This window comes from Streptomyces marokkonensis, assembly GCF_039539045.1.
Lineage (GTDB): Bacteria > Actinomycetota > Actinomycetes > Streptomycetales > Streptomycetaceae > Streptomyces > Streptomyces marokkonensis.
Map to the genome: position 1 here is coordinate 1 of NZ_BAABCQ010000018.1, position 56,128 is coordinate 56,128.

A 56,128-nucleotide genomic window follows, 5' to 3' on the forward strand; every position below is an offset into this window, starting at 1 on the left:
GATAATGTGCCAGGTACAACCATCTGCCGGAAGCCCACGCTTCCGACAAACACTTACCTGGGGAGCCGGCCTTGCCGCACACGATCGACGCGACCGGAGACCGGCCGGACGCCGTCACCGACGAGGGCTGGGTCGAGCTCGGCTCGCGCGCGCAACTGCGCGAACTGCTGGGCGAGCCCTGGCCCATCGTCATAGACAAGGTTCACGGGCGGCTCACGGACGAGGACCGGGACATACTGGCCCGCTCCTCCTTCTGCCTGCTGGCCACCTCCGACGCGCGGGGCAACTGCGACGTCTCGCCACGTGGTGACACCCCGGGCTTCACCCACGTCCTCGACTCCGGCACCCTCGCCCTGCCGGACCGGCCGGGAAACCGGCGGGGGGACAGCTTCCACAACATCCTGGACAATCCTCACGCCGGACTGCTCCACCTGATTCCCGGGGGCAAGGAGGTACTGCGGATCAACGGCCGGGCCCGCCTCCTCACCGACGCGCCCTTCTTCGACGCGATGGCCCGGGACGGCCGCCGTCCGGACCTGGCGCTGCTGCTGGAGGTCGACGAGATCTATCTTCACTGCCCGCAGTCGCTGAACCGGGCGGGTTTGTGGAAATCCCAGTCGCAGCAGGTGGGTTGAGAGCATCTGCCACTCCGGGCCGGCGGAGTCGGGGCGGTGGCCGCCGGTCTCGTGTGAGCCCCGCCTCTACCAGCACTTTTTAGGTTAGGCTAACCTTCCCCACGTGAGATGCGGTGAAGACGCAGCCGGTACGCCGCGCCTGCGCGGTCATGAGCTGTCGGCGACGGGTGTGACCGTGTCGTACGACGGTGTCGATGTCGTGCACGGCGCCGCGGTCAGGCTCAGGCCCGGTGAAGTGACCGTCCTGGTGGGTCCGAACGGCAGCGGGAAGTCGACGCTGCTGCGGACCGTCGCCAGGCTGCAGCGTGCCCGTAGTGCCACGCTCACGATCGACGGCGGCACCGACGGTCTGGCACTGACGTCCCGTGAGTTCTCGCGGTACGTCGCCCTGCTGACGCAGGGGCGCCCGACGCCCGGCGGGCTGACCGTGCGGGACGTCGTCGAGTTCGGCCGCTATCCGTACCGGGGCCGCTGGGGGCGGCCGGATCCGGACGGCCCGGCCGCCGTCGACCGGGCGCTCGCGCTCACCGGCGTCGACGGCCTCGCCGACCGCGGCGCCGACCACCTGTCCGGCGGGCAGTTGCAGCGGGTGTGGCTCGCGAGCTGCCTCGCCCAGGAGACCGGCGTACTGCTGCTGGACGAACCGACCACCTACCTCGACCTGCGCTACCAGGTCGAACTCCTCGACCTCATCCGCGACCTGGCGGACGACCACGGGATCGCCGTCGGTGTCGTCCTGCACGACCTCGACCAGGCGGCGGCCGTCGCCGACCGGATCACGCTGCTCGAAGCGGGCCGGATCGCCGCCGACGGCCTGCCCGAGGACGTACTGACACCACAACGCCTGAGTGCCGTCTACGGCATCCGGATCGACGTCGACACCGACCCCCTGACCGGCCGGCTGCGCACCCGCCCGATCGGCCGCCACCACATACGGACCGAAAGGCTCGGCACCACCTCATGAGACGCCTCCTGCTCACCGCGGCCACCACCACCGCCGCGGCGCTCACCCTTGCCGCCTGCGGCACCACCGAGCCCGCCGCCGACAAGTCCGAGAAGAAGGCGGCCTCACAAGCCATCACCCTCAAGGACGGCAAGGGCACCGAGGTGAAGCTCGACGGCCCGGCCACCAAGGTCGTCGCCACCGAGTGGAACGCCGTCGAGAGCCTCGTCTCGCTGGGTGTCGACCCGGTCGGCGTCGCGGAGGTCAAGGGCTACAAGACGTGGGACACCTCGGTCCCGCTGAAGAACGACCCCAAGGACATCGGCACGCGCGGCGAGCCGAGCATGGACACCGTCGCCTCCCTCGCGCCCGACCTCGTCGTCGCCACCACGGACCTGCCGCCCGCCGCGGTGAAGCAGCTGCGCGAGGTCGCCCCGGTGCTGGAGCTGAAGTCCGCCGACGGCACCGACCAGATCGGGCAGATGCTCGACAACGTCGACCTCATCGCCAAGGCCACCGGCACCACGGACCGGGCGAAGACGATCCGCACGGACTTCGAGGCGAAGGTCGCCGAGGGCAAGAAGGCCCTGACCGACGCCGGGATGGCCGGCAAGGGGATCGCCTTCGCCGACGGCTACGTGACCTCCAACCAGGTCTCCGTCCGCCCCTACACCGCGACCTCGCTGATCGGTGAGGTCAACGAGGCGATCGGTCTGAAGAACGTCTGGAAGGTGAAGGGCGACGAGGCCTACGGTCTGGGCTCCACCGACGTCGAGGGGCTGACCGCGCTGCCGAAGGACACCCACTTCGCCTACATCGGCAACGACGAGGACCCGGCCGCCACCCCCTTCACCGGCGCGCTGGCGAAGAACTCGGTGTGGAAGTCCCTACCGTTCGTGAAGGCCGGCGACGTGCACCGGCTGGACGACGGCATCTGGATGTTCGGTGGTCCCGGGTCGATGGAGGCGTACATCGACGCCGTCGTCGGCGCGCTGACGAAGTAGCGGGGCCATGGCCGTCACCGCAACCGAACCCGCCGCCCGTCCGTCGACGGCACCCACGTCCCGGTCGGGCGCGGCCGCGGTGACGGCCGGGCTCGTCCTGCTCGTCGCCGTCCTGGCCGTGGTGGACATCGCCCAGGGCACCGCCGCCGTCGGTCCGTCCGAGGTGTTCAAGGCCCTGACCGGGCAGGCCGACGCCGACGACGCGTCCGTCGTGATCGCGTCCCGGCTGCCCCGGATGACCGCCGGCCTCCTGGTCGGCGCCGCGCTGGGCATGGCCGGTGCCGCTCTCCAGGCGGTCAGCCGCAACGTGCTCGCCTCCCCCGACACCCTGGCGGTGAACGCGGGTTCCTACCTGGCGCTCGGACTGACCGTGGTCACCGGCGTGTCGCTGCCGATGATCGCCTCCTCCGGTGTCGCCTTCGCCGGCGGCCTGGCGGCGGCGGCCGTCGTGCTCGGCCTGTCCGGCCTGGGCACGGGCACCGTACGACTGGTGCTCGCCGGCACCGCGCTGATGCTGGGGCTGAGCTCCATGACGGAGGGGCTGCTCCTGCTCTTCCCCGAGCAGACGGGCGGCCTCTACCAGTGGAACCAGGGCAGCATCGCCCAGAACGGCTTCGACGGCGTCCTGCAGATGCTGCCCGTCGCCGTCGTCGGGCTGGCCGGGCTGCTGCTGACGGCCCACCGAGTGGACGCCCTCGCGCTCGGCGACGACGCCGCACGCGGGCTGGGCGTCCCGGTCCGGGCCACCCGGGTCACGGTCGTCGTCCTGGCCGCGCTGCTGTCCGCCGCCGCGGTCACACTCGCCGGGCCGATCGGCTTCGTCGGCCTGTGCGCGCCCGCCCTCGTCCGCCCGCTGGCCCGCCGCTTCCGCGGCTTCGCCCGCTCCCGTGCCTCCATGCCGGCGGCCGCGCTCATCGGCGCTGCCCTCGTCCTGGCTTCGGACGTGCTGCTGCGGACGTTCGTCGCCGACGACCTGTCGGTGGCCGTGCCCACGGGTGTCGTCACCAGCCTGGTCGGCGCCGTGTTCCTGGTCGTGATGGCGCTGCGGCTGAAGGACACGGCCGGAGCCGGCGCGCCGGACCGGCTGCGCATCCCGAGCCGGACGGTGTTCCTGGCCACCGTGACCGTCCTGGTCGCCGTCCTGGTCGGCCTGGTGATCGCCGCCGTGCTGGTGGGCGACAGCAAGCTGCTGCTCGGCGACGTCGTCAACTGGGCGCAGGGGCGGGCCGGACGGACCGTCTCCTTCGTCCTGGACGCACGGGTGCCCCGGGTGCTGGCCGCGCTCTGCGCGGGCGCGGCGCTCGCCCTGTCCGGCACCCTGGTGCAGGCCGTGACCCGCAACCCGCTCGCGGAGCCCGCCGTCCTGGGCGTCTCGGGCGGTGGCGCACTGGGCGCCGTACTGCTGGTGACCACCGTGCCGGCCGCCGGAACCTGGGGGATCGCCACAGCGGCGTTCGCCGGCTCCGCGGTCACCGCGGTGCTCGTCTTCGGGCTGGCCGCCCGGGGCGGCTTCCAGCAGAACCGGCTGGTCCTGGTCGGCATCGGCGTCGCCTCCGCGGCGACGGCGCTGATCAGCCTGCTGATCGTGCTCACCGACCCGTTCAACGCGACGAAGGCGCTGACCTGGCTGTCGGGTTCCACCTACGGGCGGACCATGCCGGACGTGGTGCCGGTCGCGCTGGCGCTGGTCGTCGGTGTCGGTGTATCCGTCGCCCGGCGCACCGAGCTGGACCTGGTCTCGCTGGACGAGGACACGCCGCGGCTGCTCGGCCTGCGGGTGGCTCGGGGACGCCTCGGGTTCCTGGTGCTGAGCGTCGTGCTCAGCGCGGCGGCCGTGGCCTGTGCGGGCACCATCGCCTTCGTGGGGCTCGTCGCCCCGCACGCGGCCCGCGCTCTCGTGGGCCGGCGGCACGTACGGGTCGTGCCGGTCGCGATCCTCCTCGGTGCCACGCTCGTGTGCACGGCCGACCTGATCGGCCGCACGGTGATCGCTCCGGCCCAGCTCGGCGCGGGGCTGATGACGGCGGTCATCGGTACGCCATACTTCCTGTACCTGCTGGTACGGAGCCGCCGATAGGCGCACCGGGCCGGAACTGCACCCAACTGCCGCACCATGCCCGTACAGCCCTGAGCCGTACACGGGCGCGGGCGCGAGGCCCTCGGCGGACGTCCGCCGAGGGCCCCTGTGTGTCACCCGCGTGGCCCCGGGCAGCGGCTCCGGCATGCGCCGGACGATCATTGCGGCACAGAATTCGCTCAGGGGAATCGTGGTGCGGCAACAGAAAGGCGGCGGCGCGGTGAACGCGAAACCTGACGGCGGATCCGGCCCCCTGGGCCGGGTGAAGATGCCGAGTACGGTCGCGCGCCTGCCGCAGCAGGTGCGCGAGGAACTGACCCGCCGGCTCCGCCGCAACAAGCGCGCCTTCGGCGAGGACGATGTCCAGATCGTCGAGGGACCGCTCCTCAAGCGCGCGGTCGGGGCCTCGGCGCTCGGCAACTGCATGGAGTGGTTCGACTTCGGCGTCTACAGCTACCTGGCCGCCACCCTCGGCAAGGTGTTCTTCCCCGGTGCCTCCCCGACCGCCCAGGTCATCTCCTCCTTCGCCACCTTCGCCGCGGCCTTCGTCGTACGCCCGCTCGGCGGCCTCGTCTTCGGCCCGCTCGGGGACCGCGTCGGCCGGCAGAAGGTGCTCGCCACCACCATGATCCTGATGGCGATCGGCACCTTCTCCATCGGCCTCATCCCGAGCTACGCCAGCATCGGCATCGCCGCCCCGATCCTGCTGCTGCTCGCCCGCATGCTCCAGGGCTTCTCCACCGGCGGCGAGTACGGCGGCGCCACCACCTTCGTCGCCGAGTACTCACCCGACCGGCGGCGCGGGTTCCTCTCCAGTTGGCTCGACTTCGGCACCTTCGTCGGCTACGCGCTCGGCTCGGCGCTGGTCACCGTGCTGAACCTGGCGCTGACCGACGGCCAGATGCTCGACTGGGGCTGGCGCGTCCCGTTCCTGATCGCCGGCCCGCTGGGCCTCATCGGCCTGTACATGCGACTCAAGCTGGAGGAGTCCCCCGCCTTCCAGCAGCAGCTCGACGAGCACGAGAAGAGCCTCGCCCAGGAGTCGGCGGGCAGTGAGTTCAAGACCATCATCCGAAAGCACTGGCGTCCGCTGCTGATCTGCATGGGCCTGGTGCTGCTCTACAACGTCACCAACTACATGGTCACCGGCTATCTGCCCACCTACCAGACGGAGACCCTCGGCCGCTCCAGCGGCTTCGCCGACGTGCTGGTGCTGATCGGCATGGTGTGGATCGTGCTGCTGATCACCTTCCTCGGACGGCTCAGCGACCACGTCGGCCGCCGCCCGCTGTACGCCGTCGGCGCCATCGCGATGATCGTCCTCGCCGTGCCTGCCTTCCTGCTGCTGAAGGCGGACGGCACCTGGGCGCCGGTCGCCGGGATCCTGCTCCTCGCCACCCTGCTGGCCTGCTTCGCCGCGCCGAGTGCCGCCACCCTGCCCGCGCTGTTCCCGACCGCGGTGCGCTACGCGGCCATGGGCATCGGCTTCAACTTCGCCGTCGCGGCCTTCGGCGGCACCACGCCGCTGCTCACCGAGGCGCTGGTGAGCGTCACCGGCGACGCCATGATGCCCGCCTACTACCTGATGGTGGCCGGGGTCATCGGCCTGGTGACCGTGCGGTTCCTGCCGGAGAGCTCCCAGGTGCCGCTGCACGGTTCACAGCCCATGGTCGGCTCCCGGCAGGAGCAGGCGGAGCTCATCACCACATCGAAGGACCTCTACAGCTTCTCCAAGGATCGCTCCGGGACCCGCTGACGCGTCCCCCCGGGCGCGCGGCCCCGGCGCGCGAACCACACCGACACGGCTCCCGACCCCACGGCGACCCCGGCGCAGACCAGGGCGCTGCCCACGGCCTGCGCGGCGCCGTAGGAGCCGGCGCCGACGAGCGGGGCCGTACAGGCGGCGGCGACCGGGATCAGACCGGAGAACAGGGTGGCGCGCTCGGCCCCGATCCGCTGCATGCCCATGTACCAGCAGACGAACCCGACGACGGTGACCACCACCGCCTGCCACAGCAGCGCGCCGATCTCGACCGCGTCCGGCCTCGGCAACCACCCGTCGCCGTCGGCCAGTACGCCGATCAACGCGGACTCGGCCGCCGCGATCCCGCAGACCACCGTGGACAGCAGCCAGGGCCCCAGGGGGCGCAGTACGGGCACGGCGAGAACGGCGAAACCGACCTCGCCGATCAGGGCGCACACGGAGAAGGCGATACCCGCGCCGTCGGTGCGTCCCCAGCCCTGGACCGTGAAGGCGCCCACGGCCACGAACAACGACCCGTACAGCACGACGCGTTGCGGCCGGCGTCCCTCCAGGAGGGGGACGAGGACCGCGACCACCACGGGAGCACAGCCCACGAAGACGCCGGGGACCGCCGGTTCGGCCGTGCGTTCCGCGGCGAGGACGGCCAGGTTGAAGCCGACCATACCGACAGCCGCGAGGACCGCGAGGCGCAACCACCGGGCGGCACCGAGCGCGCGCAGCCGGGTCGTCGCGCCGGGGCCGGCGAGTGGGACGAGCAGCAGGAAGGCCAGCCCGTAGCGCAGGAACTGGCCACCCGCGTACGGGTAGTCGCCCAGCAGGCTGTTGGCGGTGAAGGAGCCTCCGACAAGGACACAGGCGAGCGCGGCGAACAAGGCTCCGCGCGTGGTGGTGGCGTTCATGCCCACGACAGTAGAAAGCACGACGGCCCGTCACGGGGTCCACTTCGCGGGCGCCGTCGGGGACCAATCGGCGGTGACGGCCTTCACACGGGCGTCACGGCTTCTCCCTCACGTGCATGTCGGGGGAATCGGGGTAGTCGGAACCTCCCGGTGCCAACACATCGGGAAACCAACGGATTTGACGGATCCGACGGCCATGGAACGACATGGGAAAGGACTTCCAGTGCGCATCAGCAAAGTGGCAACCGCTGTGGCGACCGCGAGCGTGTCGGTCGCCCTGCTGGCCGGCTGCGGCGGCGATTCCGGTGCCGGCACCGGCGACGACGGCAAGCCGTTCGAGGGGCAGAGCGCCGACGACATCGCCGCGAAGGCCGTCGAGGCCACCCGACAGGCGGAGTCCATGCACGTGAAGGGTGACACCCGTCTGGAGGACGGCGGCACCGTCACCATCGACGTCTCGGTCGACCAGGAGAAGAACTGCCAGGGCACCATCGGTACCGGCGAGGCCGAGGCGGACGTGCGGCACACCGACGCGACCCTCTACCTGCGCGGCGACGAGCAGTACTGGCGCAGCGCCCTGAAGCAGCAGCCCGACGCGGCGCAGAAAATGGTGCCGAAGCTGCGGGACAAGTGGGTGAGGATGCCGGCGAACGACGCCACGACCGCCGGTGTCTGCGACAAGCAGGGCTTCATCGCCGCCATGGACGAGGACAAGTCCGAGCGCCAGGGCATGAAGCGCGGCTCCACGACGGAGGTGAACGGCGAGGCTGCCGTGAAGCTGACCAAGGAGGCCACGGGCGGCGAGACGCTCACCTTGTACGTCGCCACGGAGGGCGAGCCGTACATCCTGAAGTCCACGTCCAAGGGCGGCAAGAACCCCGGCAGCGTCACGTTCAGCGAGTACGGCGAGCCGGTGAGGGCCGAGCAGCCACCGTCCGACCAGACGGTCGACCTGAAGGAACTCGCGGGCGCGCAGCAGGCCTGACCGTCCCGGACTAGGAAGTGCTGCCGCTTCCCCCCTCTCCGTTCTCCCGGTCCGAGGCCGGCCACACGTAGGGCAGGTCGTCCGGGACTCCGGGGAACAGTTCGGCGTACACCTCCCGCTCCTTGCGCACCAGCGCCGACCGGTGGCTGCGGTGGAAGGCGTCGTTCCCGAGCCAGGGCGGCAGTTCCCCGGCGTGCGCCAGCTCCGGCTGGTCCCGCACCGGCTCACCCGGACGGCACACGGCGAGTCCGGAGACGAGTGACGCGGCACAGCTGTCCTGGTGACCCTGCTCGCGCCAGACCCGGCAGACCTCCAGGCCGTACCGGACGAGTGCCTCCTCGTAGCCCGTCCACATCCGCACCGCCGGATGCCGGCGCCAGCCGTAGCCGGGCACGGTCAGGCCGCGCAGCACCTGGAGCGCCTCGACCCGCTGTTTGCCCAGCCGACGGCGGTCCAGGGTCAGCGCCGACTCGCGGAAGCCGGGGTGGGGCAGGAAGGTCTGCATGCTGTCCTCTCCGGTCAGCCGGGGAACCGGCCGCGGTCGCGCAGGTGCCTGCGGCGTTCGGCGTAGGCGAGGTCGTCGCGCCACAGACGGCCGGCGGCGGCGCGCATCAGCGGGCGCAGGGCCGGTGCCAGGCGGCGGGCCACGGGGAAGCCCGGCCGGTCCGAGGTGGCCAGCACCGCCTCGACGACGGCGGTGCGCGGTCGGCCGCTCCCGTCCGGGCCGAGCGGCGTCGCGTGGCTCTCCACGACGGATCCGGCGCCCTCACCGTCGGTGATGCGCATGACGACGGTGCGGGGTTCCGGCGCGGTGAACTCGGCCCGTACGGGTACGACGAGCCGGCCGGTGAGCCTGAAGGACACGTCCACGACGAAGCGGTCGTCGTCCTCTCCCATGTCGGGGGTCCCGGCGTACGCCTCGCCGGGCGTTTCAGCGCGCGTCTCGACGGGCGTCTCGACGACGGTGAGGTCCACGAAGGAGTACGGGTGGAACCAGGAGCCGTGCCACGGGTCGAGCCGGTTGGCGACGACGTCCTCGGGTTCGCAGACCCCGACCCCCCGCCAGACGGACGTGAGGGACGCCGCCCGCGGTGGCCTGGCGGGGACGACGGGCGCCGGGGTCGGTGGATCCTCCCCCGCCGCGTCCAGCCGCACCCACACCAGTACGCCGTCGTCGTGGACCGGCCAGGGCTCCCAGCCGGCGAACGGAGTGCCGCTGAGGGCGAGTCCGTGCCAGTGGCACACGAGCGTCCCGCACCGTACCGGGCTCTCGGCCAGCGGGGCGCCGAGGTGGGGACACGCGCCGGGGCCGCCCACCAGACTCCCGTGCGCGTCCCGCCACACGACGACCTCGACGCCGGCGACCGTACCGGACAGCGGGCGGGTGGACCGTACGTCGGTGCTCGCGCCGAGGACGTACCAGTTGCCCGAAGGGCGTGCCAGTGCGCGCCCGAGGGCCCCGGCGATGACGGCGGGCCGGGCCTCACGCCAGGTGGGCCGCTGCTGCTGCCAGGGGACGGGGCGGCGGCGCAGCCGCAGGGGGAAGCGGCCCCGGTGGGGGCGGGGGGTCGCACTCATCCGGCCTCCTTCGCGGAGCGGGAGCGGACGTCGTTCGGGCTCGGCACGGGCGGGGCCCGGTGTGCGGCCGCGCCCCGCGCCTTCAGCCGGGCGGCCAGTACCCTTGCCAGTCCGTCGGCCGCGACGACCGCACGCCGGCGGCGGCGCACCACCGCGCGCCGGTGCAGTACCGCGTACCCGTCGGCCGCGATCGCGTCGAGGATGGTCCGGTAGAGGACGTACGCGGTACGGATGCACGGTCGCGAAACCGGGTCCAGCATGGCCAGTCCGGGCGCGGCCTCGCGGTAGACGGCGCGGGTGAGGTCCTCGGCGGCCCGTAGCGCGGCGGTGATGCGGGGGTCGTGGCGGCCGGTGCGCCTGCTCCACAGCAGCAGGTCCCGCTGGACGCCGTGCGCGGCCAGCAGGTCCGCCGGGAGGTAGATCCGGCCCCGGTCCAGGTCCTCCCCCACGTCCCGCAGGAAGTTGGTCAGCTGAAAGGCGACGCCCAGCGCGGCGGCGTGCGGCGCGGCCCGGGCGCGGGCGGTCACGGTGCCGAGCACAGGCAGCATCTGGAGGCCGATGACGGCGGCCGAGCCGTGCATGTAGGCGCGCAGGTCGTCGTAGGTGGCGTAGTCGGTGACCGTGAGGTCGCTGCGCATCGAGGCCATGAAGTCGGTGAAGTGGGCCGGGTCGATGGCGTACCGGGCGGCGGTGTCCGCCAGGGCGAGCACGACGGGTTCCGCGCTGGGCCCGGCACCGGTCAGCGCCTGCCGCAATCGCTCTTCGAGGCGGGCCAGGGCGGCCGCCCGTTCGGCGGCGGTCGCGTCCGTGCCCATGTCGTCGACGATGTCGTCCGCCCACCGTGCGAACCCGTACAGGGCGTGCACGGCCGGCCTGCGGTCGGCGGGCAGGAGGCGGGTCGCCAGGAAGTAGGTGCGTCCGTGGCGGGCGTTGAGCAGCCGGCACCGGGTGTAGGCGGCGCGCAGGGACGGGTCGGTGATGCCCGCGGCGTCCAGTTCTCGCTGGGTCATCGGCGCCCGCCCCTCGCCGCCGTGGCACGTGCCGGTGTTCCGGTGATGCGGGCGGCGGCCAGCTTCCCGGAGATCAGTACGGTCGGCACGCCGACCCCCGGGGTGGTCCCGCAGCCCGCGAGGACCGCGTTGTCGGTGCCGCGCACCAGGTTGCGGGGGCGGAAGGGCCCCGTCTGGGCGAGGGTGTGGGCGACGGAGAAGGGCGTGCCCGCGGCATGCCCCTGGGTGCTCCAGTCGGCGGGCGTCACCAGGCACTCCTCCTCGATGGCGGCGGCGATGCCGGTCAGCCCCCGGCGTTCCAGGGTGGCGAGCAGGCGGTCGCGGTAGCGGGGGGCGAGGTCGGTCCACTCCCGGACGCCCGGACCGATCTCGGTGTTGGGGCAGGGCGCGAGGACGTAGTGGAGATGCCGGCCCTCGGGAGCCAGGGAGGGGTCGCCGGCGGTGGGCCGGGTGATCAGCAGCGACGGGTCGGTCATGAGGGTGCCGGTCCTGGTCAGTTCGTCGAAGGTGCGGCGCCACTCGGCGCCGAAGGAGAGCGTGTGGTGGGCGAGGTGCGGCCAGGTGCGGGTGGTGCCGGCGTGCAGGACGACGGCGGAGGGCGCGTGCCGCAGCCGGACCGGGCGGCGCGGGCGGCGGCCCAGCAGCCGGTGGACGACGGGCAGGTCGGGGGTGAGGACGACGGCGTCGCACGGGATGCGCTCGTGGCCGGTGACGACGGCGGTGACGCGGCTGCCGGACCGTTCCAGACGGGTGACGTCCCGGCCGAGACGCAGGTCGGCTCCGGCGTCGGTGGCGGCATCCGCCATGGCGCGCGGCAGTGCGTGCATGCCGCCGCGCGGGAAGTACACGCCGGCCACCGTGTCCATGTAGGCGATGACGGCATAGGCGGCCAGCGCCCGGGCCGGTGCGACACCGGCGTACAGGGCCTGGAAGGAGAAGACGCGCTTGAGCCGCTCGTCCGTCAGGAACCGTCCGATGCGCGCGTCCAGCCGGCCGAAGCCGCCGAGGGCGGCGAGCCGGGCCAGGTCGGGGGTGAGCAGGCCGAGCGGTGAGTCGAAGTTGGCGTCGATGAACCGGCGCATCTGCACGTCGTGGAGCTGCCGCAGCCAGGTGCGCAGACGCCGGTAGCCGGCCGCCTCCCGGCCTCCGGCGAAACGCTCGACCTCGGCCTCCATGGCGGCGGCATCGGTGTGGACGTCCAGGGTGCCTCCGTCGGCGAAGCACGCCCGGTAGGCGGGGTGCAGGGGAAGAAGTTCGACGCGGTCGGCCAGGCGGTCGCCGACAGCGGCGAACGCCTCGTCGGCCAGATGGGGCATCGTCAGGACGGTCGGGCCCGTGTCGAGGCGGTAACCGCCGAGTTCGCGCCGTCCGGCACGGCCGCCGGGCAGCGGGTCGCGTTCCACGACCGTCACCCGCCGTCCGGAGCCCAGCAGGTGCAGGGCGGCCGACAGTCCCGCGAGCCCGGCGCCGACGACCACCACGTGGTCGGTGCGGCCGGTCACGGTCCGTGTCATCGCGGGCCCTTGGTGACGGGCGGTCGGCGACGCGGCTGATTCCTGCTCTCGCCGGCCCTGCTGGAGCGCATCCCGGGTCCTCTCGTCGTCGGCTGCGGCGGTGAGCCGTGTCGGGTACGTCGGCTGCTGCGGCTACTTCCGCCGGGTGGCACGCTGCGGACGCGCCGTCCGGGGATCGGCCCCGGCCCCATGCGGTGGGGTGACTCGGCGTCATGCCTTCCCCCGTCGCTTCCGGCTCGATGCCGCGCCGGCCCGTTCACGCCCGGTAGTCACCCGCTCGGCCGGTACCCGCCCACAAGGCGTCCAGCGCGCCGCGCATCCGCGGACGGTGGGGGACCGGAATACTCCGCCGAAAGCCGGGGCGGCCGGACAGGCGGGCTTCCAGCAAGCCGGCTTCGGACGGCGGGCTTCGGACCGGCGGGCTTCGGACCGGCAGGCTTCGGACCGGCAGGCTTCGGACCGGCGAGCTTTCGGACTTCGGACAGGTGGAAGGGAGGTGACCCGTGGCCGACGCGGACATCGTCGTCGTGGGTGCCGGGGCGGCAGGTCTCTCCCTGGTGCACAGGCTCCCGGCAGGAGGGCCGCGTGGCGCCGTGCCCTCCGTGGTCCTGGTGGATCCGCCGCCCGGTCCGCTGCGGGCCCCGCGCCGCACCTGGTGCTTCTGGGAGTCGGGTCCCGGCCGCTTCGACGCGGCGACGACGGCGTCGTGGGAGTGGCTGCGGGTGCGCGGCCGGGACGGCGCGGTCGTCCTGCGGCACATCGCGCCCGCGCGCTACAAGATGATCCGCTCGGACGACTTCGAGGCGCTGGTGGACCGTGACCTGAAGGACCGGCCGGGGCTGCGGTGTCTGGAGGCGACCGCCGGCACGGTCACCACCCTGCCGGACGGGTCCGCGTGGGTGCCGGCCACGGATGCGAAGGGGTCCCATGTCGGCCTGCGTGCCCGCTGGGTCTTCGACTCCCGCCCACCGGAACGCCTGCCGCCGGCCCGCACCCGCCTTCTCCAGCACTTCCGCGGCTGGTTCGTCCGCACCGAGCGGCCGGTCTTCGACCCGGGGGTGGTCGACCTGATGGACTTCCGCACCGGGCAGCCGGCGCGTGGCCTGTCCTTCGGCTACGTCCTCCCGACCGGGAGGCACACCGCGCTGGTCGAGTACACCGAGTTCGGACCGGCGCCGCTGACGTCCGACGCGTACGACAGCGCCCTGGAGGACTACACGCGCCGTGTCCTGCGCACCGGCGCGACGGAGGTCCTGTCGACGGAGCAGGGGGTGATCCCGATGACCGACGCCGTGTTCGAGCGACGGGCCGAGAACTCCGGGGCCGTCTTCCGCATCGGGGTCGCGGGCGGGGCGACGCGCGCCTCCACCGGGTACACGTTCGCCGCCGTGCAGCGGCAGTCCGACACCATCGCCCGCGCCCTGCGCGCGGGCCGCCGCCCGGTGCCGCCGCCCGCGCACCCGGCGCGGGCCCGGCTGATGGACGCGGTGCTGCTGCGTGCGCTGGACACCGGCCGGGTCGACGGCCCCGACCTCTTCTTCCGGCTGTTCGAGCAAGTACCCGCCGGGCGGCTGCTGCGCTTCCTCGACGGGCGGTCCCGGCTGTACGAGGACCTCGCGGTCGGAGTACGCACTCCCGTCCTGCCGATGCTGCGTACGGCGGCGGAGCTGCCGTGGCTGCCGCGCCGGGACATCCCCGTCCGTTGAGCAGCATCCGTCCGGGAACCACCACGTCCCACCACGTCCGCGAACCACCACGTCCGCGAATTACCCGTCCCCAGGAGCCCCCGATGCCGCCTTTGCTGCGCGACTCCGCGCTGACCGCCGCCTTCGACCACGGCGCCGGCCGCTACGACCGTCTGGTCGCGCTCAATCCGGGTTACCACGCCCAGTTGCGCCGCTCCGCCCGCCGGCTCGGCCTCACGGACGGCGGCGCCGGACGCCGGGTACTGGACCTGGGATGCGGCACGGGTGCGTCGACGGCGGCGCTGGCCGCGGCCTTCCCCGCCGCGCAGATCGTCGGGGTGGACGCCTCGGCGGGCATGCTGGAGCGGGCCCGGGCCAAGCGGTGGCCGTCGCGGGTGCGCTTCGTGCACGCCCCGGCGGAGGAACTGCGCCGGGCCGAGGTGGGCGGGCCCTTCGACGCGGTCCTCGCCGGCTACCTGTTCCGGAACCTGACCGATCCCGACGCCGTCCTGCGCACGGTGCACGGGCTGCTGACTCCCGGCGGCAGGCTGGCGGTGCACGAGTACGCGCTCGGTGGGCGGCGGGTGGACCGTCTGGTGTGGGACGCGGTGTGCCGGGGCGTCATCCTGCCGCTCGGCACGGCCACGGGCGACCGGGACCTGTACCGGCATCTGTGGCGCAGCGTCGCGGCGTTCGACACGGCGCCGACGTTCGGCGCGAGACTGGGCCGGGCCGGGTTCGAGCGGGTCCGGGTCCTGCCGCTGCCGGGCTGGCAGACGGGCATCACCCACACCTTCGTCGGCCACCGCGCCGACGCGGAGACGGACCGGGCCGAGACGGGCCGGGCCGAGACGGACGGCGCGCGGACGGGACGTGCGCGGTCGGGTGACGTGGAGGAAGGCGGTGCCCGGTGAGGCTGCGGGGCGGGGAGGGGCTGCCGGGGCGGGACCGGCGGGCACAGGCCGTCGTTCCCCGGGCGGGACGGGAGCGGGTGAGCGGAGATACGCCGTCCGTGGCGGTGGTCGGAGGCGGCATCGCGGGGCTGGCCGCGGCGACCGCGCTGGCGGAGCGGGGAGTCCGCGTCGTGCTGCACGAGCGCGACGCCGTGCTCGGAGGCCGGGTGTCGGGCTGGCCGGTCGGCCTGCCCGACGGCACCTCCGCCACGATGAGCCGCGGCTTCCACGCCTTCTTCCGCCAGTACTACAACCTGCGGAGTCTGCTGCGCCGCTCCGATCCCGAACTGGGCATGCTGAGGGGCCTGCCGGACTATCCGCTGCGGCACAGCAGCGGGCTGCGCGACGGTTTCCGCCGGGTGCCGCGCACTCCCCCGTTCAGCGCCCTGGGCTTCGTCGCCCTGAGCCCCAGCTTCGGGCTGCGCGACCTGCCGGCCCTGCGGCCCGCCGCGGCCCTGCCGCTCCTGGACATCCGTACGCGCCGTGTCCACGAACGGCTGGACGACGTCAGCGCCCACGACCTCCTCGACGCCATGGGCTTTCCCGCGGCCGCACGGCATCTGGCCTTCGAGGTGTTCTCGCGCAGCTTCTTCGCGGACCCGCGGGAGCTGTCGGCCGCGGAGATGGCGCTGATGTTCCACATCTACTTCCTCGGCTCCAGCGAGGGGCTGCTGTTCGACGTCCCCCGCGAACCGTTCCCGCAGGCGCTGTGGGACCCGTTCGCGGATCATCTGGGGCGGCACGGCGCCGAGGTGCGGACGAGCACGTCCGTCGAGGCCGTCCGGCCCGGTCCGTCCGGCGGTCACCTGGTGGTCGACGCCGCGGGTGCCCGGCCGTACGACGCGGTCGTGCTCGCCCTCGACACCGACGGCCTGCGGGGGGTGGTGGGCCGTTCACCGCACCTCGGTGACGCCGGGTGGCGCGAGCGGGTGGCGCGGCTGCGGACGGCTCCGCCGTTCCTGGTCACCCGGCTGTGGCTGGACCGTCCGGTCGCGTCCGGCCGGCCCGGCTTCCTCGGCACCAGCGGCTACGGCTCGCTGGACAACGTCAGCGTGCTGTCCAACTGGGAGGGTGAGGCGGCGCGCTGGGCGGCGCGCACCGGTGGGTCCGTCGTCGAACTCCACGCCTACGCCCTGCCGACGACGGCCGTCCGGGAGGTCGAGGAGAAACGCCTCGTCGACCAGTTGCACCAGGTGTATCCGGAGACCCGGGAGGCACGCGTCGTCGGCGCGCGCCACGAGTGGAGGGCGGACTGCCCGCTGTTCACCGTCGGCGGCTACCGAGACCGTCCGACGGTCCGCACGTCCGACCCGACCGTCGTGGTCGCCGGGGACCTGGTTCGTACGGATCTGCCCGTGGCCCTGATGGAACGCGCGGCCACCTCCGGGTTTCTGGCGGCCAACGCGCTGCTCGAGCGGTGGGGCGTACGGGGAGAGAGGCTGTGGACGGTGCCGGATCAGGGACGTTCGGCACTGCTGCGTGCCCTGGCACGACGGTTCGGGACGCGCTGACCGTCGTAGTCCCCGTGGCGCTACGTCCCCGTCCCCTCGGCGCGGTCGGCCCGCCCGCCCGCGCCGAGCGGACCGGTGGGGTCCATCGCGCCCTCGGCCTCCAGCCGGGGCAGTTCGCGGCGGGACAGCCGCAGGACCATCGGCGGCAGGGCACTGCGCCCGACCTGGGCCAGGCGCAGCCAGCCGGGCACGTACACGGCGGTACGGCGGCGCTCCATGGCACGGACCAGCCGGGCGGCGACGTGGTCCGCCGGGTAGGTGCGGCGGGCCGGAGGCGGCATGTGCCCCCGCAGCTCGCGCAGGACCGCGTACCGGTCGGCGTCGCGGATCATGTCGGTGTCGATCCAGTTGAGGTAGGCGATGCCCACGGCGATCCCGTGATGGGCCACCTCGGCGCGCAGCGAGTGGTTGAAGGCCTCCACGCCCGCCTTGGCGGCGCAGTACGCGCTCATCATGGGGGCGGCGCCGAGCGAGGCCAGCGAAGCGATCTGGAGGTGGTATCCCCCGGTACGGACCAGGTCCGGGAGGAAGGCCCGGGCCGTGTGGGCGCTGCCGGTCAGGTTCACGTCGACGACGCGCCGCCACTCGGCGGGGTCCGAGGTGGCGAACGGCCCGCCCTCCGCGATGCCTGCGTTCGCCACCACGACCGACGGCGGCCCCAGACGGCCGCGGACCTCGGTGGCCGCGTCGTCCAGCGCGGTGGGGTCGGTGACGTCGGCCTCGACGGCGATCGCCGGGGCCGGGAGGTCCGCCGCCACGGCATCCAGTCGCGACTTCTCGTGGCCGAGCAGCGCCAGCCGGGCGCCCCGGCGGGCGCACGCGAGGGCCAGGGCGGCGCCCAGTCCGCGGGCGGCGCCGGTCACCACGACGGTGCGGTTCTGGAGGGGACTGCCTGTCACCGTGGGGCCCTTTCCTCGGGAGAACGGGGCGGTCGGGGGGGGCTGGGCGGTCGGTCGAGGGCTGGACGGTCGGGGGACTGGACGGTCGGGACTTGCCGGTCGGGCGGTCGGGCGGTCGGGCAGACGCCGATGTCTCACCGTTTGTCGCCCACACGGTCGCGGCGGGTGAGGGTGCGCTGCACCCGGGTGAGGCCGGCGAACCGGTGCTGACGCAGGGCGGCGCGCGCGGCGTTGGAGCCCGGTGCCCCGTGCACTCCGCCTCCCGGGTGGGTGCCCGCGGAGGCGAGGAAGAGGCCTGCCACCGGGGTCTCCGGCCGCCCGGTTCCCGGCACGGGCCTGAAGACGAGCTGCTGGTGCATGGCGGCGGTACCGCCGTTGATGGCGCCGCCCTCCAGGTTGGCGTTCATGGCTTGGAGCGTCGGCGGGGCCAGCACCCGGCGGGCCCGGATCAGCGCGCGGAAGCCGGGTGCGAAGCGTTCCACCTGGCGCTCGACGCGGTCGGCCATGAGTTCCTGCTCCCTGCTGTCCCAGCTGCCGGTGATGCCCTCCTCGCCCGCGTCGGCCCGGACGTCGTGGGGGACGTGGGTGTAGGCCCACGCGGACTCGGTGCCGCCCGGCGAGCGGGTCGGGTCCGTGGTCGTCATCTGGCCGAAGAGCGAGAAGGGACGGTCGGGGATCTGCCGCATGGCGATCTGGGCGGCGAACCGGGTCAGCTCGTCGAGACCGTCGGCCAGGTGCACGGTCCCGGCCCGGGCCGCGTCCTCGCACCGCCAGGGCACGGGGCCGTCCAGCGCCCAGTCCACCTTGAAGGTGGCGAAGTCCCACTGGAAGCGCCGCAGATCGGCGAGGACCTGGTCCGGCAGGTGCTCCGGGGCGACGAGATCTCCGTAGAGCGCGGGCACGGAGACGTCCGCGAGGACGGCCCGCCGTGCGGCGACCGTGTCCCCGCCGGCCGTGCGGACGCCCACCGCGCGCCGGTCGCGCACCAGGACGCGCTCGACGCGCTGTCCGCAGCGCAGGGTGCCGCCGCGCGCCCGCAACCGGTGGACCAGGGCCGCGGTGAGGGCACCGGAGCCACCGACCGGTACGGGAAAGCCGTAGGTCTGTCCGAGCATCGACATCAGCCAGCCGAAGCCGCCGCTGCCGGCCGCCTCGGGCGCGAGGTCGGCGTGCAGGGCGTTGCCGGCCAGGAGCAGTTTGCCGCCCTCGCCCCGGAACTCCTCCTCTCCCAGGCGGCGCACCGGCAGCACCAGCGTGCGGGCCAGCCGGAGTCCGCCCCCGCCGCGCAGCCGCAGCGCCAGCCTGGCGCCGGCGCGGACCGGGGGGAAGGGCGTGAAGAGGGCGTCCAGGATGTCCGCCCGGTAGCGGTCCCACACCTCGTGCAGGCGGTCCCAGGCGGCCCCGTCCCCGGGTGCGAAGGCGTCGAGGGAGGCGGCCGTGGTCCCGACGTCGCGGTCGAGGACCGCGCACGTGCCGTCGGTCAGTGGATGGGCGAGTACGTGTGGGGCGTGGCCCCAGCGCAGCCCGTGGTCCTCCAAGCGCAGTCCGGCCAGGACCGGGGACGCGGCGGCGAGTGGATAGAAGGAACTGAACAGGTCGTTGACGAAACCCGGGGCGACCTCGCTGTCGTGGCGCACCGCTCCGCCCGGTTCGGGCTGCTCCTCCAGTACCTCCACGCTCCAGCCGGCGTCCGCCAGCAGGTTCGCCGCCACCAGCCCGTTGGGGCCGGCCCCGATCACGACGGCGTCAGGCACGGCCGGCCCCCGCACCGAACTCCACGGACCCGGCCTGCTCCTCGGGATCCGGCCGGCACTGGTCCCCGGCCTCGGACTCGCACAGCTCGGCGAGCCGGGCCAGCATCGCGCGGTGCCGCACCTGGATCAGCGCCTCGACGCCCACGTTGTGCAGCAGGCCACCGGGACCGCGCAGCGGGTGTTCGTCCACGAGCACCAGGCACTGCTCGCCCCAGGGGCGCAGCTCGATGGCGATCCGGGCCGTGCCGAGCCTGCCCGCCTTCGCCTCGAGCTCCAGCACGGAGCCCTCCACGCAGTGCCTGACCACCGACTCGTTGTTCAGTCGCACCGGCCCGACCCGCACCTCGTAGGCGATGGTCGCGCCGACCTGCGGCCACTGTCCGGCCTCGGGGGTGACCTCGGACGGGCCCACCACCCACTTCACGTACTGGTCGCCGTCCGCGAGCACGTCCCACACCGCCTGCGGGCTCGCCTGGATCAACCGATGCCGAACCGCCACGCGTGCCTCCCACGTCCAGAAGCCGTCACTACTGCAAGGACGCAGCACTGAGTGCCCCGTCCACGAGCGGCCAACCGGCTCTTCCGTCTCGCCGCGCCCTCCACGCCCACCCCCGACCGGCCCGTCCGGCCCGACCGGCTCGACGAAAGGTCCTGCATTGGCATGGACCTGATGTTGCTCCCTGGCTAAGCTCGGACCAACCCAGATGAGAGCGCTCTCAGAACGCGGCTGTCCCACCCATCTGTTCCACCCCACCTTGTTGGAACGACGAAGGGCAACTCCCGTGAGACGCAGCAGAATCAGGCACCTCGGCCTGGCCGGGCTCCTCGTGCTCGGCAGCCTCGCCGCCGTCGGCACGCTGCCGGCCGCGGCGGCCGACTCCCCCGCCACCTCCGCCACCTCCGCCACCTCCGCCACCAAGGAACCGGCCTCCGCCGGTCTTCTGGACGCCATGCAGCGCGACTTCGACCTCACCCGGGCCGAGGCGGAGGACCGGCTCGCGGCCGAACGCCGTGCCACCGACCTCGCGCCCACGGCCCGCCGGGCCGCCGGAGACGCCTTCGGCGGCTCCTGGTTCGACGCCGGCCTCGGCCGACTCACCGTGGCCGTCACCTCGGACGCCACCCCCGCGACGGTCCGGGCCGTCGGCGCCACCGGCGCGCACGTCCGCACCGTCGAGCACAGCGCGCGTCAGCTCGACGCCGCCAAGGCCCGCATCGACCGCCTGGACGCACCCGCCGGCGTCAGCAGCTGGCACGTCGACCCGGCCGCCAACTCGGTGGTCGTCGACGTGGTCGAGGGCGAGCGTCGCGACAACGATGTCCGGCGTTTCGTGGGCATGGCCCGCGAGGCCGGCCCCGTCACGGTGCGTACGGTGCCGTCGGCCCCGCAGACCCTCGCGGCTGGCACCGTCGGCGGCGACCCCTACTACACCGGCAACGTGCGCTGCTCCATCGGCTTCTCGGTGCACGGCGGGTTCGTCACCGCCGGTCACTGCGGCGGTGCGGGAGGGGCGGTCCGCGGCTGGGACGGCTCGCACATCGGAACGTTCCAGGGTTCGTCGTTCCCGGGCAACGACTACGCCTGGGTCAGCGTGGGCAGCGGCTGGTGGACGGTGCCGGTCGTGCTCGGCTGGGGCGCCATTCCCGACCGGCTGGTGCGCGGCTCGAACGAGGCCCCCGTCGGTGCCTCGATCTGCCGCTCCGGCTCCACCACCCACTGGCACTGCGGCACCGTCCTCGCCAAGAACGAGACGGTCAACTACAGCCAGGGCGCGGTGCACCAGATGACCAAGACCAGCGCCTGCGCCGAGGGCGGCGACTCCGGCGGCTCCTTCATCAGCGGAGACCAGGCCCAGGGCGTCACCTCGGGCGGTTGGGGCAACTGCTCCAGCGGCGGAGAGACCTGGTTCCAGCCCGTCAACGAGATCCTGAACCGCTACGGGCTGACGCTGCACACTGCCTGACCCGGGGGCGGTGGGGAGGGCTTCGCCGGGCGCGGCGCCCGTCGGGGTCCTCCCCCAGCCGCCGGTCGGGAGCCCTTGCGACACCGGTCCGGGCCCCGGCCGCCGGTCGCGTAGGCCGGTCGGACGCCGGTCAGAAATCGTGCTGCCTGGCGCCCGGCTCCGGTCCGTCGGGGCCGGTCGCCGTGGTCAGCCGACGGTAGGCGGCCCGCGCGTGGACCAGGCGGGCCAGTGCCGTGCCGACGAGGGCCGCGCCGAGCAGACAGCCCAGCCAGACCGCGTCCCGCCGGCCGGCCCACGTCAGCGTGCCGGCCGGCGGGATGGCGAAGCCGTTGAGGGACAGCCAGCACAGGACGGCGGTTCCGGGCGCGGCCGTGAAGCGGGCACAGAGCCCGAGCAGGGCCGCCAGCAGGGAGAGCACGGCCAGCGCGACTCCCGGACGGCCCGAACCCACGGTGCCGTTGAGGAGCGCCACCAGGGCGAGGGCGCCGCCGAAGGCTCCCGCCCACACCAGCGGAGCCGAGACCGGCCGGGGGACGGGTCTGGCTCCGCTGCCCAGGGGCACCCACTCGATCATGCTGACGGCTCCTTCCGGTCCCGGACGGTTCCGACCACGGCATCGGACACCGGTCCTGCGGGCAGATTGTCCCACCGGTGCACCGAGTGGCGTACTCGCCGGGGACCTGACCGGGGCTCACCGACGACCTCCCGTACCGGCCGTACCGGCCGCCGTCCGCGACCGTTCCCGAACCACCGGGCCCCTCCTCGGTCCTACCGCTCGGCGTCCACGGGCTCCGAAGCCGAAGCAGAATCCCAACCGAGGTCGAGGCCGAGGTCGAGGCCCGGGGCAATGGATGCGCATTCTCCTTCGTCTGTGACACGTCGTCTGTCGTACGACCGGACGCCGTTGACCGGCCGGTGCGGTGACGCCGCTCCCGGAGTGCGCACGCCGCTGCGCGGCCGGGACGTACCCGCTGTACGGCGAAGCAGGTACCCGCTGTGCGGCGAAGAGGGGCGCGCCGCGGCTCCGGCGGGCCGCCACACGCCGTCCGCCCCGCCGCGGGATGCGACGGGGCGGACGGCTTCGCGGACGGTCCGTCAGCACGGCGTGGCTGCCATCAACTTCTCGAACGAAGCCATGCAGTCCGGGCAGTGTCGTGCCCGTTCGCCGTCGGATGCCTCAATACGTTCGCGGAGTCGCTGTCCGCACAGGGTGGCCGCGGCCTGTTTGGCCATCACGTGCCACACCAACGCTCCGCCCGCCTTCTCCGGGCCCACGCACATTTCGTACATGATCGGCCTCCCAGCCTGGACGCCGCTGACACTCTCCAGGAGACACCGGATCGGCCGTCACCAGTAGCGTGCGGGGGCCATTCGGGTGACGGTCGCTTCGTCCCTCCGAGGAGATGACGCACCCGGACGGATAGAAACGATCAGCCAATCGGCCCTACCTGGGTGGGCGCGTGACGTGGCGTCGGCGCAGGCGGCCGGGGTTCGGATGCTCTGGTCGGATGGCGACACAGACCGAACCGATCACGCCGGCCCCGGCGGCGGAACGCCGCGGCAGGGGGCGGGTGATCGTCTCCTGGCTGACCACGACCGATCACAAGCGGATCGGCCATCTGTACCTCATCACGTCGTTCGGGTTCTTCCTGATCGCCGGGGTGCTGGCGATGCTGATCCGGGCGGAGCTGGCCCGGCCCGGGCTGCAGGTGCTCTCCAACGAGCAGTACAACCAGGCCTTCACGATGCACGGCACGATCATGCTGCTGCTGTTCGCCACCCCGACCTTCGCCGGATTCGCGAACGCCGTCATGCCGTTGCAGATCGGCTCCCCGGACGTGGCCTTCCCGCGGCTGAACATGCTGTCGTACTGGCTGTTCCTCTTCGGCGGGCTGATCGTGCTCGCCGGCTTCCTCACCCCGCAGGGCGCGGCGGACTTCGGCTGGACCGCGTACACACCGCTGAGCGGCCCGCTCCACGCGCCCTACCTCGGTGGTGACCTGTGGATCATGGGGCTGGCGCTGGCCGGGTTCGGCACCATCCTGGGGTCGGTCAACTTCATCACCACGATCATCTGCATGCGCGCACCCGGCCTGACCATCTTCCGTATGCCGATCTTCGTCTGGAACGTGCTGCTGACGTCGGTCCTGGTACTGCTGGCCTTCCCGGTGCTGGCCGCGGCGCTGCTGGTGCTGGAGGCGGACCGGCACTTCGGCTCACTGGTGTTCGCCCCCGAGAACGGCGGGGCGATCCTGTGGCAGCACCTGTTCTGGTTCTTCGGCCACCCCGAGGTGTACATCCTCGCGCTGCCGTTCTTCGGGGTGGTCACCGAAATCATCCCGGTCTTCGCCCGTAAGCCGGTCTTCGGCTACATGGGGCTGGTCGGTGCCACCATCGCCATCGCCGGGCTGTCGGCCACCGTCTGGGCGCACCACATGTTCGCCACCGGCGCGGTGCTGCTGCCGTTCTTCTCGTTCCTGACGTATCTCATCGCCGTCCCCACCGGCGTGAAGTTCTTCAACTGGATCGGCACGATGTGGAAGGGCTCCCTGTCCTTCGAACCGCCGATGCTGTGGGCGGCCGGCTTCCTGGTGACGTTCCTCTTCGGCGGTCTGACCGGGGTGATCCTCGGTTCGCCGCCGCTGGACTGGCACGTCACCGACTCGTACTTCGTCGTGGCCCACTTCCACTACGTCCTGTTCGGCACGATCGTGTTCGCGATGTTCGGTGGTTTCAGCTTCTGGTGGCCGAAGATGACGGGCCGCATGCTCGACCACCGGCTGGAGAAGGTGCACTTCTGGACGCTTTTCGTGGGCTTCCACACCACCTTCCTGGTGCAGCACTGGCTCGGTGTGGAGGGCATGCCGCGCAGGTACGCCGACTACCTGGCCGTTGACGGCTTCACGGCCCTCAACACCCTCTCCTCCATCGGCGCCTTCCTGCTGGGGCTGTCCACACTGCCGTTCCTGTACAACGTGTGGAAGACCGCCAGGTACGGCCGGCCGGTCGGTGTCGACGACCCCTGGGGGTACGGGCGTTCACTGGAGTGGGCGACGTCCTGTCCCCCGCCGCGCCACAACTTCCACGCCCTGCCGCGCGTGCGCTCCGAGTCGCCGGCCTTCGACCTCAACCATCCCGAACTCGTCCGGTTCGACCAGGCGGAGCAGACGGGACGACGGGACGCCGTGGAGCCTGGGCAGGGGCAGGGGCACAAGGGCGACCGCCGTTAGTATCGGCTGGTACCGGGCCAGCGTCAGGGTGCGCGTACGCCGGTGACGGCGAAGCCGCTGCGCGGGCGGGTCGGGATGCGGCGCAGCGGGATGCGCAGGTCCTGCTCGGGGACCGTGTACTCCAGGCGGGCCAGTCGCACGGCCAGGGAATCCAGCAGGCCCACGGTGATGCGCTCGCCGGGGCAGCGGTGTCCGGTGGCCGGGTCGCCGCCACCCTGCGGGATCAGCTCGTCGGGGTCGGCGGGCCGCTCCAGGAACCGCTGTGGCCGGAAGGCATACGGGTCGCCCCAGAGCTTCTCGTCGTGGTTCTGGCCGTAGACGTCGAGCAGCAGGATCCCGCCGGCCGGGACGGACTCGCCGTGCCAGGTCAGCTCCGTGACGGTCCGGCCGCCGAGGAAGGGGGCGAACGGGTAGAAACGGCGGACCTCGTGGGCGAAGGCCGTGGCGAACGCGCCGTCACCGGCGCGCAGCCGCTCCCGGTGGGCCGGCCACCGGTGCAGGGCGTGGGCGGCGAAGGCCACGAACCAGCTCACGGCGACCGTGGGGCGCAGTACGTTCAGCAGTTCCACCGCCGCGGTCCCGGCGTCCAGCGGTTCGCCCGGGTCGTCGTGGTGCCGGCAGACCCGGTCGAGCACCGAGTCCGCGGGGGCGGATACCTTCCCGCGCCGTACGTCCTCGATCAGGCGGGCCATACGTGCCTGCTGCCGGGCGCGGGCGCGGCGGGCCCGCAGATGGCGCGGTCCCGGAGTGGCGAAGCCGTCGACCATCGCGATCAGGTCCCGCGCCAGGGGTTCCGCGTCGACGGCCTGGCGCGGGAGTCCGGCCCAGCGGCAGACTCCGCGGGTGAGCACCACGCCGACCGCGTCGAACAGCACGACGCGGGAAAGCTCGCTCCAGGAGCGTACGGCCTCGTCCCAGGCAGCGGTGACGTGCTCGGTGAGGCCGGTCACGCGGTCGGGGTCGAGCAGCGGCAGGAACAGCTCTTTGCGGACGCGGTGGGCGTCCCCGTCGAGGGTGTGGACCGCGCCCTGGCCGAACAGGGTGTCCAGCACGGGCGCGGGGGTGGCGCCGTGGCGGTGGACGTGCCCCTCGTCGTAGAAGAAGCGCACGGCCTCCGGTCCCCGCACGGCCAGCGCGGGCCTGCCGAGCAGCCTGGTGCGCAGCACTGCGTCGGCGCTGTCGCGCATGCGGTTGGGCAGCCAGGCGTACCCCTCGGTGAGCAGCGGCAACGTGCGGTCCATCAGGGGGCGTCGGTGTGCGTCCATGGCCGACGAGTGCCCTGGGCGGTCGCGCGGACACCCGGGCCTGTCCGGCCTGGTCGGGCGGGGCGGGCGGGGCCGTCGGCGCCCCGTCGTCGCGGATCCGACGGCCGGGTGAGCCTTCGTGGGAGGGGTACTCGGTGCTCCCGTGAGGGTCCGCCCCGAGCGGCCGGGCCCGGCCCTCGTACTCCGAGACAGGATCGGATCGCCCTTATGTCCCCGCCCCCGCCCCCGTCACAGGACGACTCCCTGCGGATCCACTTCGTCGGCAACGCGACCGTGCTGCTCCAGTACCGCGGGCTGAGCCTGCTCACCGATCCGAACTTCCTCCACCGCGGCGAGCGCGCCTACCTCGGGCACGGCCTGGTGAGCCGCCGCCTGACCGAGCCCGCGCTCGAACCCGGCGACCTGCCGGAACTCGACGCCGTGCTGCTGTCGCATCTGCACGGCGACCACTGGGACCGCAGGGCCCGGCGGCAACTGCCACGGTCGCTGCCGATCGTCACCACCCCGCACGCCTCCCGCAGACTGCAGGGCATGCACGGGTTCCACCGGGCCGTGGGGCTGCGCACCTGGCAGGCGGAGACCGTGCGGCACGCGGACGCGCAGGCGCGCATCACGGCGCTGCCCGGCCGGCACGCCGGACACCCCGCCCTGCGGCGCCTGCTGCCGCCGGTGATGGGCAGCCTGCTGGAGTTCGGCCCGGCCGACGGCCCTGCGCGGCACCGGCTCTACGTGTCCGGCGACACACTGCTCTTCGACGGCCTGGACGAGATCGCCCGGCGCTTTCCCGGACTGGATCTGGCCGTGCTGCATCTCGGTGGCACGACGCTGCCGGGCGGTTTCGTGGTGACCATGGACGGGCGCCAGGGCGCGGAACTGGCCCGGCGCCTCGAACCCCGGCTGGTCCTCCCGGTGCACTACGACGACTACACCGTCTTCCGTTCCCCGCTCGACGCCTTCCTGGCCGAGGCCGACCGGAAGGGGCTCGCGGACCGGATCGTGCACTGCCGGCACGGTCAGCGGGCCGTCTTCCGCCCGGACGGCGGGCCGCCCGTCGTGACGTAGCCGGCACCGCCCGCCCGGCGTGATGTGGCCGGCACCGCCAAGGAGGCGCCCGACCGGTCAGTACAGCTTGTTGACGGCCTTGACCGTGGTGGCCCTGAAGTCGGCCACCTGAGCGTGCGCGAAGGTGCCCATCTGCCCCCACTGCACGACGGTCACGGTCCTGCCGTCCCGGCCCACCGAGAACAGGCCGATGTCGGAGGCGCCCCACTCGGCGACCGTGTGGACGCCGTAGACGTGCGCGCCCTCCTCCACGTTCAGCCGGCCGTAGTACTTCTGTGTGGCGGTGACGTCGGGGTACCGCTCCATCACCTTCCGCGCGCAGCCGGCGAGGTCCTCACGGAGCAGCGCGGCCAGCCTCCCGGCCCGCCGCTCGCTGCGTTCGACGACCGTGACCTGGAGGGCGCCGGTGTCGTACTCGGTCCAGTACCGGCGGTGGGAGGCGGTGGACGGCAGGGCCTCGCCGACGCACATCGGCAGCGGATCCGGCTGCCCGGCGGTGACCGGTCCGGCGTACCAGTCGGAGGTGGGGTGCGGTGGCAGTTCGGCCGGCTCCAGGAAGGAGGGCGGGCCGGGGTCCGGCGTCGCCGCGGTCGCCGGGACCGTGGCCACGGCGACCGCGGCGCCGGTCGCCAGCGCGGTCACCGTGGCACGGACCCCTCGGTTGTGGACGTACATGTTTCCCCCATGCCGGTTCGTCGGTATCGGTCGTCCTTTTCCCCGTACGACCCGTACGACCCGACATGGCGGCGAAGGGTTGCCCTTGTCTCCGCGAATTCACCCGGCCGCGTTGTCGGCGCGCATCCGCACCTGCTCCTCCAGGCGCCGAAGGCTGCTGTCGAGGGCGTCGGCCACCGCCTGCTGCCCCGGGTCGTGCCCCTCGTCGAAGAACGACAGGTGGACCGTCACCTCGCTGGCCCCGCTGTCGAGTCCGGCCACCTGCAGCCAGCCTGCGTAGCTGCCCTGGTCGCGGGTGCCCCACTCGAGCCGCATCTGCTCGGGCCGGGCGCTCAGCAGTGCGGAGGTGTCCTGGTCGGTGCGGTCCTCGTGCACGGTGACGGCGGGCGGGTCCTCGGGCTCCACGTGCAGGTCCTGGGGCAGCCAAGTGTCCAGCTGCCCGACGTTCGCGGCCTGGTCGAAGACCTGCTCGGGATGGGCGGGCATGGTGCGGGAACGCTCGTACTCGGTCATGCGGCACCACTCCTTCGCGCTCGGTGTCGTACGACGTGACGCGTGCCCTGTCTGCCCGGACCGAAGCGCCCGGCGGGTGATCCGCTCGACGGGCGAGGCCCGGCGGGCGGTGCCAGACTGCTGCGCAACGTGCCCCGTCCCGACGGGCTTCTCGACGAGGGGAGACGAGGTGTCGACGTCAGAGACGAGCGACGCGCTGCTGTACGAGTTCCTCGCCGATCCCGCCCATCTGACACTGGACCTGGCCACAGCCCTGGACCGGTGCACGAAGGCACTGGGCCTTCAGCACGCCGCGGTCTACCTGGTCGATCTGCAGCAACGGCATCTCGTGCCGCAGACCGACGTGGCGTCGGCCATCCCCGTCGACGGTTCGCTGGCGGGCTGGTCCTACCGGACGCAGGCGCTGCGCGTCGAGGAGTCCGACACGGGCGGCGTCACGGCGTGGCTGCCCCTGGTGGACGGTGCCGAGCGGCTCGGGGTACTGGCGCTGCACTCGTCCGCGCTCACCTCCACCACCCTGGTCCGCGGGCGGGCGCTGGCCTCACTGCTGGCCATGATGATCACCTCGAAGCGGGCCTTCGAGGACTCCTTCGTGCGGCACACCCGCACCGAGCCCATGCACCTCCCCTCCGAGATGCTCCGCGCGTTCCTGCCGCCGCGCACCATCGGCAACGAGCACGTCGTGTCGACGGCCGTCCTCGAACCGGCCTACGAGCTGGGCGGCGACGCCTTCGACCAATCGCTCACCCCGACGACACTGCACGTCTCGGTCATCGACTCCATGGGTCATGACCTCGCGTCCGGGCTGACCAGCGCGGTGGCGCTGGCCGCGTGCCGCAACGCCCGGCGCAACGGAGCCGATCTGCACACGCTCGTGGAGTGCGTCGACGACGCGCTGGCCCGCTGGCTGCCGGAGCAGTACTGCACCTCGGTCGTCGCCCAGCTGGAATTCGAGACCGGTCTGCTGCGCTGGAGCAACTGCGGCCATCCCGCGCCGCTGCTCATCCGCGGCGAGCAGTTGGTGGTCGACGCCCTGGAACGGGAGGCCGATCCGCCGATGGGCGCGCCGGCCCGTCTCACCCCCGAGCCGCGCCGAACGCACGAGACACGGCTGGAGCCCGGGGACCGGGTGCTGATGTACACCGACGGGGTCACCGAGGCGCGCACCCGGGAGGAGAAGCTGTTCGGGCTCGAACGGTTCGCGGACTACGTCATCCGGGCCACGGCCGGCGGCGAGCTGGCCCCGGAGACGCTGCGGCGCCTGATCCACTCGATTCTGGACTCGCAGGCGGGCGGGCAGCTGCGGGACGACGCGACGATCCTGATGTTCGAGTGGCAGCCGCCGGTCCGCTGACGTCCCCGTCGCTCGGTCGGCGCTGCGTCGGTGACGGGCGGGTCAGCTCGGTGACGGGGCGGGTCAGATCCGATGCCCCCGCGCACGCAGCCACTCGTGCACGACGTCCTTGTCCGCCGGGGTGATCCGGACAGGGCTCGCCACGTAGGGGCCCTCGTCCTCGGTGAATCCGGTGTCAGTGATCCTCGCGGTGACCCAGGTGGCCAGGTCCTGGGCGGCCCGCTCGGACAGAGCGCCCCGTTCCCAGCCGGTGCGGGCCTCGTGGGCCGCGGCCCGGTCGTGGCGCCCGGTCTCCGCCATCCAGGCCGCCACCAGCCGTTCCACGGTCTCGGTCCGCTGCCGCTCCTGCTTGTCGTCCATGCCGTCCGGGTGCCCGGAATCCTCGCCGCGCCTCACCTCCGGGACGGCCTTCGTGTCGGCGGTACCGCTCCGGGTACCCGAAACCCCTGGGGAGGGCCGGTGCCGGTAGGACCGGTTCGACGCGACAGGTCCGGTCCTCGTCGGACCGGTCGAAGAGGACAGCCCGGGAAGGGGACAGCAATGACGCAGCCCGCCGACGACCGCGCTCTCGAGCAGCGCGCCGGCGTTTCCGAGCTCCGTCTGGCAGCGGGGGACCCCCAACTCGTCCCCCAGAACGAAGCGCGCCACGAAGATCTCCCGCTCGACCGCAATCAGGCGATCCTTCAGGCGGCCAAGCAGGTGGGTTCGATCCTGAAGAGGGAGGAGCACCCGTTCGCGCTGGCCGGCAGCGTCGCCGTGTACGCGCACGGCGGCACCCAGAACCTCCAGCACGACGTCGACTTCTGCATCCGGCCCGAGGACGCGGAGGCCGTCGCCGCGACGCTGCGGGAGGCGGGCCTGGCCGTGTACACACCGCCCGAGGACTGGCTGCTGAAGGCGAACTGCCTGGGACAGCAGGTCGACCTCATCTTCGAGCTGGCTCACGAGCCCGTCACGGACCAACTGCTGGCGCGGGCCCATGATCTCTCGGTCGACTCGGTGCTCATGCCGGTCCTGTCGCCGACCGACCTGCTGCGCGGTCTGCTGGCGGCCTTCTCGGAGCACCACTGCGACTTCGGGGCGGTACTGCCGATCGCCCGCACGCTGCGGGAGAAGATCGACTGGGACGGGCTGCGCCGCGACTGCGGAGACGCCCCGATGCCCGCCGCGTTCTTCTTCATCCTCGAGCGACTGGAGATCATCCCCCCGGTCCCTTCCGCGGAGTGCGCGAACTCCGCGAACTCCACGAACTCCGTCGAGGAGGAGCAGCGATGAGCGACCCCGTCGCACACCAGGGCCCCGCGGCGAGCGACACCGCTTCCGCGGCCGAGAACGTCGAGTACCGCGTGGCCCACCTGCACGACCGGCTCGCCGCGGAGGAGCTCGGCGAGCTCGGCGTACGGGCCGAGATCCGGGCCGGCGCCATCGTGATCACCGGCACGGTGCCCTCCGCCCAGTGCCGCGAGACCCTCCTGCGCATCGCCCACGAGGAGCTGGCCGGGCTCACCGTGCACACCGACGTCCTGGTGGCGGAGACGACCGGCCCCGACCACGCGGAGGAGCTGTGATGATCCGTGTCGCCGCCGTCGGAGACATCCACATGGGACCCGACAGCCAGGGACTCCTCCGGCCCGCCTTCGAGACCCTGCCCCACTGCGCCGATCTGCTACTGCTCGCCGGTGACCTCACCCGGCACGGCACCCCACAGGAGGCTCGGGTGGTGGCGCGGGAGGTGCGCGACCTGCCGGTGCCGGTGGTGGCCGTCCTCGGAAACCACGACCACCACGACGAGCAGCCCGAGAAGGTCACCGCCCTCCTCCAGGACGCCGGTGTGACAGTCCTGGAGGGCGAGGGGACCGTCGTGGAATGCGCCGGCACCCGGGTCGGGATCGCCGGGACCAAGGGGTTCGGCGGCGGCTTCGTCGGGCGCAGCGCGGGCGAGTTCGGCGAGCCGATCATGAAGGAGTTCGTGCGCACCACCCGGCGCTCGGCGGACAGCCTGCACGCGGCACTGAAGGAGCTGAGCGACGAGGGCTGCGCTGCCCGGGTGGCGCTGACGCATTTCTCCCCCGTCGCCGACACGCTCGCCGGGGAGCCGTTGGAGATCCATCCGTTCCTCGGCAGCTATCTGCTGGCCGAGGCCATCGACACGGCCGGCGCGGACCTCGCCGTCCACGGCCACGCCCACCTGGGCTCGGAGCACGGGATGACGGCGGGCGGCGTGCGAGTGCGCAACGTGGCCCAGCCCGTCATACGCCGGGCCTTCAACGTCTACCGGCTCGGCGCGGCCTGACCGCCACCCGGCACGCCCGGTGCGTCCGGCGGACCCGTGCGTCCGGCGGGGCCGTGCGTCCGGCGGGGCCGTGCGTCCGGCGGACCCGTGCGTCCGGCGGGGCCGGCAGACCCGGCAGGTCAGTTGTGGCCGGAGTCGTCCGTCGTACGTCCGAGGCAGGTGACGTCCGCGGGGTCCAGGCCCGCCGCCTCGATCTCGTGGAAGCCCATACGGTCGTAGAAGGCCCTGGCCGGTGTGTTGGCCGTGGCCATGACCAGGTGGACGGACGGCACCCCGCGTTCGCGCAGCGCCTGCCAGAACGCACGCATCAGTGCCCGGCCGAATCCGCGGCCCTGCCACTCGGGCAGCAGGTCGATGTGCAGATGGGCCGGGTACGCGGCCAGCTCGGGGACGATCATCCGCTCCGGGTCGTGCAGGAGTCCCGCCATGACCTCGTCCGGAGTGCCGGGCGGGCGGTCCGGCGCCGGGTAGCGGTCCGCGAACCGCGGCAGCCACTTGGCGCGGAACTCCTCCGCGAAGCGCGGGGTGTCCGCCGTACCGAGGATGTAACCGACCGCCCGACCGCCTCCGTCGTCCAGCACGAAGGCAAGGTCCGGGTCCAGGTGGACGTACGGAGCGGCGAAGATGGCGGGCAGGACGGCGGGATCGGCGTACACGGGTCGGCTGTCCCGGCCGTTGTGCGCGGTTCGGATGCAGATGTCGTCGAGGGCCGGAGCGTCGGCGGGACGGTACGGGCGTACGGCGGCAGTCGAGGTCACCACAGCATCCTGCCCGCTTGGGAGCGCTCCCACAAGTGTTCCGCGTCGATCAGTGACACCCGGGTACCCGGCGGCCGGCAGTGTGACGCACGTTGGCGGGAGGCCGGCAATGGAGGATTCGGCGGACCGGATCGCGCAGCCGTGGGGCACGAGAGTGCCCTACGGCCGGCACGAGACCTGGCCGGCCCGGGTGGACACGTTCCTCGCGGACGGAGTGGACCCCGGGGCGGTGCAGCGATGGGTGCAGTCGGCGTCGATCCTGCACTCCGACGGCGACGCGATGGACGTCGCGGTGGCCGACGGCCGGATGGTGGGCGTGCGGGGCCGGGACGTCGACCGGGTCAACCGGGGCCGGCTCGGCCCCAAGGACCTGTTCGGGTGGCAGGCGAACGCCTCCCGGGACCGGCTGACCCGGCCGCTGGTGCGGCGCGACGGGCGGCTGGTGGAGACGGACTGGGACACGGCGATGGACCTGGTGGCCTCCCGCTCGCGCGAACTCCTCGACGAGCGGGGCCCGGGTTCGATCGGTTTCTACACCTCCGGCCAGCTCTTCCTCGAGGAGTACTACACCCTCACGGTCCTCGCCCGGGCCGGCATCGGCACCAACCACCTCGACGGCAACACCCGGCTGTGCACGTCGACGGCCGCGGAGGCGCTGAAGGAGACGTTCGGCTGCGACGGGCAGCCCGGCAGCTACGACGACTTCGACCACGCCGACGTGATCGCGCTGTTCGGCCACAACATCGCCGAGACGCAGCCCGTGCAGTGGATGCGGCTGCTGGACCGGCTGGGAGGAGCCGATCCGCCCCGCCTGCTCTGCGTCGACCCCCGGCCCACCCGGGTCGCCCAGCACGCGGCCGTGCACCTCGCGCCCCGCGGCGGCACCAACGTCGCCCTGCTCAACGCGCTGCTGCACGAGACGATCCGGCACGAGAGGATCGACCGCGACTTCATCGCCGCGCACACCGTCGGCTTCGAGGAGCTGGCCGACCGGGTCGCCGACTGCACGCCCAAGTGGGCCGCGGACATCTGCGACGTCCCCGCCGCCCGGATCGAGGAGGCGGCCGAACTCGTCGGCACCACGGACGCGTTGGTCTCCACCGCCCTCCAGGGCGTCTACCAGTCCCACCAGGCCACCGCCGCCGCGGTGCAGATCAACAATCTGCACCTGATCCGCGGCATGCTGGGCCGCCCGGGCGCCGGCCTGCTCCAGATGAACGGCCAGCCCACCGCCCAGAACACCCGCGAGTGCGGAGCCAACGGCGACCTGCCCGGCTTTCGCAACTGGCAGAACGACACCCATGTCGCCGACCTCGCCAGGGTGTGGAACGTCGAGCCGGAGACCATCCCGCACTACGCGCCGCCCACGCACGCGATGCAGATGTACCGGTACGCCGAGCAGGGCTCGATCCGGATGCTGTGGATCAGCGGCACCAACCCCGCCGTCTCCCTGCCCGAACTCCCCCGGATCCGCTCGATCCTGACTCAGGACCGGCTGTTCACGGTGGTGCAGGACCTGTTCCTCACGGAGACGGCGCAGCTGGCCGACGTGGTGCTGCCGGCCGCGACCTGGGGCGAGAAGACCGGCGCGCTCACCAACGCGGACCGCACGGTGCATCTGTCGGACAAGGCGGTCGAGCCGCCCGGCGAGGCCAGACCCGACCTGGACATCTTCCTGGACTACGCGCGGCGCATGGACTTCCGGGACAAGGACGGTGGCCCACTGGTCACCTGGGACGACCCCGAGTCGGCGTTCGAGGCGTGGAAGCGCTGCAGCGCGGGCCGCCCCTGCGACTACACCGGCCTGTCCTACGCCAAGCTGCGCGACACCAGCGGCATCCAGTGGCCGTGCGACGAGTCGGCGCCGCAGGGCACCGCGCGGCTCTACACGGACGGCATCAGCTGGGCCCACCCGGACCTGTGCGAGAGCTACGGCAAGGACCTGGAGACCGGGGCGTCGCAGGAGGTCGTCGAGTACCGCTCCCTCAACCCCGACGGCAAGGCGGTACTGAAGGCCGCCGCCTACCGGCCGCCGCACGAGGAGCCGGACGAGGAATATCCGTTCCAGCTCACCACGGGCCGGACGATCTACCACTTCCACACCCGTACGAAGACCGGGCGGGCTCCCCAGCTCCGCGACGCCGCCCCGGACGTGTGGGTGGAGATCTCCACCGCGGACGCGGACCGGCTCGGCCTCGGCGAGGGCGACCTGGCCGACGTCACCAGCAGGCGCGGTTCACTGCGGGGACGGCTGCGGGTGACCGGCATCCGGCCGGGGCTGCTGTTCGTGCCGTTCCACTACGGCTACTGGGACACCGAAAACGGATCGGGTCCGGGTCCGGACACTCCCGGACGTGCCGCGAACGAGGCGACCATCACCGACTGGGACCCGGCCTCCAAGCAGCCGTTGTTCAAGACGGCCACGGCCGCGCTCACCTTGGTGGAGCGCGGCGGTGGCCGGCCGTCACCGGCACCGACCACCACCGCGTCGGCACCGGCCACCGCCGGCGTCGCTCGGCCCACCGCGGGCGGATCGGCGGCACACACGGCACAGACGCCGACGGAGTTCCCGCACGGCCGTGAGGAAGGCGCCCAGTGAACGGCATCACCCTGACCCTGCGCACGCTGCACCGAGGCGAACGGCGCCTGGCGCACGATCTGGTGACCGCCGCCGAGCGGCACCGCACCGAGCACGAGGTCCACCACGTCGCCACCGACCTCGCCGTCTGGTCGCGCGAACACGTCCGGCGGCTGGCGGAGGTCGCCGCACACCACGACGTGAAGCTGGGCGACCCGTCGGACCCGTCCTCGGACGGCGTCTTCGCGACGCTGCGGAAGAATGCCTCCCAGGCGGTGGTACACCGGCCCGAGGCGGGTCTGCTGCTCCTGCGCGACCTGCGGGAACTGCACGTCGCCGCCGCGGAGAACTCCCTGCACTGGGAGATGCTCGCGCAGGCCGCCCAGGCGTCCAGGGACAGCGAACTGCTGGCGCTCGCCTCCTCCTGCCATCCGCAGACACTGCGCCAGATGCGCTGGACGAACACCATGATCAAGAACCTGTCGCCGCAGCTCCTGAACAGCCTGTGACCTGCGTGGAGCCCGCGCGGCGCGGTAACGGCGAGCGCAGGTGCCGCGCCGGGCGCCGAATGGCGCGCCCCCGCCCGGTCACCTGATGATCCCAGTGGGCACCACGCCCTTGGCAACCCCTGCCCGTCCTCCCGGTATCCCATGGAGAGCAGCGAGAGAGCGAGAGAACGTCATGAGTCTTTTGCGTATGGCCGGCCGTCCGATGCTCGCGTCGATGTTCGTCGCGGGCGGTCTCCAGTCCCTGCGCAGGCCCGAGGACGTGGCCCCGGCGGCGGAGCCGATCGTGCGGCCGGTGGCCGACCGCGTGGCGGTGCTGCCGGACCGCACCGAACAACTCGTACGGCTCAGCGGCGCCGTCCAGGTGGCCGGTGGGGTCATGCTCGGGCTCGGTCGCTGCCCGCGGCTGGCCGCGCTGGCCCTCGCGGCGACGCTGGTCCCCACCACACTGGCGGCGCACCGCTACTGGGAGGCCGAGGACCCGTCCGACCGCGCCCAGCAGCGCGTCCACTTCCTGAAGAACCTCTCCATGATGGGCGGGCTGCTGATCGCCGCCGACGACACCGGCAGTGCCCCCTCGCTGCTGTGGCGCGGCCGACACGCCGCGCAAGACCTGCGGCACGACGCCAACTTGGCGCACCGTTCGACCCGGATCGCGGCCCGCCCCGCAGCGGCCGCAGGCGGCATCCGGGCCAAGCTGGACAGTTGCCGAACGGGGCGTTAGCACACTGAGTGCGGGGGGACCCGATGCTCGTGGCGGGTCGCTCCCGTAACCGCCACGACCTTCAAGGAGGTGGAACATGGGACACGGAGGAAACGTCATCGACGAGCTGACGACCGATCACCGTGAGGTCGAGGAGCTCTTCGGGAAGATCGAGGCGCTGCCGTCCGGTCACAAGGACCGCAAGGTGTACGCCGACCAGGCCACCATCGAGCTGATCCGGCATTCCGTGGCGGAGGAGGCGTATCTCTACCCGGCCGTCCGTGAGCACGTGGCGAACGGAGGTGCCCTCGCGGACAAGGAGCTCGAGGACCACGCCGAGGCCGAGCAGATCATGAAGGACCTCGAGGGCTGCGCGCCGGACGACGCGGAGTTCGACCGTTTGATCGGCATGCTGATGAGTGAGATCCGTGAGCACGTGGCCGACGAGGAGGGCAACCTCTTCCCCAGGCTCCGGGAGGCGTGCCCCTCGGACGCCCTGGACCAGTTGGGCGACAAGGTCCGTCAGGCGAAGAAGACGGCACCGACGCGACCGCACCCGTCCGCCCCGGACAAGCCCCCGATGAACAAGCTTCTGGCGCCCGGCGCGGGAATGGTCGACCGGGTGCGGGACGCGATGTCGGGGCGGGGCAAACCTGGCTGAACGCGCCTTCACCGGCAACTCGGCCTCGAGTGAGGGGCCCGTCACCATCCTCGAGGCCGAGTTACGTCCACGCGAGGCCGAAGCGAGGCCGAAGCCGGTCAGCCCGTCGGCAGGCTTCGCCCGGTCCGGGGCGGGGCGGTCTTCACGCCCACCACTCCCCCGCCCGCTCCCCCGCCCGCTCGGTCGGCGCCGTCGGGACCGGTTCGGGCCGGCCGCGGAGGGAGTCGACGGTGCGTTCCAGTCCGTCCTGCCAGGTCACGCCAGGCAGCCAACCGAAGATCTCGCGGGCGAATCCAGTGACCGGCCGGGGCTCGGCGGGCCGGTCACCCGTTCCGTCGACGAACGCCAGTGGCGAGTCGGAACCGGTCAGGTCGATCACCCGGCGCGCGATCTCCACGGCCGTGGGCTCCTCGTCGCCGCCGATGTCCACGGGCCGTACCGAGCGGCCGACCGCGACCAGCAGGACACCGTCGACCATGTCGTCGACGTAGCACAGGGGGAACCTACGGTCACCGTCCCCGGGGACGGTGACCGGACGGCCGGCCAGGGCCTGCTCGATGAACACGGCCGGAGTTCCCCCGTCGTCCGTCCGCATGCCAGGGCCGTAGCCGGTGAACAGCCGGACGATCCCGGCGTTCGAGCCATGGGCGCCCGCCTGCGCGGCGACCAGGGCCTCGGAGAACCGGACGGCCTCGGCACAGGCGCTGTGCGGGCCGACCGGGTCGGTGTCGCTCCCGTGCCGGGCGCCGGGCGGCGAGGAGGCGAGCAGGAACCGGGCACCGTCCCGGCCGGCGACGGCCAGCGCGGCACGGGTGCCGAGGCTGGCGGCGTCGAGGATCTCCACGGGCCGGTCCGGCCAGGCGGCCGGGGACGCGGGGCCCGCCAGGTGCAGGACCAGGTCGTAGGGACCGGTGAGCGCGTCCGCGCAGCCGGGCTCGGAGATGTCCCGCTCCAGAAAGCGGAAGCCGGGCCGGCCCGCGAGGTGGGCCACCTTCTCGGCCCGCCCCGTGGAGAGGTTGTCCAGGCAGTCGACTTCGACCTCTGCATCGAGCAGGCGGGTGCACAGATGGGACCCGAGGAACCCCGCGCCGCCGGTCACCAGGACACGGTCCCAGGGCGGGCGGGCCGCTGCCCGCGGGCTGAACGCCGCCATCGGCATCATGAGGACGACCTTCCTTCCTCTGCGAAGCGCTGACGGTGCGCTGAGGGAGCACCGGCAGGGTGCTGACCAGCGGGCCCCGGGTGCCCCACCGAGTCGCTTTCATGCTCTGACGGCTGCCGTGGTCCCACTCCGTACGGCCGCGTCGCCGGCCCGGCGCGGGCGGACGCGCGGACGGACGTACGAGGCCGCTGTGGCCGCCGTCACGGCCGTCGTCCCTCCGGCGCCCAGCGCCCGAAATGCTGTGATCAAGCACACTCGGATCGGCAAAAGCGTTTCAGGGGACGGGAATTGAGCCATCTCCGCCGAGTCCGAGGGCGAGCGACGGCAATGACTCGCCGGTCCCTTCTGCCACGATGGTCGGCGCCGTCATCCGGCTCAGTGGAGTGGCCGCGCAACGCAGCCGGCCTTCTCGCTCCCGTCCCGTTCCCCCTCTGGGTCTCACGACTCGTCTTCGAGTGGCGCACTGTGTCTTCTTCCCCTCCCCCCGCCCCGCCGGCCCCCGCGTCGCCTCCTCCCGCACCGGCCGAGGCCGCGTCCCATTCGCCGTGGCGGTCCCTGAGGTACCGCAGCATGCGCTGGTGGTCGGTCGCGAACTTCGTGTCGAACGCCGGTACGTGGATGCAGCTCACGGTGCAGAACCTGCTGGTCCTGCAGATCACCGGGTCCGCCGCCGCGACGGGTCTTTCGATGTCCGTCCAGGCCGCGCCCGCGCTGCTGATCAGCGTGTTCGGTGGCGCGGCCGTCGACCGCTGGCCGCGGAAACTGACCGCCGCGGTCAGCCAGGCGCTGCTCGGCGCGGTCGCGTTCGTGACGGCGCTCCTGGTGGCGCTGGACCGGATCGACGTGACCACCCTGATGGTGCTGGCCGCCGTCACCGGTGTCATCGCCACGATCGACGGCCCGGCGTGTTCGCTTTTGGGCAACGATCTCGTCCCGGCTCAGGACGTGCCCTCCGCGATCGGGGTGGGTGCGCTGGTCCACCAGGCGGGCCGGCTCACCGGCGCCGCGCTGGCCGGGGTGACGGTCGGCTTCCTCGGCACGGCCGCCGCCTACGCCGCCAACGGGCTCTCGTTCCTGTTCGTGGCCTCGGTCATCCCCTTCCTGCGTCCGGCGCGCGGGGCGGTCAAGCACGTCGCGACCGGGAAGCACCGCGGTGAGGCGGAGGCCATGACCGTGCGCGAGGGACTGGCCTTCTTCGCGCGCCGTCCCCGCCTGCTGGCGCTGGCCGGTGTCACGGGGGTCAGCGCGGTCTTCGGACGCAACTACCAGCTCACTCTGGCCGTCCTGGTCACCGGACCGCTCGCGGGCGGCGCCGGGTCGTTCGGCACGGTCTCCACGGTGCTGGCGGCAGGCGGCATCGTCGGCGCGGTCCTGGGTGCCCGGCTGCGCCGGCCCTCCGTGCGGATCGTGGGCGCTCTGGCGGCGGCGGGCGGGCTGCTGCAGGTGGTGGCCGGACTGTCGCCGTCGCTGGCCGTCCTGCTGGTCATGGTGCTGCCGATGGCCGTGGTGGAGTCCGTCTCCGACACCGCGGGCACCGCGGTGCTCCAGACCGACCCGCCCGCGCACATGCGGGGCCGGGTACTCGGGGTGTGGGGCAGCATCGGCACGGTGTGGAGCCTCGGCGGCCCGCCGGCCCTCGGCCTGCTGATGGAGCTGGCCGGTGCGCGCGGCGCGCTCGTCGCGGGCGGACTGATCATCGCCGGCGCCATCGGTGCGGGCCACCTCCTGCACGAGCGCCGGTCCACCGCGCCGGTGGCGGTGCGGGCCGGGGATGCCGACGCGCCCGGGCAGGCAGCGCTGGGGACGGCTGCCTGAGCGGGTGACCGGGGCGGCCGGGCGTGGCTGGGCCGCCTCGCGGACCTGTCGCGGCGGTACGCTCCGGTGTCGATGCCGGCCCGGGGTGAGGACACGGACGGGACCCGCCGGAGGTGAGTGACACGGACCGGAGCCACCGGAGGTGGGTGGCGCGGACCGGAGCCGGTCCGGCGGGTCAGGCGGCGAGTGCCCGGCCCGGGTCCAGCCGGGCGACGAGCTGGGCGTGGTGCAGCTCGGCGACGGGTGCGGCGAGGTCGGGATGACGCAGCAGTGTCGCTGCCCGCCGGTCCTGTGCGTCCGGCGTGAGCAGGCGGCGGAACTCGGCCGGCGTACCGGACGACGTATGCCCCGCGGGGTCCTTCTCGGCCGGCACGGCCGCGGCCAGGTTGGCGAGTTCCAGGTCGGTCAGCAGGCAGGCCGCCCAACTGGCCACGACCTCGTCCACCCAGGTCCGCCAGGCGTCCTTGTCCGGGTCCGCGGCCTCCGTGCCGTCCGCCCCTGTGATCCAGTCCAGCCGGGCAGAACCACCGGGACCCGCCACGCCCATCAGCGCGACGTCCATCGGGGTCGGATAGCGCAGCCGGGCCGCGACCGTCACGGCCTGGCGCGCCTGCGCCTCGCACAGGGCGCGGGCCAGCGCGCCGCCGGACGCCGGGTAGGCGCACGTGAGCCACTGGGTGGTCGCCGCGATGACGGGGGAAAGATCTGCGTGCACTGCCGGGCCGTCCGAACTACTCGTCGTGGGGACAGGGAGTCCGGTCGCCGTGAGGAGAGACCGGGTCCGCGAAAACCGTAGCCCTCGACTCATGGCCCCGAACATGGCCCGGCTCTCGTCGACGGCGTGGCATCGGACACATACCGGGCCGGGCCGACGGATCCGGACGCGGGTGACGACACCGGACACGCGCCCCGTCCTCGCCCAGCCGTACGCCTCTGTCCCTGCCCGGGGATGCGACGCGCTGGGGCGACTGCTGCCGGGGGTGACTCGCTGCTCGCAGTGGCCGCGGTCGCCGCGGTGCTGGCCAACCTCGTCAACAACCTGCCTGCCGTCCTCGCTCTGCTCCCCCTGACCGCGCCCGCCGGCCCGGCCCAGGTCCTCGCCGTGCTGATCGGCGTGAACCTGGGCCCGAACTGACCTACGTCGGCTCGCTCGCCACTCTGCTCTGGCGGCGGATCCTGCACCGGCACGGCATCGAGGCGGACCTCGGCCGGTTCACTCGGCTGGGCCTGCTCACCGTACCGGCCACGGTCGCCGCCTCGACCATGGCTCTGTGGGGGCGCTGCGCCTCATCGGCGCGTGACACCGGCCGGCCTGCCCCGCCCCCGCGGTGCGTCCGATCACTCGGTCGCCACGACGACGCAGCGCCGCAGTTCCTCGGCCGCCTCCGGGTCCCCCTCGACCGTCACACCGCCGTTCCCGGCATCCCCACCGTCCCCGCCGCCGTCCCCGTCGGTGCCCTGCCGGTTCCACAGCCTGCGCAGCACGGCCTGCGGGGTACCACTGAACGTCACGTCGGCGGTGCCGTCGCCGGCGCCGTCCGTCACGGTGAACTCCCCCGGTCCGGTCCGTACCCGCCACGCGGCGTCACCGGCCCGCACCAGGAACGTACGCCCCGGCGAGCCGGCCAGGATGTCGGTGAAGTAGTCGCCCCACTCGGCGACGGAGTACGCGGCGAAGACCTTGAGCAGCTCGTCGACGCCGTCCACGGCGAGATCGGCCGGCACGGGCGCGACGGACCGGCCGGTGGCGAGTTCGGCGTCTATGCGGTGGACGACGGTCTCCTGGGCCATCCGCCGGATCCAGAAGCCGACACTCTGGTCGGGGCCGTACCAGGTGGCGGCCGGGTCCTCGGGAGCGCGCCCGGCGAACTCGGCGCGCAGCGCGGAGTACCCACGGTCGAGCAGCGCGGTCGGTTCCTCCTCCGCGAACTCCTTCGGCGGCCACGGCTCGGGCTCGACGCCCTCACGCATGGCGACGGTCTTGTGCAGGTAGACCTCGCCGACGTGACGGGTCAGGTCGGCGACGGTCCAGCCGGGGCAGGTGGGGACCGGGGCGTCGGCGTCGGTCTCGACGACGGCCCGCAGCCGGTTGTAGTCGGCCGCGAGGCAGTCGAGGAAGCGAGGGAAGTCCATGCCGCAGAGCCAAGCACACCCTCAGGGACGGGGCACCGGGTTTGTCACCGGAGCGCCGACCCCCGCGCTCACCAGGCCGTGCTGGGGATCGCGGGCCGGCGTACGGCCTCGGCGGCGTCCCGCAGGTGCAGGGCCACGGTGATCAGCGCCCGCAGGGCGGACGGGCGCAGGCTCTGGGCGCTCTCGGCAGCGAGCACCAGCAGGCAGCCGGCGGCCTGCTCGACGACCGGGACCGAGAACGCGAAGTCGCCGCCGTCGGCCCCGCGAAACGCGCGCCAGGGAGTCGCGGCACCGTCGATGGCCTTCTGGACCGCGTGCTCGAGATGGTGCGCGGCCTGCTCGCACACGGGGGCGGGCAGGGTGATCGTGCGATGGAACGCTGAACTGGTCATGGTCCCACTGCTCCCCCGCGTCCGGGTTGTTCGATCGGCGTACCTGACGTTTTTCACCGGGTCGGCCGCAGTCGGTCCTACCCTGGTGACCGTGTCAGCCACCACCACCTCGCCCTCGGCCGCAGCGGCCCGGTTCACCGGCCGGTCGGTGATCGGTGAGCGCCCGTTGTCCGGCGCGCTCACCGAAATCACCCTCGACGACGGCCACACGGTGATGGTCAAGCGTGGGGACGGCCCCGGGGCGGCCCGGGCCGAGGCCGCCGGGCTGCGCTGGCTGGCGAACGCCGGCGCCGTGCGGACCCCTGCGGTGCGCGGCGACGACGAGCGCTGGCTGGTCACCGACCGCGTGGCACCGGGGCGGGCGAGTGCCGGGGCGGCGGTACGGTTCGGCCGGGACCTGGCCGCGCTGCACGCCGCCGGGGCGCCGGCCTTCGGCGCCGCGCCACCCGGCGGCCCCGAGGACGCGTACATCGGTCTCGCCCCGATGCGCAACGTCACCGCAAGCGACTGGCCGCGCTGGTACGCGGAACACCGGGTACTGCCGTATCTGCGCGGCGCGGTCGACGCCGGCACCGTCCGGGCGGCCGAGGCGGCCGACGTCGAGCGGGTCTGCGAGCGGCTGCCCGAGCTGGCGGGGCCCGTGGAGCCGCCCGCCCGGCTGCACGGCGATTTGTGGAACGGCAACGTGCTGTGGGGCGCCGACGGAGAGGTCCGGCTGATCGACCCGGCCGCGCACGGCGGGCACCGGGAGACCGACCTGGCGATGCTGCGTCTCTTCGGCTGCCCGCACCTGGACCGGGTCCTGGACGGCTACCGCGAGCGCGCGCCTCTCGCCGACGGCTGGGCCGGCCGCGTCGGCGTGCACCAGCTCTTCCCGCTGCTGGTGCACGCCGTGCTGTTCGGGCGCGGCTACGCCGAGCAGGCCCTCACGGTGGCCCGGGCGGCGCTGCGGCACACGGGGTGAGCGTCAGCGCGTCACGACGTGCCGCTCATCGGGGACGCAGTGGGTCATCGTCAGGCCCTCCACGTCGCGCGGCGGGTTCTTGCCGAGGTTGGCCAGCCGCTCGCGGTCCTCGTCGGTGAGGTCCTGACTGGCCAGCGGCTTCAGGTGAGCGACATCCTGTGGGCTGATACCGATGCCTTCACCGACCCGCAGACCGAGGTCGTTCTCGACCAGCAGGAAGTGCCACACCATGCGCTCCTGCACCGGCCGGTCGCACTGGGAGAGCAGGTTGACGAAGTTCGCCACGAGGTCGTCGCGCTCCCACTGCTCCAGCAGCAGATAGCGCTGCCCGGCCTGCAGGTAGTCGTTGGTGCGCGGGATGCGCTTGCGGGTGAGCCGCCCCTGGATCTCCGGGCCCTGCTCGTCGTGCGTGGGGTACTGGCCCTCGCGCAGGCCGCCGGTGATCGACGGCTCGTAGTTGACGATCGGGTTCTCGCCGCCGCTGTCCTGGTGGTAGGCCATCTGGCCGTCGCGCTGGTTGGTGCGCACGTCGGCGTGCTTGGCCTGGTTGACGGGCAGCTGGAGGTAGTTCGGGCCGACCCGGTGGCGCTGGGTGTCGCTGTAGGAGAAGGTGCGGCCGACCAGCATCTTGTCGTCGGAGAAGTCCAGGCCGTCGACGATGACGCCGGTACCGAAGGAGATCTGCTCGTTCTCGGCGAAGTAGTTCTCCGGCATCCGGTCGAGCACCATGCGGCCGACCGGCTTGGCCGGGAACTCCTGCTCCGGCCAGGTCTTGGTGTCGTCGAGCGGGTCGAAGTCGAGCTCCGGGTGGTCGTGGTCGTCCATCATCTGGACGAGCAGTTCCCACTCGGGGTACTCGCCGCGCGTGACCGCGTCGTAGAGGTCCTTGGTGGCGTGGCCGAGGTTCTCGGCCTGGACGTTGGCGGCGTCCTCCTCGGTCATGCTGCGGACGCCTTGCTTGGGCATCCAGTGGAACTTGACGAGCTTGGTCTCGCCGGCCGCGTTGACCCACTTGTAGGTGTTGACTCCGAAGCCCTGCTGGTGGCGGTAGTCCGCCGGGATGCCGCGCGGGCTGAACAGGTTGACCAGCATGTGCATGCACTCCGGCGTCTGCGACATGAAGTCGAAGATGCGCCGGGGCTGCTGCTCGAAGGTCACCGGGTCCGGCTTGAGGGCGTGGATGACGTCGGGGAACTTGATCGCGTCGCGGATGAAGAAGACGGCGAGGTTGTTGCCGACGAGGTCCCAGTTGCCGTCCTCGGTGTAGAACTTCACCGCGAAGCCGCGGGGGTCGCGGGCCGTCTCGGCCGAGTCGCGTCCGCCGATGACGGTGGAGAACCGGACGGCCAGGTCGGTGCGCTTGCCCCGCTCCTGGAACAGCTTGGCCCGGGTATAGCGGTCGATCGGCTCGTCGCCCCAGGCGCCGTACGCCTCGAAGTAGCCGTACGCGGTCACCCCGCGGGCGTGCACGACGCGCTCGGGGATGCGCTCGCGGTCGAAGTGGCTGATCTTCTCCAGGAACTGGTAGTTCTCCAGCGTGGCGGGGCCGCGGGCGCCGACGGTGCGCTGGTTCTGATTGTCGTAGACGGGGTGCCCCTGCCGGTTGGTGAGCACCTTGCGGTCGTCGCCCGGGGCGGGTCCCTGGCTCGATACGTCCGTCATGTTCGTGGGCTCCTTCGACTCGTGGCCGTCCTCGGACGCGGCCCTGAGCTGCGAGGCGGCCGTCGGCCGCGCACATGGGTGCCCCGGGTACCCACAGTGATACATCCGACACGTACTGATTTGCCCGCGTTTCGCACGTCTCGCGCCGAGGACCCGGACGCCCAGGTCACAGGGTTTCCGGGTCCTCACGGGCGGGTCGTGTCAGCCGCCGTTCAGCCGCGCGCGCAGCAGCCCCTTGCCCATTTCCGCACCCTTGCGGCTGTCCGCCTGCGCCTTGCGGAAGAGCTCCGCCACCTCGGTGTCCTTGTTGCGCTCCGCGTCCTGGATGTACGTCTCCAGGCGCAGCGCGTTGTTCAGGCACGACTCGACGTACCAGATCAGGTTGTAGTCCTTGTCCTGCGTGCCGGTCACGCCGCCGGTCTCCGTGCCGCTGGCCATGCGAGCCTCCTCGAGGTGGTCGTCGGTCCGTAGCGCGGACCGGGTACCCGGCGCACCCAAGTGCACACGGCATCGGCGTACACGGGCCGGACGTGGCGGGCGCGATGTCCCACTGGGTCTCATGTCTCATTGGGTCAGATGTCCCACTGGGACATTTCAGGTGTACCCTCGAAGACATGACGGCGACGAAGCCCTCCCCCACCGAGGACCGGCGGCAGCGCAAGGCGCGGCAGACCCGCGACGCGCTGGCCACCGCCGCCTGCGACCTGATCCTGGAGCGCGGGCCGGCGGCGACCACGGTGGAGGCCATCGCGGAGCGCGCGGACGTCACACGCCGCACGTTCAGCCGGCACTTCGCCGGCAAGGAGGACGCCGCCCTCGACTTCGTCCGCCGGGACGGCGACCGCATCAACGCACTGCTGCGGTCCCGCCCCGCCCACGAGCCGCCCCTGCTGGCCTATCGCGGGGCCGTACGCGACTGGCTGGCCGACCGGGACGACCCGGCCTGGCACGTGCGTCCCCGGATGCGCCGGCTGCTGGCCCTGGCCGACACTGAGCCCGACCTGTTCGCCGCCTATCAGCGCATCCGGGTCGACGCCCAGGAGGAGTCGATCCGCATCGTCGCCGACCGGCTGGGCACCGACGACGCCCGGGACGTACGCCCCGCCGCGCTCGTCGACGCCGCCGCCGGAGTCCTGATCGCCGCCCTGCGCCTGTGGGCGCGCGGCGGTGACCGGGACTCGGGAGCCGCAGACCTCGCCGCCCTCGTGGAGCGGGCCTACGACGCCCTGACCTCGGAGGCCGCGACCGCGACCCCCGACAGCACCACCGAAGAATGAGAACCGCACCATGAGCACCATTGGCACTACTGGCACCACTGGCACCACCCCCGCCGCCACCTCCCTCACCGACTACGCCGCCGAGTTCTCCGGCCGCACCGTCCTCGTCACCGGTGCCGCCTCCGGCATCGGCCTGGCCACCGCCCGCCGTCTCGGCGCCGGCGGCGCCCGCGTCGTCGTCGCCGACTACAACGCCGAGGGCGCCGAGCAGGCCGTCTCCGAGCTGAGGGCGGAGGGCGTCGAGGCCGCCGCCGTCGAGCTGGACGTGACCCGTCCGGAGTCGGTCGAGGCCGCCGTACGGTTCGCCGTCGACACCTTCGGCGGCCTGGACCTCGCCGTGAACAACGCCGGCATCGGCGGCCCGAGCGCCCCGACCGGCGAGTACGACATCGCGGCCTACGATCGCGTCGTACGCACCAACCTCGACGGCGTCTTCTACTCGATGCGCTACGAACTGCCCGCCATCGAGGCGGCGGGCAAGGGCGGCGCCATCGTCAACGTCGCCTCCATCCTCGGCTCGGTCGGCTTCGCCGGCTCCCCCGCCTACGTCGCCGCCAAGCACGGCGTGGTCGGGCTGACCAAGGCGGCCGCCGCCGAGTACGCGGCCAAGGGCATCCGGGTCAACGCGGTAGGCCCGGGTTTCATCGACACCCCGCTGCTGAAGACCATGGACGAGGCCGCCTACAACGGCCTGGTCGCCCTGCACCCGGCCGGCCGCCTCGGGCGCTCCGAGGAGGTCGCCGAGCTGATCGCCTTCCTGCTGTCGGAGCGGGCGTCCTTCGTCGCCGGCAGCTACCACCTGGTCGACGGCGCCTACACCGCCGTCTGAGGCCGATCGCACATCAGGGGGAAACGAACCGGGGGAGAACGAAGGAGTTCGACCATGAAGGCACTGCAGTACCGCACCATCGGGGCCCCGCCCGAGGTGGTCACGGTCCCCGACCCGGAGCCCGGCCCCGGTCAGGTGCTGTTGAAGGTCACCGCCGCCGGCGTCTGCCACTCCGACATCGCGGTGATGGGCTGGCCCGCCGAAGGCTTCCCGTACGGGCTGCCGCTCACCCTCGGTCACGAGGGCGTCGGCACGGTGGCGGCGCTGGGCGCCGGTGTGACCGGGCTGGACGAGGGCGACGCGGTCGCCGTGTACGGGCCATGGGGCTGCGGCACCTGCGCCAAGTGCGCCCAGGGCAAGGAGAACTACTGCCTGCGCGCCGAGGAGCTGGGCATCCGTCCGCCGGGGCTCGGGCGTCCGGGCACGATGGCCGAGTACCTGCTCGTCGACGACCCCCGGCACCTCGTCCCGCTGAACGGGCTCGACCCCGTCGCGGCCGTACCGCTGACGGACGCCGGGCTGACGCCGTACCACGCCATCAAGCGGTCGCTGCCCAAGCTGGTCCCCGGGTCGACCGCGGTGGTCATCGGCACGGGCGGTCTCGGCCACGTCGCCATCCAGCTGTTGCGTGCCCTGACGCCCGCCCGGGTCGTCGCCCTGGACGTCAGCGAGGACAAGCTGCGCCTGGCCCGCGAGGTGGGCGCGCACGAGGCCGTCCTGTCGGACGCCAAGGCGGCGGACGCGGTGCGAGAGCTCACCGGCGGTCTCGGCGCCGAGGCCGTGTTCGACTTCGTCGGAGTGGCACCGACCGTGCGGACCGCGGGCGCCGTCGCGGCCGTCGAGGCCGACGTCACACTGGTCGGCATCGGCGGCGGGTCGCTCCCCGTCGGTTTCGGCATGCTGCCCTTCGAGGTGTCGGTCAACGCGCCCTACTGGGGCAGCCGCAGCGAGCTCATCGAGGTGCTGGACCTGGCCCGCGCGGGTGCCGTGTCGGTGCACACCGAGACGTACTCCCTGGACGACGCCCCGCTCGCGTACGAGCGGCTGCACGAGGGGAAGGTCAACGGCCGTGCGGTGATCCTGCCCCACGGCTGACCGACCACCCCTTTTCGGCGGGCGGGGACGACGAATGCGCCAAATCGTCCTCCCCGCCCGCTCTTCGTGGTCGCGACGAGTCCAGCCGTCAAAGACGAGTACAGCCCGCTGGGCGACCGGAGCGATCCGCCGTCCGGAGGAGGCCGGAGGTTCCCTTAGCCGCGTCGGCCGTGGATTCGGAAGAGCTGCGGCAGGTGCCCTCGCGCATCGTCTCCGGCCGGCGGGAGATCCCGGTACCGCTGGCGGCCGAGCCGGCCGCACGCCCGGGTGGTGGCCATGGCGGCGGGGGCGCGACCGGTCCCCCGTTCCGGTCGTACCCCCGCGGCCCGTTGAACCTACGTGGACGGCTCGGCCGTTGTGAATCGTGTCGATGCCCGATGGCGGGCCGGAAGGACTCACCCGTGCACAGGTGAGTCCGGATGGCCCGGTTTCGTCCCGTGCAGAGGCGGCTGGCCGAGGTCGCCCGCCGCCAGATGGGCGAGCACCACTTCGTACAGATCACTGCCGGCGGCCAGCAGCTGGCGTTCGAGGACCGGTTCGGCGCTGCGGACGTGCTCCCGCACCGTCTGGGCGTGCACGCCGAGCGTCTGCGCGGCCCGCTCGGCGTTGCCGCCGACGGCGATCCAGGTGCGCAGCGTCCGCCGCAAATTCCGGGCGTCCGGCTCCAGCCGGCCGAGCAGGTCGCCGGCCCAGGCGCGCAGCGCGGACCCGGTCAGCAGGTCGGTGAGACAGGCGGGACCGGGCCGTGCGGTGCCGTCGTCGGCGGGGTACTGGGCGAGGGCGGCCTGGGCGTTCAGGGCGAGGTGGACGGTGGCGCGTACGGTCAGGTCCGTGAAGTCGGTGCGCAGCAGTGACTCGACCCGGTCCATGCGGGCGCGGACCGTGTTGCGGCTGACGCCGAGGACCTTCGCCGTGTTGACGGCGGTGAATTCCAGGCCGAGCCGGGTGGTGGCGAGCAGTTCGGCGCGGGTGTGGTGCGGCAGGGTGTCGAGCGGGCGCAGCAGGTGGGCCGTCCAGCCGTGCAGCGCCGCCGGGTCCATCAGGCGCTCGGGGTGGGTCCGCTCCGCGTACACGGCGGCCTTGTCCGGACGGAACCTGGCGACGGCCAGGGCGCTCACGGCCTGGCCGTACGCGGTGGCGGTGCGGGCGAGGCTCTGCCGGGCGCTGCCGCCGAGGAAGACGCCGGGGAGGCGGCCGACGAGCGAGCGCAGCTCCTGACCGGCCCTTTCGCCGGGCGTGAGGACGATCACGTGTCCGTCCATGGCCGGGCACCGCACGACGAGCGCCCGCTCTCCGGTCACCGCCAGGCACTCCTCGGCGAGGCGGTCCCGCTCCTCGGGGCTGCTCTCGACGACGTAGACGCACGCCGCCTCGGTGTCGAGGAGGCCCGGCCACAGACCGGCGGCCACGCGGCGGGCGGAGACCGTGTCCTCCACCATCAGCAGTTGCAGGATGGCCAGGCGCAGGTCGGAGGCCGCCCGCCGCAGCCGGTGTCCGGCCGCGGTCGACTCGTGACCGGCCAGCAGCAGCTCCACCACCTGGGCGGTGTGTGTGACGATGTCGAAGGCCCGCCGGTCGAAGGGGGTCTCGCGCGCCACAGCGAGGACGGCGGCCGGCGCCGGGTGGACCCGTTCCACGCGGACGATCCGCAGATGGCGGCCCCTGTCCTCCAGGGCGGCGGAGGCGAGCCGGCCTGAAGTGATGTCGGCGACCAGGTCCTCGTCCAGCTGTGTGCGGGTGCCTGCCAGCAGGCGGCCGGTGCCGTCCTGCAGCGACACGGCCGCGTGCGTGGCCGAGGCGAGCCAGGTGACGACCCTGCGCACGTCGCGTCCGGCCGGCCGCAGGTGGTCGAGGAGTTCCTCCGCCCAGTCCACCTGCTCACCGGCCCCGGTCGCCCACTGCCGTGTCCCGTCCTGACGGCCCGCCACGTCGGCCTTCTCTCCTCGTCCTCGCCTCGCCCCCGGCCCAGGTCGGGGACGTTACCGCATGGCCGGGCGCGCACGGCACCCGTGGCGGGGCGGGGACCTTGTTCGAGTCTCCGACCGGGCCTGTCGGTCCGCACCGGCGAGCGGGCATAAGCTCGGTGAATGGCGAAGTACTTCGACGTGCACCCCGACAACCCCCAGCCGCGCAGCATCTCCCAGGTCGCCGACAGCGTCCGCTCGGGGGCGCTGATCGCGTATCCGACGGACTCCTGCTACGCGCTGGGCTGCCGGCTGGGCAGCCGCGACGGCATCGACCGCATCCGGTCGATCCGGCAACTGGACAACCGGCACCACTTCACCCTGGTGTGCCAGGACTTCGCGCAGCTCGGTCAGTTCGTACAGATCGACAACGACGTGTTCCGGGCGATCAAGGCGTCGACCCCCGGCAGCTACACCTTCATCCTGCCGGCGACCAGGGAGGTGCCGCGCATGCTCCAGCATCCCAAGAAGAAGACCGTGGGCGTGCGCATCCCCGACCATGTCGTCACCCAGGCCCTGCTCACCGAGCTCGGTGAACCGCTGTTGTCCAGCACCCTGCTGCTGCCCGGCGAGGAGGAGCCGATGACCCAGGGCTGGGAGATCAAGGACCGGCTCGACCACGTGGTGGACGCGGTGATCGACTCCGGTGACTGCGGCACCGAGCCGACCACGGTCGTCGACTTCTCCGGTGGCGAGGCGGAGATCGTGCGGCGGGGCGCGGGCGACACGACCCGGTTCGAGTAGCGGGCCGCCCGCGGCGGACGAGTGGCGGACCGTCCGCGGCGGGTACCAGGGACTCCCCGGCCCCCGGCGTGCCACGATCATCATGATCAGTCGGTGCCGCCGGCGGGTCGTCCACCGCCGTACCGCAGAGAGGCAGCCCCGCCATGACCGCCGTACAGGGAACCGCTGTCGAGATCCCCACCGACGACGGCACCTCCGACGCCTACCTGGCGCACCCCGCCGACGAGAGCCCGCGTCCCGCGGTCCTGCTCTACATGGACGCCTTCGGGCTGCGCCCGCAACTGAGGAACATGGCGGACCGGCTGGCCGGCGCCGGGTACACCGTGCTCGTCCCGAACGTCTTCCACCGGCACGGGCGGGCGCCGGTGGTGGAACTGCCCGACTTCATCGACCCGGGGGCACGGCCGGACATCTTCCAGCGCCTCGGTCCGATCATGCGGTCGCTGACGCCCGAGCGTGCGATGCGGGACGCCGGGGCCTGGCTGCGGTGGTTGGCGGACGCCCCGGCTGCGGCCGACGGCCCGGTCGCGCTGACCGGCTACTGCATGGGCGCCGGGCTCGCCCTGCGCACGGCCGGCACGTATCCGGACCGGGTCGCCGCGGCGGCCGGCTTCCACGGCGGGAACCTGGCGACCGAGGGACCGCGGAGCCCGCACCTGGTGGCCGGGCGGATCACCGCCGAGCTGTACTTCGGTCACGCGGACCACGACGGTTCCATGACGCCCCAGCAGCAGGAGCGTCTGACGGCGGCCCTGACCGCGGCCGGCGTCCGGCACCGCTGCGAGGTGTACGACGGCGCCCCCCACGGCTACACGCAGGAAGACACCGCGGCGTACGACCCGGAGGCGGCCGAGCGGCACTGGGAAGCGCTGCTCGACCTCCTGAAGCGGACGTTCTGACCGGGAGGGCTCGAGAACGGGCACCTCGGCGGCGTCGTATGCCCCTTCCGCCGAACGGGGAACGTGGCAGCGCGGACGAGGTGACGATCCCGCTCGTCCGACGGCTCACCAGTGTCCCGGTCCGCTGCCGACGATCACCTCCGAGGGAGTGCCGTCCACCCCGGCCGGCACGTCGCCGGTCAGCATCACGCGGTGCATGGTCCGGGGGTGGCCGAGGTGGGCGTTGTCGCTCGGGGCGAGGTGGATGGTGGCCCGGTTGTCCCAGAAGGCGACGCTGCCGGGCTCCCAGCGGAAGCGGACGGTGTACTCGGGCCGGGTCGCCTGCTCCAGCAGCAGCTCCAGGACCGCCGCGCTCTCCGGGCGGGAGAGGCCGGTGATCTGCTCGACGTAGTAGCCGTTGACGAACAGCACCCGCTCGCCCGTCTCCGGGTGGACGCGGACCAGCGGGTGCACGGTCGCGGTCTGGTGGTCCAGCAGGTGGCGGACGTAGGCGTCGTCGCCCGGGCGGGGCTGGTAGCCGACGCCGAGGCGGTGTTCGGCGCGCAGCGTGTCGACGAACGCGCGTATCGGGGCGGAGAGTCCGGCGTAGGCGGCGGCCAGGTTCGACCAGGTGGTGTCGCCCCCGTACGGCGGGACCGACCCGGCGCGCAGGATCGTGGCGGCCGGCGGGTCGACGCGGGCGCCGTGGTCGCAGTGCCAGCCGCGCAGCAGCGTGTGGCGCCGGCGCCGCAGCCACTCGTCGTGCTCCATTCCGAACCGGCCGCCCAGTTCCAGCCGGTCGGCGGTCGTCTCGACCTCGGGGAAGTCCGCCGGTGACGCCTTGCCGCGCCGGGGTGGGACGACCGGTTCGCCGAAGAGGCGCGCGAACGCGACGTGCCCGGCGTGGTCGAGTCGCTGGTCGCGGAAGAAGACCACCTTCCAGCGCAGCAGCGCGGCCCGGACCGCCGCGACCTGCGCCGCGCCGAGGCCGGTCGCCAGGTCGACGCCGTGGATCTCGGCGCCGATGTGCCCGGCGGCGGGTCTCACCTCGATCCCCACTGCCCCCATCCGCGCCGCCTCGGTCCGCGCCGCCTCGGTCTGTGCGGCATCGAGCTGCGCGGCCTCCGTCGCCGTGTGTTCCCCCGTTGCCCTGTCCGTCGTCATGCGCGCTCCGTTCGGTCGGTCGGTCGCTTCGGCTTGAGCAGAGATCGTGGCAGAACACCCGGCGCACCGTCCGGTTGATCACCACTCACCCCGTGGGCGACGCTGGACGTGCGGCACACCGCCGCGCACAGTCGAGGGAAGGTCCCACGGTGATCAGCATCCCGACGCACACGCTCAACGACGGCACCACGCTCCCTGCCCTGGGGCTGGGTACCTGGCCCATGGAGGACAACGAGGCGGAGCGGGCGGTCCGCGAGGCTCTTCAAACGGGCTACCGCCTGATCGACACGGCGGTGAACTACCGCAACGAGACCGGCGTCGGCCGCGGCGTGGCCGCCGGCGGGATCCCCCGCGAGGAGATCGTGGTGACGACCAAGCTGCCCGGCCGGCACCACGGCTACGAGGAGACGCTCTCCTCGTTCGAGGAGTCCCGCGCCCGGCTGGGCCTGGAGTACGTCGACCTGTACCTGATCCACTGGCCGCTGCCCCGGGTGGACAAATACGTCGACTCCTGGAAGGCCATGGTCAAATTGCGCGACGACGGCCTCGTACGCTCGGTGGGCGTCTCCAACTTCACGGCCGCTCAGATCGACCGGCTGGAGAAGGAGACGGGCGTCCTGCCCTCCGTCAACCAGATCGAACTGCACCCGCTCTTCCCGCAGGACGAACTGCGCGCCTTCCACGAGCGCAGGGGCATCCGTACGGAGAGCTGGAGCCCGCTGGGCCGCGGCAGCGACCTGCTGGACGATCCCGCCCTCGCCGAGATCGCCGGAGCGCATGGCGTGACGCCCGCGCAGGCGGTGCTGCGCTGGCACACCCAGCTCGGCGCGGTGCCGATCCCGAAGTCCTCCGACCCCGGGCGTCAGCGGGCGAACCTCGACGTCTTCGGCTTCGAACTGGACGCCCGCCAGACGGGCGCGGTCGCGGGCCGCGCGCACCGGCGGCTCGGCGGCGACCCCGAGGTGCACGAGGAGTTCTGACCCGGGCACCCGGTCCCGGCGTGCCCGGTCCGCACGGAGTGGCCGCACGCTCGCGCGAGTCGCCGCGGAGGGCCGCTAGGGGGTGTGCTGTCCGGGCAGGGGTTGTTCGGCCCAGATGGTCTTGCCGGTGCTCGTCTGCCGGCTGCCCCAGCGCTGGGTGAGCTGGGCGACCAGCAGCAAGCCCCTGCCGCCCTCGTCGTAGGCGTGGGCGCGGCGCAGGTGCGGGGAGGTGGAGCTGCCGTCGGAGACCTCGCAGATGAGGGCGCTGTCGCGGATGAGGCGAAGGTGGATGGGCGGCTCGCCGTACCGGATCGCGTTGGTGACGAGCTCGCTGACGACCAGTTCGGTGACGAAAGCCACCTCGTCCAGTCCCCACTCCGTCATCTGCTCATTGACGGACCGCCGTGTGGCTGCCACGTGGGCGGGGTCCGGGTGGACGTCCCAGGTACGTATCTGATCGGTGCCCAGTGCGCGGGTGCGGGCCAGCAGCAGCGCCACGTCGTCACCGGGCTCCTCCGGCATGACGGCCTTGAGCACGCTGTCGCACAGGTCGTCGAGCGAGTTGGCGGGCGCGGTCAGCGCACGGCACAGCTCCGCGGTGGCGTGGTCACGGTCACGGTCGCGGTCCTCGACGAGGCCGTCGGTGTACAGGGCCACGACGGAGCCCTCGGGCAGTTCCAGCTCGGTCGCCTCGAACGGAAGTCCGCCGACACCGAGCGGCGGCCCCGCGGTCATGGGGATCAGCCGTGTGGTGCCGTCGGGCAGGACGAGGGCCGGCGCCGGGTGCCCCGCCGCGGCCAGGGTGAGGGAACGGGAGACGGGGTCGTAGACGGCGTAGAGGCAGGTGGCGCCCAGTTCCGCGACCTCGTCGCTCGAGTCCCCGGCCACGAGGTGGGTGACGAGGTCGTCGAGGTGGGTCAGGAGTTCGTCGGGGGGCAGGTCGACGTCGGCGAGGGTGCGGACGGCCGTACAGAGGCGGCCCATGGTCGCCGTGGACGGGATGCCGTGGCCGACGACATCGCCGACGACGAGCGCGACACGGCTGCCCGACAGCGGGATCACGTCGAACCAGTCGCCGCCGATGCCGGCCGCCGACACGGACGGCAGATACCGGTGGGCCACCTCGACCGCCGCCTGCCCGGACAGGTCCTTGGGCAGCAGGCCGCGCTGGAGGGCCAGGGCGGTGGAACGCTCGCGGGCGAAGCGGCGGGCGTTGTCGATGCAGACCGCGGCCCGGCTGGCGAGCTCCTCGGCGAGGACGGTGTCGTCGTCGACGTGCGGTTGCAGGGGCGCGGCGCGGACGGCCACCGCGACTCCCAGGGCGGTGCCCCGGGCCATCAGCGGCACCGCCAGGGTCGAGCGGACGCGCTCCCGGTAGGCGCGGTTGTAGGGGACCTGCTCGTCGCGAACCCGCATCCACCGGTCGAAGTCCGGGTCGCCCGGGCCGGTGAGTACCGCCCTGCCCTCTCTCAGCGCCCGCGCGGGCGCCGAGTACGACGGGTAGGCGTCCGTCTCGCCCAGGTGCACGGACGCCCTGGGGAAGTCCTCGACGGCGGCGCTGTGCGCGACGCGCCGCAGGGCGACGGCCTCGGCCGGCAGCGCGAGCGGTTCCTCCGCGCCCAGGACCCAGTCGAGCAGGTCGACGCTGGCGAAGTCGGCGAGACGCGGCACGAGGAACTCGAGCAGTTCCTCGGCGGTGCGTACGACGTCCAGCGTGGTGCCGATGCCGGTCGCGGCCTCGTTCAGCAGAGCCAGCCGCTGCCGCGCCCGGTGCTGCTCGGTGGTCTCGAAGCCCGCCACGGCCACGGCGGACACCTCGTCCAGCGCGTCGCGGACCGGCCACATCTCGACGGTCCAGGCACGCTCGCCCAGCCACGAGGAGGCGGGAGTGAGCGTCTCGTAGTGCACGGGCCGACCGGATTCCACGACCTCCCGCAGCTGCCGCAGAAAGCCCGACGCGGTGACACCGGCGTCCTCCATGACCTCCGGCAGCCGCCGTCCGACCAGGTCCCGCTCGGACAGTCCGAGCATTCGGCGCGCCGTGTCGTTGCCCTGGAGGTATCGCTGCCGGGGGTCGTGGACGGACAGCGCCAGGGACGCCTGCTGGAAGGCCCTTCCCGCCAGGTGGACCATCCGCTCCTCGAACGACTCGGCGGTCACCACGAACCCGTCCGGTGTGCCCGCCGCCCCCACCAGCGGGGAGCCACGCAGGGACACCGCCACGGTGGAGCCGTCGCGGTGGCGGAGCACGGCCCTGCCCGCCGGCTCGCACAGGGCTCCGGGTGGCACGCTCTC

At 72.9% G+C, this 56,128-nt stretch carries 51 protein-coding genes and 1 pseudogene (1 of these 52 cut by a window edge); 29 read left to right on the top strand and 23 right to left on the bottom strand.

Annotated elements, in window-relative coordinates:
- The first annotated feature begins 71 nt into the window (after window positions 1–71).
- From ABEA26_RS06730 to proP, 5 genes are all read left to right on the top strand, one after another.
- Window positions 72–635 (top strand): MSMEG_1061 family FMN-dependent PPOX-type flavoprotein, encoded by a 564-nt coding sequence (locus tag ABEA26_RS06730; RefSeq protein ID WP_345590127.1) that lies wholly within the window; start codon window positions 72–74, stop codon window positions 633–635.
- 103 nt (window positions 636–738) lie between these two features.
- Entirely contained in the window at window positions 739–1,599 is an 861-nt protein-coding gene (locus ABEA26_RS06735; protein WP_345590128.1) for an ABC transporter ATP-binding protein, read from the top strand.
- Window positions 1,596–2,582, top strand: coding sequence for an ABC transporter substrate-binding protein (locus tag ABEA26_RS06740; protein WP_345590129.1), 987 nt, complete (start codon window positions 1,596–1,598; stop codon window positions 2,580–2,582). Before ABEA26_RS06735 ends, ABEA26_RS06740 begins: the two co-directional genes overlap by 4 nt.
- Window positions 2,583–2,589: 7 nt before the next feature.
- Window positions 2,590–4,659: an iron ABC transporter permease gene (locus ABEA26_RS06745; protein ID WP_345590131.1), complete on the top strand. Its 2,070-nt coding sequence runs from the start codon at window positions 2,590–2,592 to the stop codon at window positions 4,657–4,659.
- Window positions 4,660–4,927: 268 nt separating this feature from the next.
- A complete protein-coding gene (proP, locus tag ABEA26_RS06750; RefSeq protein ID WP_345590222.1) occupies window positions 4,928–6,415 on the top strand; it encodes a glycine betaine/L-proline transporter ProP in 1,488 nt (495 codons plus the stop codon).
- Here proP and ABEA26_RS06755 read toward each other — a convergent pair.
- Window positions 6,379–7,323, bottom strand: a complete 945-nt coding sequence (locus tag ABEA26_RS06755) for a DMT family transporter (RefSeq protein WP_345590133.1) — start codon at window positions 7,321–7,323, stop codon at window positions 6,379–6,381. The two genes, proP and ABEA26_RS06755, sit on opposite strands and share 37 nt — an antisense overlap.
- Before the next feature lie 223 nt (window positions 7,324–7,546).
- Here ABEA26_RS06755 and ABEA26_RS06760 point away from each other — a divergent pair, with 223 nt between their 5' ends.
- Window positions 7,547–8,308: a hypothetical protein gene (locus ABEA26_RS06760; RefSeq protein WP_345590135.1), complete on the top strand. Its 762-nt coding sequence runs from the start codon at window positions 7,547–7,549 to the stop codon at window positions 8,306–8,308.
- Between the two features lie 10 nt (window positions 8,309–8,318).
- On the opposite strand, the gene ABEA26_RS06765 is transcribed toward ABEA26_RS06760, so the two are convergent.
- From ABEA26_RS06765 to crtI, 4 genes are read right to left on the bottom strand one after another with little or no spacing between them, the layout of a single operon-like run.
- A complete protein-coding gene (locus ABEA26_RS06765; protein ID WP_345590136.1) occupies window positions 8,319–8,813 on the bottom strand; it encodes an MSMEG_6728 family protein in 495 nt (164 codons plus the stop codon).
- 14 nt (window positions 8,814–8,827) lie between these two features.
- Window positions 8,828–9,886, bottom strand: coding sequence for a Rieske (2Fe-2S) protein (locus ABEA26_RS06770; RefSeq protein WP_345590137.1), 1,059 nt, complete (start codon window positions 9,884–9,886; stop codon window positions 8,828–8,830).
- Complete coding sequence (locus ABEA26_RS06775; protein ID WP_345590139.1) at window positions 9,883–10,896, bottom strand: phytoene/squalene synthase family protein; 1,014 nt, start codon at window positions 10,894–10,896, stop codon at window positions 9,883–9,885. The genes ABEA26_RS06770 and ABEA26_RS06775 overlap by 4 nt, the downstream gene beginning before the upstream one ends.
- The gene (crtI, locus tag ABEA26_RS06780) at window positions 10,893–12,410 is read right to left on the bottom strand and encodes a phytoene desaturase family protein (RefSeq protein ID WP_345590140.1); all 1,518 of its coding nucleotides are present in this window, start codon (window positions 12,408–12,410) and stop codon (window positions 10,893–10,895) included. The genes ABEA26_RS06775 and crtI overlap by 4 nt, the downstream gene beginning before the upstream one ends.
- A 503-nt stretch (window positions 12,411–12,913) precedes the next feature.
- Here crtI and ABEA26_RS06785 point away from each other — a divergent pair.
- The 3 genes from ABEA26_RS06785 to ABEA26_RS06795 all read left to right on the top strand — a co-directional run bounded on the left by ABEA26_RS06785 (window position 12,914) and on the right by ABEA26_RS06795 (window position 16,559).
- Window positions 12,914–14,116 carry a lycopene cyclase family protein gene (locus ABEA26_RS06785; protein ID WP_345590142.1) on the top strand — a complete coding sequence of 401 codons (1,203 nt, stop codon included), beginning with the start codon at window positions 12,914–12,916 and terminating at the stop codon, window positions 14,114–14,116.
- An 83-nt stretch (window positions 14,117–14,199) separates the two neighbouring features.
- Window positions 14,200–15,009 (top strand): class I SAM-dependent methyltransferase, encoded by an 810-nt coding sequence (locus ABEA26_RS06790; protein ID WP_345590143.1) that lies wholly within the window; start codon window positions 14,200–14,202, stop codon window positions 15,007–15,009.
- 2 nt (window positions 15,010–15,011) lie between these two features.
- Window positions 15,012–16,559, top strand: coding sequence for an FAD-dependent oxidoreductase (locus ABEA26_RS06795; RefSeq protein ID WP_425587793.1), 1,548 nt, complete (start codon window positions 15,012–15,014; stop codon window positions 16,557–16,559).
- A gap of 20 nt (window positions 16,560–16,579) precedes the next feature.
- Here the strand turns inward: ABEA26_RS06795 and ABEA26_RS06800 are convergent, their stop codons facing one another.
- From ABEA26_RS06800 to ABEA26_RS06810, 3 genes are all read right to left on the bottom strand, one after another.
- Window positions 16,580–17,458 carry an SDR family oxidoreductase gene (locus ABEA26_RS06800; protein ID WP_345590146.1) on the bottom strand — a complete coding sequence of 293 codons (879 nt, stop codon included), beginning with the start codon at window positions 17,456–17,458 and terminating at the stop codon, window positions 16,580–16,582.
- 134 nt (window positions 17,459–17,592) lie between these two features.
- Entirely contained in the window at window positions 17,593–19,212 is a 1,620-nt protein-coding gene (locus ABEA26_RS06805) for a phytoene desaturase family protein (protein WP_345590147.1), read from the bottom strand.
- Entirely contained in the window at window positions 19,205–19,711 is a 507-nt protein-coding gene (locus tag ABEA26_RS06810) for an SRPBCC family protein (protein WP_345590149.1), read from the bottom strand. Before ABEA26_RS06810 ends, ABEA26_RS06805 begins: the two co-directional genes overlap by 8 nt.
- 283 nt (window positions 19,712–19,994) lie before the next feature.
- On the opposite strand from ABEA26_RS06810, the gene ABEA26_RS06815 reads away from it, so the two are divergent.
- A complete protein-coding gene (locus ABEA26_RS06815; RefSeq protein ID WP_345590151.1) occupies window positions 19,995–21,176 on the top strand; it encodes a S1 family peptidase in 1,182 nt (393 codons plus the stop codon).
- A gap of 130 nt (window positions 21,177–21,306) precedes the next feature.
- Here the strand turns inward: ABEA26_RS06815 and ABEA26_RS06820 are convergent, their stop codons facing one another.
- Window positions 21,307–21,750: a hypothetical protein gene (locus ABEA26_RS06820; RefSeq protein ID WP_345590153.1), complete on the bottom strand. Its 444-nt coding sequence runs from the start codon at window positions 21,748–21,750 to the stop codon at window positions 21,307–21,309.
- Window positions 21,751–22,684: 934 nt separating this feature from the next.
- Here ABEA26_RS06820 and ctaD point away from each other — a divergent pair.
- Window positions 22,685–24,406 carry an aa3-type cytochrome oxidase subunit I gene (gene ctaD, locus ABEA26_RS06825; protein WP_345590154.1) on the top strand — a complete coding sequence of 574 codons (1,722 nt, stop codon included), beginning with the start codon at window positions 22,685–22,687 and terminating at the stop codon, window positions 24,404–24,406.
- 23 nt (window positions 24,407–24,429) lie between these two features.
- Here the strand turns inward: ctaD and ABEA26_RS06830 are convergent, their stop codons facing one another.
- Window positions 24,430–25,671, bottom strand: coding sequence for a cytochrome P450 (locus tag ABEA26_RS06830; RefSeq protein ID WP_345590155.1), 1,242 nt, complete (start codon window positions 25,669–25,671; stop codon window positions 24,430–24,432).
- A gap of 207 nt (window positions 25,672–25,878) precedes the next feature.
- Here ABEA26_RS06830 and ABEA26_RS06835 point away from each other — a divergent pair, with 207 nt between their 5' ends.
- Window positions 25,879–26,733 (top strand): MBL fold metallo-hydrolase, encoded by an 855-nt coding sequence (locus tag ABEA26_RS06835; RefSeq protein WP_345590157.1) that lies wholly within the window; start codon window positions 25,879–25,881, stop codon window positions 26,731–26,733.
- Window positions 26,734–26,790: 57 nt separating this feature from the next.
- On the opposite strand, the gene ABEA26_RS06840 is transcribed toward ABEA26_RS06835, so the two are convergent.
- Complete coding sequence (locus ABEA26_RS06840; protein ID WP_345590158.1) at window positions 26,791–27,408, bottom strand: hypothetical protein; 618 nt, start codon at window positions 27,406–27,408, stop codon at window positions 26,791–26,793.
- A 99-nt stretch (window positions 27,409–27,507) separates the two neighbouring features.
- Window positions 27,508–27,921: an SRPBCC family protein gene (locus ABEA26_RS06845; RefSeq protein ID WP_345590160.1), complete on the bottom strand. Its 414-nt coding sequence runs from the start codon at window positions 27,919–27,921 to the stop codon at window positions 27,508–27,510.
- A 169-nt stretch (window positions 27,922–28,090) separates the two neighbouring features.
- On the opposite strand from ABEA26_RS06845, the gene ABEA26_RS06850 reads away from it, so the two are divergent.
- Window positions 28,091–29,275, top strand: a complete 1,185-nt coding sequence (locus ABEA26_RS06850; RefSeq protein WP_345590161.1) for a PP2C family protein-serine/threonine phosphatase — start codon at window positions 28,091–28,093, stop codon at window positions 29,273–29,275.
- Between the two features lie 63 nt (window positions 29,276–29,338).
- On the opposite strand, the gene ABEA26_RS06855 is transcribed toward ABEA26_RS06850, so the two are convergent.
- A complete protein-coding gene (locus ABEA26_RS06855) occupies window positions 29,339–29,635 on the bottom strand; it encodes a hypothetical protein (protein ID WP_345590162.1) in 297 nt (98 codons plus the stop codon).
- Between the two features lie 180 nt (window positions 29,636–29,815).
- Between ABEA26_RS06855 and ABEA26_RS06860 the strand changes: the two genes are divergently transcribed.
- From ABEA26_RS06860 to ABEA26_RS06870, 3 genes are read left to right on the top strand one after another with little or no spacing between them, the layout of a single operon-like run.
- Window positions 29,816–30,550, top strand: coding sequence for a nucleotidyltransferase family protein (locus tag ABEA26_RS06860; RefSeq protein ID WP_345590163.1), 735 nt, complete (start codon window positions 29,816–29,818; stop codon window positions 30,548–30,550).
- Window positions 30,547–30,843 (top strand): BON domain-containing protein, encoded by a 297-nt coding sequence (locus tag ABEA26_RS06865; RefSeq protein ID WP_345590165.1) that lies wholly within the window; start codon window positions 30,547–30,549, stop codon window positions 30,841–30,843. Before ABEA26_RS06860 ends, ABEA26_RS06865 begins: the two co-directional genes overlap by 4 nt.
- Window positions 30,843–31,568 (top strand): metallophosphoesterase family protein, encoded by a 726-nt coding sequence (locus ABEA26_RS06870; RefSeq protein WP_345590166.1) that lies wholly within the window; start codon window positions 30,843–30,845, stop codon window positions 31,566–31,568. The genes ABEA26_RS06865 and ABEA26_RS06870 overlap by 1 nt, the downstream gene beginning before the upstream one ends.
- Before the next feature lie 119 nt (window positions 31,569–31,687).
- Here ABEA26_RS06870 and ABEA26_RS06875 read toward each other — a convergent pair whose 3' ends face one another.
- Window positions 31,688–32,326 carry a GNAT family N-acetyltransferase gene (locus ABEA26_RS06875; RefSeq protein WP_345590167.1) on the bottom strand — a complete coding sequence of 213 codons (639 nt, stop codon included), beginning with the start codon at window positions 32,324–32,326 and terminating at the stop codon, window positions 31,688–31,690.
- Between the two features lie 109 nt (window positions 32,327–32,435).
- On the opposite strand from ABEA26_RS06875, the gene ABEA26_RS06880 reads away from it, so the two are divergent.
- The 4 genes from ABEA26_RS06880 (at window position 32,436) to ABEA26_RS06895 (ending at window position 36,774) form a co-directional block, all read left to right on the top strand.
- Entirely contained in the window at window positions 32,436–34,925 is a 2,490-nt protein-coding gene (locus ABEA26_RS06880) for a molybdopterin oxidoreductase family protein (protein ID WP_345590169.1), read from the top strand.
- Entirely contained in the window at window positions 34,922–35,413 is a 492-nt protein-coding gene (locus ABEA26_RS06885; RefSeq protein ID WP_345590171.1) for a hypothetical protein, read from the top strand. The genes ABEA26_RS06880 and ABEA26_RS06885 overlap by 4 nt, the downstream gene beginning before the upstream one ends.
- Window positions 35,414–35,585: 172 nt before the next feature.
- The gene (locus ABEA26_RS06890) at window positions 35,586–36,134 is read left to right on the top strand and encodes a DoxX family protein (RefSeq protein WP_345590173.1); all 549 of its coding nucleotides are present in this window, start codon (window positions 35,586–35,588) and stop codon (window positions 36,132–36,134) included.
- Between the two features lie 76 nt (window positions 36,135–36,210).
- Window positions 36,211–36,774, top strand: a complete 564-nt coding sequence (locus ABEA26_RS06895; RefSeq protein WP_345590175.1) for a hemerythrin domain-containing protein — start codon at window positions 36,211–36,213, stop codon at window positions 36,772–36,774.
- A gap of 142 nt (window positions 36,775–36,916) precedes the next feature.
- Here ABEA26_RS06895 and ABEA26_RS06900 read toward each other — a convergent pair whose 3' ends face one another.
- Window positions 36,917–37,936: an NAD-dependent epimerase/dehydratase family protein gene (locus ABEA26_RS06900; RefSeq protein ID WP_345590177.1), complete on the bottom strand. Its 1,020-nt coding sequence runs from the start codon at window positions 37,934–37,936 to the stop codon at window positions 36,917–36,919.
- 570 nt (window positions 37,937–38,506) lie between these two features.
- Between ABEA26_RS06900 and ABEA26_RS06905 the strand changes: the two genes are divergently transcribed.
- Window positions 38,507–39,751, top strand: coding sequence for an MFS transporter (locus ABEA26_RS06905; protein WP_345590178.1), 1,245 nt, complete (start codon window positions 38,507–38,509; stop codon window positions 39,749–39,751).
- Between the two features lie 175 nt (window positions 39,752–39,926).
- Here ABEA26_RS06905 and ABEA26_RS06910 read toward each other — a convergent pair whose 3' ends face one another.
- Window positions 39,927–40,466, bottom strand: coding sequence for a hypothetical protein (locus ABEA26_RS06910; RefSeq protein ID WP_345590179.1), 540 nt, complete (start codon window positions 40,464–40,466; stop codon window positions 39,927–39,929).
- A 270-nt stretch (window positions 40,467–40,736) separates the two neighbouring features.
- Between ABEA26_RS06910 and ABEA26_RS06915 the strand changes: the two are divergent.
- Window positions 40,737–41,052, top strand: a pseudogene (locus ABEA26_RS06915) (ArsB/NhaD family transporter); the annotation flags it as partial.
- Between the two features lie 37 nt (window positions 41,053–41,089).
- Here ABEA26_RS06915 and ABEA26_RS06920 read toward each other — a convergent pair.
- Window positions 41,090–41,884, bottom strand: coding sequence for a maleylpyruvate isomerase family mycothiol-dependent enzyme (locus ABEA26_RS06920; RefSeq protein WP_345590180.1), 795 nt, complete (start codon window positions 41,882–41,884; stop codon window positions 41,090–41,092).
- Between the two features lie 68 nt (window positions 41,885–41,952).
- Window positions 41,953–42,276, bottom strand: a complete 324-nt coding sequence (locus tag ABEA26_RS06925) for a hypothetical protein (protein WP_345590181.1) — start codon at window positions 42,274–42,276, stop codon at window positions 41,953–41,955.
- Window positions 42,277–42,319: 43 nt separating this feature from the next.
- Here ABEA26_RS06925 and ABEA26_RS06930 point away from each other — a divergent pair, with 43 nt between their 5' ends.
- Window positions 42,320–43,240: a fructosamine kinase family protein gene (locus ABEA26_RS06930; RefSeq protein WP_425587794.1), complete on the top strand. Its 921-nt coding sequence runs from the start codon at window positions 42,320–42,322 to the stop codon at window positions 43,238–43,240.
- 3 nt (window positions 43,241–43,243) lie between these two features.
- Here the strand turns inward: ABEA26_RS06930 and ABEA26_RS06935 are convergent, their stop codons facing one another.
- Together ABEA26_RS06935 and ABEA26_RS06940 are read right to left on the bottom strand one after the other, a co-directional pair.
- On the bottom strand, window positions 43,244–44,902 hold the full coding sequence (locus tag ABEA26_RS06935) for a catalase (protein WP_345590182.1): 1,659 nt from the start codon (window positions 44,900–44,902) through the stop codon (window positions 43,244–43,246).
- Window positions 44,903–45,103: 201 nt separating this feature from the next.
- Window positions 45,104–45,340, bottom strand: coding sequence for a hypothetical protein (locus tag ABEA26_RS06940; protein ID WP_345590183.1), 237 nt, complete (start codon window positions 45,338–45,340; stop codon window positions 45,104–45,106).
- 176 nt (window positions 45,341–45,516) lie between these two features.
- On the opposite strand from ABEA26_RS06940, the gene ABEA26_RS06945 reads away from it, so the two are divergent.
- The 3 genes from ABEA26_RS06945 to ABEA26_RS06955 are packed head-to-tail and all read left to right on the top strand — an operon-like array spanning window position 45,517 to window position 48,103.
- The gene (locus ABEA26_RS06945; protein WP_345590185.1) at window positions 45,517–46,179 is read left to right on the top strand and encodes a TetR/AcrR family transcriptional regulator; all 663 of its coding nucleotides are present in this window, start codon (window positions 45,517–45,519) and stop codon (window positions 46,177–46,179) included.
- Between the two features lie 10 nt (window positions 46,180–46,189).
- Window positions 46,190–47,008: an SDR family NAD(P)-dependent oxidoreductase gene (locus ABEA26_RS06950; RefSeq protein WP_345590186.1), complete on the top strand. Its 819-nt coding sequence runs from the start codon at window positions 46,190–46,192 to the stop codon at window positions 47,006–47,008.
- A 54-nt stretch (window positions 47,009–47,062) separates the two neighbouring features.
- Complete coding sequence (locus ABEA26_RS06955) at window positions 47,063–48,103, top strand: NAD(P)-dependent alcohol dehydrogenase (RefSeq protein WP_345590187.1); 1,041 nt, start codon at window positions 47,063–47,065, stop codon at window positions 48,101–48,103.
- Window positions 48,104–48,498: 395 nt separating this feature from the next.
- On the opposite strand, the gene ABEA26_RS06960 is transcribed toward ABEA26_RS06955, so the two are convergent.
- A complete protein-coding gene (locus ABEA26_RS06960; protein ID WP_345590189.1) occupies window positions 48,499–50,031 on the bottom strand; it encodes a helix-turn-helix domain-containing protein in 1,533 nt (510 codons plus the stop codon).
- A 159-nt stretch (window positions 50,032–50,190) separates the two neighbouring features.
- Here ABEA26_RS06960 and ABEA26_RS06965 point away from each other — a divergent pair, with 159 nt between their 5' ends.
- Window positions 50,191–50,811, top strand: coding sequence for an L-threonylcarbamoyladenylate synthase (locus ABEA26_RS06965; protein ID WP_345590191.1), 621 nt, complete (start codon window positions 50,191–50,193; stop codon window positions 50,809–50,811).
- Between the two features lie 143 nt (window positions 50,812–50,954).
- Window positions 50,955–51,710 (top strand): dienelactone hydrolase family protein, encoded by a 756-nt coding sequence (locus tag ABEA26_RS06970; protein WP_345590193.1) that lies wholly within the window; start codon window positions 50,955–50,957, stop codon window positions 51,708–51,710.
- Window positions 51,711–51,815: 105 nt separating this feature from the next.
- Here the strand turns inward: ABEA26_RS06970 and ABEA26_RS06975 are convergent, their stop codons facing one another.
- A complete protein-coding gene (locus ABEA26_RS06975; protein ID WP_345590224.1) occupies window positions 51,816–52,757 on the bottom strand; it encodes a TauD/TfdA dioxygenase family protein in 942 nt (313 codons plus the stop codon).
- Between the two features lie 245 nt (window positions 52,758–53,002).
- Between ABEA26_RS06975 and ABEA26_RS06980 the strand changes: the two genes are divergently transcribed.
- Entirely contained in the window at window positions 53,003–53,833 is an 831-nt protein-coding gene (locus ABEA26_RS06980; protein ID WP_345590194.1) for an aldo/keto reductase, read from the top strand.
- Between the two features lie 75 nt (window positions 53,834–53,908).
- On the opposite strand, the gene ABEA26_RS06985 is transcribed toward ABEA26_RS06980, so the two are convergent.
- Window positions 53,909–56,128: the 3' portion of a SpoIIE family protein phosphatase gene (locus ABEA26_RS06985; RefSeq protein ID WP_345590196.1), read on the bottom strand. It continues 132 nt past the right edge of the window; the window shows 2,220 of its 2,352 coding nt (coding positions 133–2,352); its start codon lies beyond the right edge, outside the window; it ends in the stop codon at window positions 53,909–53,911.

Coding starts and splice junctions, on each gene's coding strand:
- ABEA26_RS06975 (WP_345590224.1), bottom strand. CDS start 52,757: ATGGGGGCAGTGGGGATCGAGGTGAGACCCGCCGCCGGGCACATCGGC.
- ABEA26_RS06895 (WP_345590175.1), top strand. CDS start 36,211: ATGGGACACGGAGGAAACGTCATCGACGAGCTGACGACCGATCACCGT.
- ABEA26_RS06845 (WP_345590160.1), bottom strand. CDS start 27,921: ATGACCGAGTACGAGCGTTCCCGCACCATGCCCGCCCATCCCGAGCAG.
- ABEA26_RS06755 (WP_345590133.1), bottom strand. CDS start 7,323: ATGAACGCCACCACCACGCGCGGAGCCTTGTTCGCCGCGCTCGCCTGT.
- ABEA26_RS06855 (WP_345590162.1), bottom strand. CDS start 29,635: ATGGACGACAAGCAGGAGCGGCAGCGGACCGAGACCGTGGAACGGCTG.
- ABEA26_RS06775 (WP_345590139.1), bottom strand. CDS start 10,896: ATGACCCAGCGAGAACTGGACGCCGCGGGCATCACCGACCCGTCCCTG.
- ABEA26_RS06935 (WP_345590182.1), bottom strand. CDS start 44,902: ATGACGGACGTATCGAGCCAGGGACCCGCCCCGGGCGACGACCGCAAG.
- ABEA26_RS06950 (WP_345590186.1), top strand. CDS start 46,190: ATGAGCACCATTGGCACTACTGGCACCACTGGCACCACCCCCGCCGCC.
- ABEA26_RS06965 (WP_345590191.1), top strand. CDS start 50,191: ATGGCGAAGTACTTCGACGTGCACCCCGACAACCCCCAGCCGCGCAGC.
- ABEA26_RS06790 (WP_345590143.1), top strand. CDS start 14,200: ATGCCGCCTTTGCTGCGCGACTCCGCGCTGACCGCCGCCTTCGACCAC.
- ABEA26_RS06955 (WP_345590187.1), top strand. CDS start 47,063: ATGAAGGCACTGCAGTACCGCACCATCGGGGCCCCGCCCGAGGTGGTC.
- ABEA26_RS06840 (WP_345590158.1), bottom strand. CDS start 27,408: ATGTACGTCCACAACCGAGGGGTCCGTGCCACGGTGACCGCGCTGGCG.
- ABEA26_RS06835 (WP_345590157.1), top strand. CDS start 25,879: ATGTCCCCGCCCCCGCCCCCGTCACAGGACGACTCCCTGCGGATCCAC.
- ABEA26_RS06880 (WP_345590169.1), top strand. CDS start 32,436: ATGGAGGATTCGGCGGACCGGATCGCGCAGCCGTGGGGCACGAGAGTG.
- ABEA26_RS06820 (WP_345590153.1), bottom strand. CDS start 21,750: ATGATCGAGTGGGTGCCCCTGGGCAGCGGAGCCAGACCCGTCCCCCGG.
- ABEA26_RS06865 (WP_345590165.1), top strand. CDS start 30,547: ATGAGCGACCCCGTCGCACACCAGGGCCCCGCGGCGAGCGACACCGCT.
- ABEA26_RS06925 (WP_345590181.1), bottom strand. CDS start 42,276: ATGACCAGTTCAGCGTTCCATCGCACGATCACCCTGCCCGCCCCCGTG.
- ABEA26_RS06860 (WP_345590163.1), top strand. CDS start 29,816: ATGACGCAGCCCGCCGACGACCGCGCTCTCGAGCAGCGCGCCGGCGTT.
- crtI (WP_345590140.1), bottom strand. CDS start 12,410: ATGACACGGACCGTGACCGGCCGCACCGACCACGTGGTGGTCGTCGGC.
- proP (WP_345590222.1), top strand. CDS start 4,928: ATGCCGAGTACGGTCGCGCGCCTGCCGCAGCAGGTGCGCGAGGAACTG.
- ABEA26_RS06890 (WP_345590173.1), top strand. CDS start 35,586: ATGAGTCTTTTGCGTATGGCCGGCCGTCCGATGCTCGCGTCGATGTTC.
- ctaD (WP_345590154.1), top strand. CDS start 22,685: ATGGCGACACAGACCGAACCGATCACGCCGGCCCCGGCGGCGGAACGC.
- ABEA26_RS06870 (WP_345590166.1), top strand. CDS start 30,843: ATGATCCGTGTCGCCGCCGTCGGAGACATCCACATGGGACCCGACAGC.
- ABEA26_RS06765 (WP_345590136.1), bottom strand. CDS start 8,813: ATGCAGACCTTCCTGCCCCACCCCGGCTTCCGCGAGTCGGCGCTGACC.
- ABEA26_RS06740 (WP_345590129.1), top strand. CDS start 1,596: ATGAGACGCCTCCTGCTCACCGCGGCCACCACCACCGCCGCGGCGCTC.
- ABEA26_RS06745 (WP_345590131.1), top strand. CDS start 2,590: ATGGCCGTCACCGCAACCGAACCCGCCGCCCGTCCGTCGACGGCACCC.
- ABEA26_RS06900 (WP_345590177.1), bottom strand. CDS start 37,936: ATGATGCCGATGGCGGCGTTCAGCCCGCGGGCAGCGGCCCGCCCGCCC.
- ABEA26_RS06970 (WP_345590193.1), top strand. CDS start 50,955: ATGACCGCCGTACAGGGAACCGCTGTCGAGATCCCCACCGACGACGGC.
- ABEA26_RS06920 (WP_345590180.1), bottom strand. CDS start 41,884: ATGGACTTCCCTCGCTTCCTCGACTGCCTCGCGGCCGACTACAACCGG.
- ABEA26_RS06940 (WP_345590183.1), bottom strand. CDS start 45,340: ATGGCCAGCGGCACGGAGACCGGCGGCGTGACCGGCACGCAGGACAAG.
- ABEA26_RS06830 (WP_345590155.1), bottom strand. CDS start 25,671: ATGGACGCACACCGACGCCCCCTGATGGACCGCACGTTGCCGCTGCTC.
- ABEA26_RS06945 (WP_345590185.1), top strand. CDS start 45,517: ATGACGGCGACGAAGCCCTCCCCCACCGAGGACCGGCGGCAGCGCAAG.
- ABEA26_RS06770 (WP_345590137.1), bottom strand. CDS start 9,886: ATGAGTGCGACCCCCCGCCCCCACCGGGGCCGCTTCCCCCTGCGGCTG.
- ABEA26_RS06905 (WP_345590178.1), top strand. CDS start 38,507: ATGCGCTGGTGGTCGGTCGCGAACTTCGTGTCGAACGCCGGTACGTGG.